Genomic DNA, 57,671 nt, shown 5'->3' on the forward strand with positions numbered 1-57,671 from the left:
CTGTGCTCGTCAAAAGCCGGCTTCTGCACCGGCGCCGATTACAGGATCGACGGCGGCCTGACCGCCGGCATTGGCGTGAGGTAGTGTCCATGAAGATCGGCCTTGGTCTCTTCGGCCTGGCGACCGGCCTTGGCGCGGCACTCTCGACGCTTGCGGCAAGTCCATGGCTCGAGCGGATGAGTTGTGCCGCCAATTCCGCGCGGCCGTCGTGGCGCTGATGGTCGTAAGCGGCGCGCTGATGATCTGGAAACAGCACGAGGTCGTCCTGGCGCTTTATCACGAGTTTGCTGGCGGTCTCCTGGCCAGTCCGGTCGGACCCGCGTAGGACTAAATCCGCGGTACGGCGGTCTAAATCGACCCGGCCACGAAGACCCCGTAGGTTGGTTCTGCTTTATTACGTGCCGGCAACGCCCGGTGACCTATAGGTCACCCGAAAGACTGCGTCGCCGTTGAGACTCGGTCGCTCAGGTAAAATTCGACAATCTCGGATGCAACTTATGCCAGTTTCCGTCCTTTGTGGTTTTGTGGAACGGTCCTTGGATTTTGATTGCATTGCTTTTTCAGCAACCTCTAATATCAGCCTGTTAAAATCGGCATTCTGGGGAGGAAGTGTCATGCCTAGGGTTTCAGACCTTTTCTTTAAAACAGCTATCGTATGGCTTATTCTGGGGATCGGCGCCGGCTTGCAGATGGCGATCTCGGGCGACCACGGTGCATTTCCTGCACATGCACACATCAATCTGCTCGGGTGGGTCACAAGCGCTATCTTTGGCGGCTACTACGCTCTTAATCCGGTAAAGGCAGCGCGGAGAACCGCAATGGTCCACTACGGCCTTTACAACGTCGGATTGGTGGTAATGCTGCCAGCTCTGTATCTGATGCTGCACCAAGGCTATACGGCGATTGAACCCGTCGTCGCCGTAGGTTCACTGATCGTGGCTGCCGCCGTGCTGGTATTCGCCTTTGTTGTTTTCTCAAGCGCAAGCGAGCGCGTGGTGTCTGGGTTATCGACCGCAACACGCTAAATCGACGGTGCTCGGCAGTAGTATAGAGGGGCGGCATGAGCCGCTGGAGCCGGAAGCCGAGGCTGACCGGCTCCCGCCTGTTTCTGTGGTCACAACGCAACAACGCCCGCTCACGACACCTGCTCCTCAGCCAAATTATCCTCGCTCCCCTATCGGGCTTAGTCGGCCCGAGGCTGCGATTCTGATCAACTCCAAAAACCGAAAGTGAACCCGACTCGCCTACGAGGCCGTTCAAATCCCACTTCTGATGCCCCGCTTTCATCGCGCCGGCCGGCCTGATACCGCGCATCGGAAGCGTGGCGAGACGTTGCAAGTGGCAGAACGATGGTGGCGAAAAGCAATCGCGGCGAAGCCTCCGGCGGTACACAGCGCTGATCCGTCGGGCGCGCCGAGGGCCAGCGCGGTGAACATCGCGGTGCCGATCCAGGCGATGACCTTGCCCGAATGCTGCCGCCGGCAAGCGCCAGCCCCAGTGATATTATCGACTTCATAGCTCAGATCTATCGAGAGGCGTTCGCTGATCACACGAGAGCAGCGACCTGCCACGAGGATGATGCAACGGCGCCTGGATGAAGAAGCTCCCGACCTGGATGCCTTGCTGCAAATCGGCGACGTTCGTTACCATCCGGTTCCGGCTTTGACGGACAAATTGCTGGAGCAATGTCGCCTTCTCCCGGCCTACTTGGTATCAAACCGACGTTGAATCCCTTGGAGACCCGCTTTAAATAGAGGTACTTAAAATCCTAGCTATTGGGAGGTAGCTATGATCGAAAGCCGTACAGACATCGCGCGGGCGATGATCGACGCCACCTTTGTCTCGCGCCATCGCTCTATAAGTGACATCGCCGAAATTCGTCGCGATCTGGACCAGTCCCGGCGGGCAGTCGCTGCATCACGCGACCTTCTAAAGCGGCTGCGCCAGCGCAAGATAGACGAGGCGACCAGAAACGTTGAGCAGCACCCGGTGTCCGCGTTCGATGCCGACATTCTCCGCAACGTCTTTCAGAAGTTGGTCTTGGAAATGAAGACACCGGAGTGTCAATGGCGCGATCTCGCCCAGACCCTGGTTTACGATTTTACCGGGTGCGAACGCGTTCAGTCCGGCGTGCTGGACTGGATTGTGCGGAAGTAGACCCGCGCTTCAGAATTTCAAACTGATGCACTACCCAGCTCGACAGCAATGCAACACCGCCGATTTCTGCGGAAAGCACGAGGAAGTTAACCAGCAAGGTTGCAATCAGCGGCCAGATAAACGCATTGAAGCCGAACCGTTCACGGATGCCGTCAGCGATGGTGTGATGAATGATCGCGGCGAAGCGGCCGGCCATCTCGACCAGGAAGATCATACAGATCGTGCCGAGCACGACCGCCCAGATGAGCTGGAAGCCGAACAGCGCGCCGGCCTGTGCCGCCGCCGCCATCGACCCGACGTCCAGAAGCCGCCGACGCTGGTGACGACACCGAGCGAGATCTCGAGCAGCTTCTTCATCGGCTCGGCGAGGAATATTGTCGATAGGCAGTAGCCAAGTCGCCTTGCGCGGCGCGAAGCTCCTGTTGCGGCTGTCCGGCCTCGGCGTGCTGTTCGGCCTCGACCCCGTCCTTGGCCCGCTTTGCCGCGTTCGACACTGGGTGAGAGCCTCTGCCAGCCCATCGCGCTTTGCCCGGTCGGACTGAAATGCTGATTCCACTTGCCGGCCGGGGTCGGCGAGTGTCTTGGCAAAAAATTTCAAGACAGAGGATGCGTAGCGGGACGGAGCGGCGCCGGACAGCCAGGCATCACTCAGCAGCACCGCCGCCTCGCCGTCGAGGTTGCAAGTTTCGAATGATGGTCGACGGTATCACCAGCAGAGGGCAGGAAGGCCCGGCTCGGCCGGGCAACGGTGCGCAACATCTTCCCCTCGTTGAAATCACGAAGAAAGCCGCAGCCGTGGGAAAGTGCCTCCGCGCTCGGGATTTGCGCAATCGAGGCGGGCCGGTTTCCATGCCCGACCTAGCTTCGCAAATGTTTTCAACTCATCGGGACAATCATGAGCCGCGACCTTGCCAAGACTTGAGCGCGCCAGAAGCTGGACTATCGCGCTCACCGAACAGAAGAGCGTGGGAAGCGTCCGATTGCCTGTTGCGTCCGCCTCGCGACAAAGGAACTATGAAGCAACTCTCCACTCAGCCTTTTGGAGTTCGAAGCGCTCACCCAGGCAGTTTCGAAACTGTCGAAGGATCATGGCGGAACGCTGGGAGAGGTTGGTGGTCTCTTTGTCCGAAGCCTTGCGCGAAGGAGACACCTATTGACGCGGTGGTCTCGACGCAGAGCAAGGAGACCCGCTAGCCAGCCGGCTTCCCCGAGCCCTCGACATTATCCTGTTCGGGATCGACAGCTTCCAAGGCATCAACGACAGGCGCCAATGAATTCTCTTTCTCGGGACCGGATTCCGCTCCTCTGTTATCTTCGCCGATTTTGTCCAGCGCACGTTGAATGGCGTCTTCAATGTTGCCGACCTCCTGCTCTCGCACCTCGCGACCGTAGCCGGCGGCATCGGCGTCTTGCTCAAATTGCTGCGCCAGCATCGAAACACTGACCTCGGTTTCGGCAGGCAAGTTGCCGACATTCTCCTCCAGCCAGCTGCGCAGGAATTCCTTCGTCGCGTTCATCGATCACCTCCTCGACGCGAGATAACCGGACGATGACGCCAAACGGGCGACGCCAGCAGAAACACTGGGACCGGCTGTCCAGGAGATCGAGCCGGAAAGTCCGGAAGCCGAGCGCGGTCCAGTGGCGCCCGATCCGGCGGTTGGCGTCGGCTCGGACTCGGCCGCCAACAGGCCAGGCGGCGGAAGCCGCTCATGCGTCTTATCACAATTGCGCTCGGCATTCTGGTGGTCGTTCTGATCGCCCTCTGGATTTGGGCTGGCCAGAATAGCGGGCGTCCGGCTGGCGGTTCCCAGCAGCCTTCGCCGCACGCTATCGACCAGAATGGCTGAGAGGATCAGACGCTTCATCGCGCGGCCGTGTCGCCGGCCTTGTGCCGCTTTGCCTTGGCTGGAACCAATCCGCCCGAGTTGGCGCGCAGGCCTCTGAAGAACTCCTCCAAATAGGGCAGCAGTTCGAACAGCACGATAATGATCATCACGGCGGCAATATATGTCACCGGCAGTTGCTGATGTTTCCAAATCAGGTCGAAGCGAGCTTTTTCCGTTCCGGCGCCAAACAGCGCCAGGAACTGGCCCCAATGAAGCGCCACCACGCTGACCAGCCCCATCAGCGGGATCATCTCCAGGAAGCTGTGCACATGCTGCTCGATCGGGCTCACCGTGCGCGCGGTGGTCGCGTAACGCACGTCCCATATCGCCGTCCCTTCATGGATGAAGAAGGAGACGATCATCACGGCGATCACGAAGGCGTTCACCTCGAGGAACATTGCGGCAAGCAGCGGGATCCCGACCTCGGCGAACATCAGCAGATGGATGAGCGATTCCTTCGCACCAGTCGTGGATTCAATGTGGGTCGCACGGTGGCAGAGCCAATCGGCAAAGCCAGCGATCAGCCAGACCGGCAAGACGAAATACATCAGGATGAGAACCATCGGATCGGTAAGCACGACGCGGCTCCTATTTGCCTCCATCCATCGAACCGCACGCCGGCGAAATGGTTCCATGCCTCCGCGACCAGATGGAAGTGCATGCAGCGAACGGCCGGAACGGTTCACCGGTCGCTGCGTTCTAGCATGTGCTTCCCTATGACCTCATCGTCATGCGCCTCGGTTTTGGCGCGTTATGGCTACGGCTTCGCCATGTCGGAATGCGAACTGAAGGGCTCGGGTGTGAGACGCTGAGGGGACTTCAGCTTTGAGCGCGCAGGACGAGTGGCTGCTCGCCAGCAATCTGGCGACGGTCTTCGCCGACTTGGGCGCGATCATCTTGGGACGACCGGTGGCACGCTGGAGCAGGCCCGAGGGTATGCCAAAGCATCGACCTGCACGGCCGCAAAATTTTCCCCGTTGCGGACGATCTGATGCTGCGCGATGTGCCCTTCGTGTTCCTCGGCGGACACGACGACATCGCCTCGCTCCTTCAGACCGTTCGCCACGTCCGACGCAATCAGATACGTCTTCAATGATCATTGCCAAGGGCGCTGCCATGGCGACCCCTGACGGGCGCATCTCTTCCGTCGCACGGCTGATCGTACTCCGCCGGCACGGAAACGCACCACACTTTGCTTCGGAGCTGTTTCAAGTCCCTAACAGGATTTGGACCGGCCTGGGTCAAACCCGTCTCCTGGTGAAGTTCGATTACAGGTGGAACAAAGCCGCCCGAGCATCAAGCAGATGAGGAACTCGGGCCTCTGGCCGTCGCCCTTTGCGGCGGACATCGCGTGCAGCGACATAAAGGGATTCATCGTCGGGTGGTCCATGGCCTTAGGCTCCATCCATTGCGGCGGCTCCTGCCTTTTCTCGCCTTGCCTCATCGAAACCGACGGACAGCACGATCTCGCCGTCGCTGCCACGAACCCGAACTGCCCAGCCGTCCTGGAGAGGTTCGGCAGCCGCATCGTCGAGCAGGTCGATCGCCGACCGCAACGCTTCATCATGAACAGCTTCCAGGTTGCGCAATTCCACGCCTTCGAGACGCCTCAAACTGCCACCCTCGCGATATTCGAATGTATAGAGATCCTGGCCCGTATCGCTTGGCGGCTCGATGCCGGGCCGGCCGCCATCCTGTTTTCGCGCCGCAAGTCTTGTGCAGGCGGGCCGCCAAACGCGGCGCACTGAACCATCAACTCTTTGGCACGATCAACAAGGGCGCCGTGGTCAAGCAACGGGTCGGACACGGCCATCGTGACAGAGACCTTTCACCGTCCTCGCCGACAAATTCGACCCTCACAGTTCCGGGGCTGGCATGTATCGCTGTGTCGAGAACTTGCATTCCCGCCTCCTTCTCTTGGTGTCGAGGATGGAAGCTGCCCTAGTCCCGAAAGTTCCCTCCGGGTTTCAAGGAGGGCGGTTGGAACGGCGGGGCCGGATGCGGGTTTAGGTAGCAAAGGAGGCGCCGAATGTCACCTGACGAACGTACACCCGCCGAGGCCCGTGGCGAAATCCAGGCCGGCAGGACGCAAGACAAGACCCCGGGGTTCGATCCGGCGGCAGTGCCGCAGGAAGCGGACGCCGAGGCGGGCGGTGTCTCGACCTCTGCTGCACCGGCTGCGACCCGCAACCCGAACTTCACCAACCAGGCGAGCTTTGCCAACGCGATGCGACCGCCGGAGAACGCGCCCCACCTCAAGCCGCGCAGGAACGGGCCGGTCCTGGTCATCTTGGGGCTGGTTGTCCTGCCCGCGCTCGCCTTCCTGTTCGCCGCAGCCCTCCGCTAGGAATGGAAGGAACATCATTCTCCGTTTCAGGCTTGATAACGCAGAAGGTTGTTGCGATGCCAAGCTTGAGAAGTTTGTTTGGCCATCTGTGGCGTTGGAAAGCACAGCCTACGACGCACCCCTCCCATTGGAACGCCATTGTGCGGATGCTAAGGCTGAGCAATCTTCGACGATCTTGCTTCGCTGAGCACGGGACAGTTCTGCTTCTACGACATTGAAACGCCCCTGACGTTGGCGCGGGTAGCCGAGGACGATTGCGACTATTTTGCCCATCGGCAGATCCCCTATTTCGACGTTTATTTCTCATTTCCCGGCGGACCTACGCTGGAAGCGGAGGACGTTGGCAGCGATTTTGCCGTAGCCCGTTGCGATGCGCCGTCTTGACGTGGGCGAAGAACGCCTCGATGCCCCAGCGGTTTTTGTAGGCGATCTTGTCGTAGGTGTGTTGGTGCTTGCCACGGCGCCGCGGCTGGATGACAGGTTCACCACCTTCGAGGATCACATCATGCAGTCGATCGAAATCATAAGCGGTCGGCGATCATTTGGCCTGCAGCAAACCCCTCGGCCAGTCCACAGGCAGGCCATGTCGTTTTGATTGCCGGGCCCGATCTCGAAGTGACCGGGAAGCCGAGTGCGCCTACGACGGTGCCGAATCCGCTTCGCGAGCGGCCGAGAGCCTGGGCTCCAAATTCTCCTTTACGCCGGGCCCCCGCAGCCCGGGCGAACAAGAGTCGCGTCAATTCATCAGCCATTCCAGATTTGGATCACTGCTGATCGCTTTGACCAAACGGTCGAACACGCCAGCCTCGATCCAGCGATAGTAACGGCGCTTTGCAAGCAGATAGAAATGGGGCTGGCGGACGAACTATGTCATCCCACCAGCCCCGCGCTGAAACGACAGGCCGCAGTCCGCAAGAGGGGAGGAGTTCCTGCGCAGCGGCCTATCGAGAACCTCAGCGACAACAACTATAGGGCGAAGCTCCTGGTCGCCAACCGGTCGGACGGCTTTTCGTCCATCTGCAACAGTTCATGTTTAGGTTGCTGGTGCCATATGATCTGCCGGATGTCTTCGATATCGACCACCTGATGGCAGATCGGGCAGACGTAGCTGGTCAAATAGCCACGAGATCGGACTGAGGGCGGAAAGCGTGAGCGTGAAGTTGGTGAGCGTCTTACCTTTCCGACCAAACAGCTCACTTTCAATTTGGTGGACCAGGACGTTCCGGCTTCAGCTGTGTTCGACAGCTTGCCGGGCATAGCAAAGCCGTTGCTCGCTGCTCTTTGTGCCCTCGACGAGTCTGATTGCATGTCCCCAAGGAGCCGACCAGGAATGCTTAGCCGTCCAGGCTCTGCATTGGCTACAAGACATGCTGACCAAGCCGGAAGAAGGCAAGCGCACTGAGACAACGCTGCGTCGCCTATGCCGACGCCAAACACGGCGAGGGTGGCGGCCTCCGATCTCAAGTTTCCTTTGTCGAGCGTTCGCTGAGCGTCGCACCGGTTTCAGCATCCAGTGCCACCATGCTGACCTCGTAGCCCCAAAGGTTTCGGATATGGCGCAAGGTCGCGTCGCGGCTTCCGCCCTCGAGCATGATGCCATTCTTCACCGTGTGCTGAAGCCTCAGGCGCCGGTCGCCCAGCAGATCGACGTCAATCACCTGGATGTCGGGCCGGCTCGCGCCCACGTCGTAGGTTTGAGCGAGCGCTGAGCGTATCTTGGCATAGCCACGCTCGTTGTGGATCGAGGCGACTTCGTAGTGCGGCTCGTCGGCGCTGTCGGCCAGCATGAATAGCCGCCATTTCCGGATCAGCGTCGGGCTCAGATATTGGCGGACGAAGGATTCGTCGCGGTGGTTGGCCCAGGCATCGAGCAAGATGTCACGCCAGTCGCCGCGGCCGGCGATGTCGGGGAACCAGTCGCGGTCCTCCGCAGTCGGCGCGGTGGAGATGCGCTGGATATCCTGCATCATGTCCAGACCCAGCGCATAGGGATTGATGCCGGAATAGCGAGGGTCGTCATAGGCCGGCTGGAAGACGACGTTCGAGTGATTGCGCAAGATCTCGAGCATGGCGCCTTCGCTGATGCGGCAACGGTCGAAAAGCGTGTTCATGAGCGTGTAATGCACGAAGGTGGCGCAGCCTTCGTTCATCACCTGGGTTTGCCGCTGCGGATAAAAATACTGCGCAATGATGCGCACGATCCGGATGATCTCGCGCTGCCAGGGCTCAAGGACGAGGCTGTTCTTCTCCAGGAAATAGAGCAGGTTTTCCTCCGGAAGTTTGAGTGATTTCTTCCGCTCTGCAAGGATTTCGTCGGTGGCTTCTGGCTTACTCTTTCCCGGCGAGGGCGGCAGTGTTCGCCAGAGATCGTTGAAGGAACGCTCCTCATATTCGAGGCGCTCGCGCAGCCCTTCGCGCTGCTGTTCCGATGACAGCTTCGGCGGCCGCCGGTAACGGAAGACGCCTTGCTCCATCAGCGCGTGGGCGGAATCCAGGATGGCCTCCACTGCGGTCAGGCCATGCCGTTCCTCACATCGGGCTATGTAGCTCTTGGCAAAATCGAGATAGCTCAGGATGCCACCGGCATCCGTCCATTGGCGGAAGAGATGATTGTTCTTGAAGAAATGGTTGTGGCCCAGGGCTGCGTGCGCGGTCACCAGGGCCTGCAGGGCCATGGTGTTCTCTTCCATCAGGTAGACGATGCAGGGATTAGAATTGATAACCAGTTCGTAGGCCAAGCCGCGCGCGCCCTTGCGGTAGAGAAGTTCGTCGTGGAGGAAACGTTTGCCGAACGACCAATGCCGATACATCAGCGGCATGCCGACGGATGAATAGGCGTCGAGCATCTGCTCGGAAGAGATGACCTCCATCTGTACCGGATAGATGTCGAGTCCAAGCTCTTCGAGGCCGAGCGCCTCGATCTCGTCGTAGACTCGCGCCAGTTTCGCAAAATTCCAGTCCGACCCGGAAAACAGTAGTTCGGACTTACGCGCCTGACTGACCATTGCCGAAGTCCCTCACGCGCTCTTGCGTAGATCAGGCTGCTTGGCGAAGAGTTGGCGGAAAACCGGATAAATGTCGGCCGGGGAGGCAATGCGCCTCATCTGGAAGTTCGGCCATTTGCCGTCGACGGCGTTATAGGCGCGCCAGAGCGATGTCCCGTTCTCGGTCGCGCCGAAAATGTGGCTTTCCCGCTCGTCGATGATTTCCACATAGGCGAAATATTGGCAAAGCCGCATGAGCTTGCGGTCGAGCAGCTCTATGCAGCGCTCGGAATCGGCGGCGAAGTTGTCGCCGTCGGAGGCCTGGGCGGCATAGATGTTCCATTCGGCGACCGGATATCGCTGCTCGATGATGCGGTGCATTTCCTCAAGGGCGGTGGAGACGACGGTCCCGCCGCTTTCAGTGTGGTAGAAGAAGGTATGTTCGTCCACCTCCTGGGCCTCGTGGGTGTGGCGAATGAAGACAATGTCGGTGCGTTCATAGCGCCGGGTCAGGAAAAGGTGCAGTAGCACAAAGAAGCGTTTGGCCAGATCCTTCTCGCGCTCTCCCATCGATCCCGAGACGTCCATCAGGCAGAACATGACCGCGTTCGCATTGGGCACAGGCTGGGGATCGAAGCGATTGAAACGGATGTCGACCGGATCGACATAGGCAATTCGCTTGCGCCGGCGCTCGAGCCGATCTAGTGCCTCGCGCAGGGCGGCGATGCGTTCGCGCACCAGGGCGCTTGCCGGCTTGGCTTCCAGCTCGGCAATGTGGTGGACGATCGCGTCGAGCTCCGCCTGTTTGGGGCGTCTGAGCGCGATGCGCCGCCCGTGGCTGTTTCGCATTGTGCGTCCGACATTTATGTTGGTCGGCGCCCCGCTTGCCGTGAAACCTGCCCGTCTCGGCCTGAAGCTCAGTACCTGCTTGAGGTTGAGCTTGACCAGATCCGGAAGCTCGAGATCCTCGAAGAAAAGGTCGAGCACTTCCTCGCGCGACAGCACGAAACGAAAGTCGTCTTCGGATTCGGCGGTACCCGGCGCCGATCCGTAGCCGCCGCCGCCGCCCGGCCTGGCGATAAGATCACCAGAGCTGAATGTCCGGTTGCCGGGCAGGATGTGCTGACGCCGGCCGCTTTCCTTGTCGTCGCCGAAGGTCGGTTCGCCGGTGCCTTTGCGAGGGATCGGCACCGCATGCTCGCGGCCCAGTTCGGCGATGCCGCCGGTGCGGACCTTGTCGCGGATGCTGCGCTTGAGCTCTTCGCGCGCGCGTCTGAGAAAGCGCTGGCGATTGCCAAGGCTCTTGTCCTTCGGATTCAGGCGGCGGTCGATGAAGATCGGCATGGCACCGTTCGGGCGTCGCTCAACCCGCCTTGTTCACGCGCATGTACCAGTCGACCAGCCGGCGGACCTGCCGCTGGGTATAGCCGCGCTCCACCATCCGCTGCACGAATTCGTTGTGCCGCTTCTCCGTGACGCTGTCCTGCTTGGAGCCGAAGCTGATCACCGGCAGAAGGTCCTCGACTTGGCCGAACATGCGCTTTTCGATGACCTCGCGAAGCTTTTCATAACTCGTCCAGGACGGGTTGCGGCCTTCGTTGCGCGCGCGGGCGCGCAAGGTGAATTTGACAACTTCGTTGCGGAAATCCTTGGGATTGGCGATGCCGGCGGGTTTCTCGACCTGCGACAATTCCTTGTCCAGGACCTCGCGATTGAGGATCTGCCCCGTATCGGGATCCTTGTAGTCCTGATCCTCGATCCAGGCATCGGCGTAGGCGATGTAGCGGTCAAAAAGGTTCTGACCATATTCGCTATAGGATTCCAGATAGGCTTTCTGGATCTCATGACCAATGAACTCGGCATAGCGCGTCGCGAGTTCCGACTTGATGAACTCGAGATAGGCAGTTTCCGTGTCCTTCGGGAATTGCTCGCGCTTGATCGCCTCCTCGAGGATGTACATCAGGTGCACGGGGTCGGCGGCGACCTCCTTGGTGTCGTAGTTGAAGGTCTGCGACAGGATCTTGAAGGCGAAGCGCGTGCTGACACCGGTCATGCCTTCGTCGACGCCCGCGGCATCACGATATTCCTGGACCGACTTCGCCTTCGGGTCGATCTCCTTGAGGTTCTCGCCGTCATAGGCGCGCATCTTGGTGTAGAGCGGCGAATTGTCGTGCTCGGCAAGCCGGGTCGAGACGGTGAAGCGGCTGAGAATGTCCAGCACCTCGGGCGCGCAGGGGCTGTTTGCCAGTGCGCTTTCGCGCAGCAGCTTCTCGTAGATCTGCCTTTCTTCGGTGACGCGAAGGCAATAGGGAACCTTGACCACGAGAATGCGGTCGAGGAAGGCCTCATTGTTCTTGTTGTTCTTGAATTGCTGCCATTCCGATTCGTTGGAATGGGCAACGACGATGCCTTGGTAGGGGAAGGAGCCGAAATTCTCGGTGCCGTTGTAGCTGCCTTCCTGGGTCGCCGTCAGCAGCGGGTGCAGCACCTTGATGGGCGCCTTGAACATCTCGACGAATTCGAGCAGGCCCTGCGTCGTCCGGTTCAGGCCGCCGCTGTAGGAATAGGCATCCGGATCGGACTGGCTGAAGTTCTCCAGCTGCCTGATGTCGACCTTGCCGACCAGGGCCGAGACGTCCTGATTGTTCTCGTCGCCGGGCTCCGTCTTGGCTATGGAAATTTGGCGGAGCCGTGACGGCAACAGCTTGACGACGCTGAATTTCGAGATGTCACCGGACAGTTCGTCCAGGCGCTTGGCCGCCCAGGGCGAGATCAGTCCGTTCAGGCGGCGGCGAGCTATGCCGTATTTGTCTTCCAGCAGATCGCCCATGCGGTCGGGATGGAAAAGGCCGAGCGGCGATTCGAAGACCGGGCTGATCTGGTTGCCGACCTTGAGCGTGTAGATCGGGCGCTGCTCCATCAGCTTCTTCAGCCGTTCGGCGAGCGAGGATTTGCCGCCGCCGACCGGGCCTAGGAGATAGAGGATTTGCTTGCGCTCCTCGAGGCCTTGCGAGGCGTAGCGGAAATATCCGGCTATGCGCTCGATCGTGTCTTCCATTCCGTAGAAGTCGGAAAAGGAGGGATACACTTTGACGGTGCGGTTGGAGAAAATGCGGCCGAGCCGCTCGTCCTTGCTGGTATCAACCAGGTTTGGCTCGCCGATTGCCTCGACCATGCGTTCCGGGGCCGAGGCATACATGGATTTGTCCTCGCGGCAGGCTAACAGATATTGCTGGAGGCTGATCTCTTCCTGGGCCGCGTTGGAATAAATCTCCGAAAACAGATCGAAGACGTCTGATTGATTCTCGCGCATGATGCCTTGCCTCGACAGGCTGCCAATCGGCTCATCCGCCTATTTAACTACCGGAATGCATTGTGGTTCCCTTCACGGGAAGGAGAGTGCATGCAATCCGGCACCACCGCGGCAGACGCCGACTGCGTCGAAAAATGCTCTGGTGCTACCAACACCTGTCAGCGTGGCGAGACCATCGCTTCTGCGCCAGTGCCAGCACGCAACCCGCGCCGAAGTCATGATCGAACGGGTGGGCCGATAGATGCGCGCCAAGAGGCGTTGTGCCAGGCAGAGCTGCAAACGCGCGCCCTTCGACAATTGTCCGCGACCTTCGATTGGCCATCCCACTGTGTCGCGATGAGGACCTCGCCACCCTTTGCCGGCTGTAACGTCTGTGTACTGGCCGCGTGTGGTCAGTGCGAAGGGGTCGGAAGCCTGTCCCGCTGATCAAGGAGGCGATCGCAAACGGCGAGCTCTTCCGTGCCCATGCCTTCGAGCTCGCCTGCGCCAGGAACGACATCGAGCATCGCACCACCAAGGCCAAGCACCCGTGGACCAACGGCCAGGTCGAGAGAATGAACCGGACCATCAAGGACGCTACCGTCAAGCGCTTCTACTAGGAGGGCCACGATCAGCTCCGTCAGCACCTCGCCGACTTCGTCTCGGCCTACAACTTTGCTCGTAGGCTCAAGACCCTCAATGGTCTCACATCCTACGAGTTCATCTGCAAAGCGTGGGCCACACAGCCCGAACGCTTCAGGCTTAATCCGCTCCAGCAAATGCCGGGACTAAACACCTAGTTAGCCGGTCCCGTAGAACGGACCGCCTCCCAGACCACTGAGAGCGCCCGGCATCGAGGATCAAGATAATGATGAGGATCGTGGCCAAACCCATGATGTATTCCTCCGGCACAGCCCGACCGGCTGCCCGGGAGAAACGCTTCGAGGCGTCCTGTTGGTGCCAGAAGCTATGTGAGAGCAATGGCGCGCTTGGGTCCGAAAAATGCGGAAACAAGGTCGCTTGTGCCCCGCCGTCGGGTTCCCGAATCCAGGCAGCGCTCCGGGAAACTGACCCGCGACTGCTTGTTGTTCGTAATAGGAACAGGGCGCTGACGACCCGGCGAACTCCAAAGGAATAACGTAAACGATTTAAACCTTTTTGTATGATGGGCGTTGTTCGTTCTCCAGATCAGGAGACAGTCATGCAGATGAAATCGGAAATCGCCGGCAAGGCGGCCAAGCAGCGTCACATCCAGCGCAACATCGATGCCAAGGACAAATCGAAATCCAAAGCCAAACAACAAGGCGCCATGCAAGCGGGTGCCAGACAATATCCGGAGCCGCCCTTCCCGGAGCAGCACCAGCCAAAGCCTGGGAAAGAGTGGGCGATCGAGCCGGCCCCGCTTTACGACGCGCCTTACTATCTCGGATCAAAAAAGCTCGACGGCAAAGTGGCCCTGATCACCGGCGGCGATTCCGGCATCGGCCGTTCGGTGTCGGTTCTGTTCGCCCGCGAGGGCGCCGACATTGCGATCGTCTATCTGGCCGAGGACAGGGACGCCAGGGCGACAAAGTCCGCCGTCGAGGCGGAGGGACGGCGCTGTATCCTGGTGAAGGCCGACGTCAGCGAACGCGACGAATGCCGCAACGCGGTGGCGCAAACGGTCAAGGCATTCGGCCGCATCGACGTGCTGGTCAACAATGCGGCATTCCAGATTCATTCAAGCGAGTTCGCAGAACTGACCGAAGAGCATTTCGACACGACGCTGAAGACCAACCTCTACGGCTATTTCCATATGGCACAGGAAGCCGTGCCGCATATGAAGCCGGGCTCGGCCATCATCAACACCGGTTCGGTCACCGGCATAGACGGGTCGAAGGCGCTGGTCGACTACTCCATGACCAAGGGCGGCATCCATGCCTTCACCCGCGCCCTTTCCGGCAATCTTCTCGGCAAGGGCATCCGGGTGAACGCGGTTGCACCGGGTCCGGTATGGACCCCGCTCAACCCTTCGGACAAGGAGGCCGGTGACGTTTCAAAGTTCGGCGCGGACACACCGATGAAGCGGCCGGCGCAGCCGGAAGAACTCGCACCGGCCTATGTGTTTCTCGCCTCGCCACATTGCTCGAGCTACATCACCGGCGAGATACTGCCGGTCGTCGGCGGATATTGACAGAGAGGCGATTGCCTCGACTGATCGGCAGTGGTCGGTCGATGTGGCAGGCAGCGACCCGGCGAAAAGTCGGTGATATGTACTTCATAGCCTTGGCGACGGATGGCTCTTGAGCACGCCTTTCACGCGCTGGCCTGTTCTTGGCTAGCAACTATGTCCATCTCGCTGGAACTACCCCAAGCGCCGCCGTGAAGCAGTTCCGGGGAGCCATCGAAGGCTTCGTCTACGATTCCAGGGAGGCTCCGAAGACCACACAGTGCTCATGAGCAAGCATCTGAAAAAAGATGTTCGATCACGTGGCCGCAATGGCTGTCCACGCGGATCAGGGATTTAGGAGTGACAAGTGACACCCGTGAGAACGCTGCTGCTTCGATGAGCCTTTCTAGTCACCCGGCAATATGAGATCCACGAAAACACCCATCTCGGCCTCGCGGGACGTCTGATGCCACAAGTGTCCTGGCCAATTGGTAAGTTCGGCTCAGCCAGGCTTGGCTGATTTCCGGCAGCTGAGAAATCGGTAGATATTTGGAATGAGAACTGGCTTGTCTGGATCGTTTTTGAACCCGTTGAAACACTCGACCTTGGTTGCGGGGGCCAGTTCCCGATAATCAATTGAGATTTAGAGCCGGCAGGTTTCATGCTAATGGAAGACAGGGCCTAAGCATTTCATTGATTCGATGGCCCCTTTCCCTGGTGACCGACGGCACACCCCGTGCCCCCCGCCCGCAGCCGTCGGTTGCCGATTTTGCTCTAGGCGCACCTCTTTTCCCGCACAGCGAGCACACCTAGGGCCACTCCTCCGAATAATTTGATTGCAGGAACTTCCGGACCCAGGCGTAAGTTAGGAACTCACTAACATAAGGATGCACGGGAATGAGGTTCGTCGTCATTAAGATCCGACTGATCAATGGCTGGTGTTCGACCAATTCACCAATCTGCCTGCCCAAGTGGGTAACCGTCTGTTGATCGGGCTTTCGTAAGCATAAGCCGAGTGGCTTGCCTACGAGCTCAATATCCAAGAGCCGTCGTCGCAGTTGTGTATGGGACCTGGATTTCGTCACCTTCTGTCAAATCATCTCCTCAACTGTCGATCTGCACGGCAAACGGGCAAAAGGATTGCCTTACCGGCCACCTATCTCTCGTCAATATTCCTCCCGATGCCGACGGGAACAGTAAGCCTGGTCCAAGCATCGCTGTAACTCGTTGAACGGTATGATCCAAAGCATCAAGACAGCGGGAAATCGACATAGGCACTGTCAAATTTTCTCGCCAATGGGACTTCCCGATGGTGCCATCGCCGTGCGCATCGAGGCCGCGCTCGCGAAGGCGCTAGCCTATTAAGGTATGCCAGATATTGAGACCGGGGGGACGAAAAAGCATCCGACCAAACGCCGCCCCTGACCGAGAGCGTCGCCCGTCGGAAAATGACGTCGCACTTCAGATGAATCGGCTTTCGGAACCGGATGAACACTTCGACAAACGCCAGCAGTATTCCTTCCCCCGCGCCAGACCTCAGCCGAAATGACGGTCGATCATAGTCAATAACAAATGATGGTTTTCGGCCTTTCCCATGGCTGAATTCTTTTAGGAACAAGTCGTCTCGCATCGAGTTGAGGCTGACCAACCCACCAGGAGATTCGAGACATGGCGACCACGAAAACGGCCTCGAAGAAGGGCCTGAATGAACTTTTTCACGACACGTTGAAGGACATCTATTTCGCTGAGAAGAAGATTCTGGCGATGCTTCCCAAGATGGCCAAGGCGGCGCAAAGCAATGACCTAAAGGCTGCCTTCGAAAAGCATCGCGGCCAGACCGAGGAGCATGTCGCACGCCTCGAGGAGGTGTTCGAGGTGATCGAGAAGAAGCCGGTCGGCAAGACGTGCGCCGCCATTGTGGGCATTGCAGAGGAAGGCGCCGAGATCATGGAAGAATACAAGGGCTCGCCGTCGCTCGATGCCGGCTTGCTGGCGGCGGCGCAAGCGGTCGAGCACTATGAAATCTCGCGCTATGGCACGCTCAGAACCTGGGCCTCCGAGCTCGGTCTTACCGAGGCAGTCAATCTTCTCGACAAGACGCTGGGCGAGGAGAAAGAGACGGACGCCGTGCTCACCCAGCTTGCCGAATCCGCCGTCAACGTCGCCGCCGAAGCGGCCTAGGGCGGAGGCGGAGTCTCCCCTCAACTCTGTCGTCCCCGAGCCCCGACATTCACATCCTTGGAGCTCACGCCTGCAATCGAGATCATGGTATGGAAAAAGCATTCAACCGTATGGCGGAGGCCGTCGCGCACGCCACCGGCAGGCCTTGGGCTTTCGCCCTTTGCCTGGTCTCGGTTCTGATCTGGGCAGCAACCGGGCCGATTTTTCATTATTCCGAAACCTGGCAGCTCGTCATCAACACCGGCACCACGATCATCACGTTCCTGATGGTGTTCCTGATCCAGAACACCCAGAACCGCGACGGGGCGGCCATTCAGGCCAAGCTCGACGAGCTGATCCGTTCGGGCCGAGCCAAGAACGACTTTATCGGTATCGAGCACCTCACGGAGGCCGAGGTCGACGAGTTCCGGGCCCGCTGCGCCGAAGCAAAGAGAAAGCGTGTGGCCAGGGCCTAAGAGCGGTTTTCGGCGTTTCACGGAAACTCACGGAATCGCCGAACCGCTCTATCTTTGTCTTGACCCAATTCCGGACGGAGGACCGGTTCACACTTTTCCCGGAATTGCTTAAGCATGCGGTGTGACGACACCGCCAATCGGACCACGGATCGGCCACGGTCCGATAGCCGCTTGCGCAAGGTTCGACGGTAGTCTTCCGAAATGATCAACTGCCGGAAGGCTTGGGCCGACTCGTTAAGGGTGACATCGGGTAGGGCATCCAATCGAGGCCTCAACGACGGCACTCACCCGTGAGGGAAGCGTTCCGCAGATCGCCCATGTCCCGCGGAACGTCTGTCGCGATTGATCGGAATCAAAGCCGGCGCAAGAATTCGGCACATTCTGCGAACATGTGGCAGCCAATCGTCACCGCACCATTTTCACGGATTCTGGAACTGGCAGTTCTGGACGAAGAAGGCGCGCACTCGCTTGTGTTTCCGTGTGAGCGAACCGAAATGGGATGGAGGAATGCCATCATCGGGGTTCCAGTCGATATTCACCCGACCCACTGGCGCGATTGGATTGAGCAGAAGCGGCCAGCAAACGATTCACCAGCTGGCGCTGATGACGGGCGAGCTTCAAATTAGAACCTGCCAAAGCTGCGAGATAACAGGTAGGCCGAATGTCTGCCAAATTTGGGGTAAAGGCTGCGGTATTCGGGAGAAATTCTCTGCCGGCACTCACCCGGGCGAGATCGCAGACGCGATCCAAGGCACGGGAACTGGCGAGGGCTCACACCAACTCGGGGGTCAGGGTCGGTGATGTCGCCGATATTCTCGAAGAGGAGAGCTTGGCCGCTGGCATCATTCTGCGACGCGCTCTCCTCGAGAGGTGTCGAGGTGATCAAGACAAGCGGCGACTATCACTTTGATGGCAACTATGCCCGTTTGGCCGAGCAGATCCTGGCTGGTTTCAACAGGAGGGTCGCTGCCAGGATGTAGCGCTCGTCGACAGCACACCGGGCTGGAGTCCGACGCAGCCACGCGGCAAACGCGGCCACGGCATGATCGCAGCACTTCTGTTGCTATTCACATTCGAGCACGGGAAGCAACTCAGCAATGGAAGATTCCGACCGTCGCGGCAGTCGTCAGCATGCGATCATCTCAAGGGAACGCCTGGATAGATTATTCAGCCAACGTTACGAAATATTCATGCAATGGCAATGACGTCGTAATGTGCGCCTCTCTATTCTTTTCAGCACGACGCCCTTTCAGGGCGAGGTTATTGATAGAGGATGCGAAATCATGAAAACCTTCTCCAGTGTATCTTCCAGCACCCGCAAACGCTTGATGGCTACCGCTGCTTCCCTGGCTATTACCGGGGCGATCGGCTTAGGCGCCCTTGCCACGGGTACAGCACCCGTTCTGGCCGATGCCGTACACGTCCAGACCGCGCAGGTCCCCGGCTTCGCCGATCTCGTGGAACGCGTTTCGCCTGCCGTGGTTAGTGTCAGGGTCAAGGCCAAGATTCAGCCGACGGCCGACAATGGCTCCGACTGGGGTTCCGAGGGAATGGACAATCTTCCCGACAATCCGCAACTGCGACGCTTCTTCAAGGAGTTCCGCGGCTTTGGCGGCCAGGGAGGCCAGCAATTCGGCATGCGGCCTTTCGACCATCGCGACCATGGCGAGCCGCGCCCGATCGCTCAGGGGTCCGGCTTCTTCATCTCCGAGGATGGCTATCTGGTCACCAACAACCACGTCGTGTCGGAAGGCTCTGACTTCAGCGTAGTCACCGACGATGGCAAAGAATTGGACGCCAAGCTCATCGGCGCAGACCCGCGCACCGATCTGGCCGTACTGAAGGTCGACGGCGGCGGCAACAAGTTCACCTATGTCGACTTCGCCGACGACTCCAAAATCCGCATCGGCGACTGGGTGGTCGCCGTAGGCAATCCGTTCGGCCTAGGCGGCACCGTCACCGCAGGCATCGTCTCGGCTCGCGGCCGCGACATTGGGGCCGGTCCCTATGACGACTTCATCCAGATAGACGCCCCGGTCAACCGCGGAAATTCGGGCGGCCCGACCTTCGACCTCAACGGCCAGGTGGTCGGCATCAACACCGCCATCTTCTCGCCCTCGGGCGGCAGTGTCGGCATCGCCTTCGACATCCCGGCCTCGACCGCCAAGCAAGTCGTCCAGGACCTGATGAAGAACGGCTCCGTCCAGCGTGGCTGGCTCGGCGTTGAGATCCAGCCGGTCACCAAGGACATCGGCGAGTCGCTCGGTCTGAAATCTGGCAAGGGTGCGCTGGTATCCAGCGCCCAGGACGCCGGTCCTGGCAAGAAGGCCGGCATCACGGCTGGCGACGTGATCACCCAGGTCGACGGCAAGGACGTCGCGTCGCCGAAGGAACTCGCCCGCATGATCGGCGCCTATGCGCCCGGCAAGTCGGTCGACGTCACCGTCTGGCGCAACGGCAAGAACGAGACGGTCAAGGTCGATCTCGGCACGCTGCCTTCGAGCAACAAGCAGGCCTCGGACGACAACAGCAAGCAGGTGGCCCCCGCCGCCAAGGCTGAGACGTTGACCGATCTGGGCCTCACCGTCACCAAGTCGGATGATGGCAAGGGCTTGGTGGTCACCGATGTCGATCCCGACGGGGCCGCTGCCGACCGCGGCGTCCAGCCCGGCGATGTCATCACCACGATCAATTCGGCCGCGGTGAACAGCACCGACGACGTCACCAAGGCGATGGCCGATGCGATGAAGTCCGGGCGCAAGGCAGTGCTGATGCAGATCACCCGCAACGATAGCAACCGCTTTGTCGCCCTGCCTGTTGCCAAGGGCTGACCCTGGTTCCACAACTGGGGATCAGTTTTGGAGACAGTTTGACCTTCCGGTGCGCCGGTTCCTCGGAGCCGGCGCACCGGAAGGGTGGGTTTCTTGGAGGGCGGAGGGCCGTGAGCAACCCTCACCGTTGAGTGCGGAGTGCTTTTTGCCTGGCCCACCTACCCTGCCAGTACCGCTGTTCTGGCCGAGAAAGAGGCACCTCGAACATGAGCCTGGAAATTGCGATCGGACCGCCGCGGTTGGCACTCAACGACGGCTTTGGCTTCTTGGTCACCGATCAGGATGGCCAGATCACCTGGCCCACACACCAAGGTCTGTATGCCTCGGATACCCGCCTGGTTTCCAGTTGGCAGCTCTATGCCAACGGAGAGCCTTGGGATCTGCTCAACTCCGGGAACATCACCCACTTCGCCGCCAAGATCTATCTCGTAAATCGGCCCTTCAAGACCGAAACCGGTCCAGTAGAGGCCGGTGATCTGGGGCTGACCCTCGGTCGGGCTCTGGGTCACGGTGGGTTGCATGAAGACTTTGACCTGGTGAATCACGGGACAGATTCGGTGCAATTCAATCTGGAGGTCGGCATACGTTGTGACTTCGCCGATCTCTTCGAAGTCGAGGCCGACTCAGTTGTTCGCCGTGGTCGGATCGCCACGAAATGGACGCCCGGAAGCGCGCGCCTTCGCACGTCCTACATCAACCAGGATTTCAGACGGGCTATCACCATCACGGTACACAGAACTCCAACGAAGCCTGTCTATGCCAACGGGAGGGTATCTTTCGACGTCAAGCTCGACCCTGGCGCGACCTGGCATGCTTGCCTGCTCTACGACTTTGGGCAAGGCAGGAAGAGGTCTCGTGCTCCACGCGCTTGCGTCGACAACTGCTTGGGTTCGAAAGCCGCAAAACGGGTCTCCGCCTGGCGCAGCATGGTATGCAAGCTGAGCACCCCGAATGGCGAATTCCAGCAGCTCTACAATCAGGCGATCGAAGACATGGCGGCACTTCGACTGCCGATCGAAGGCACGGACCAGCTCGAGTATGTTCCGGCCGCCGGTTTGCCTTGGTTCATCGGGCTGTTTGGTCGCGACAGTCTGATCGTCTCGCTTCAGAATGCCATTGTTTATCCTGATTTCGCGCGAGGTGCCCTGGATGTTCTAGCTCGCTTCCAGGCCACCTCACTGGACGACTATCGGGATGCGGAGCCGGGCAAGATCATGCATGAGCTTCGTACCGGCGAACTCGCACATTTCAATCTCATTCCACATACACCCTATTATGGCACTGCCGACGCAACGCCCCTCTATCTGATTGTGCTTCACAACGCTTGGCGCTGTACGGGGGATGACAGTTTGATAGAGCGGCACATCGAAACCGCCGAGAGGTGCCTGGATTGGATCGATCGCTATGGCGATCGCGACGGCGATGGGTTCCAGGAATATGGAACGCGCTCAAACGCAGGCTACGAGAACCAAAGCTGGAAGGACGCCGACGATGCCGTCGTCTATCCCGACGGCACTCCGGTCAAGGGACCGAAGGCTCTTTGCGAGTTGCAGGGCTATGTCTACGATGCCTGGCAGCGCATGGCTGAAATCTACGATGCCAGAGGCGACCATGATCGCGCCAGGCAGCTTAGGGCCAAGGCCAAAACGTTGTTCGAACGGTTCAACGACGTGTTCTGGGATCAGGCGTCGGGTTTCTATGCCTTCGCGTTGGATGGGAAGAAGAAACCGGTTCTGAGCGTCACCTCCAATCCCGGTCATTGTCTTTGGTCCGGTATTGTCGCACCCGAGCGGGCCGCCAGGGTGGTGCAGAGATTGATGATGCCCGACATGTGGAGCGGCTGGGGCATCCGGACGCTTTCGGCCGAACATCGAGCCTATAATCCGCATTCTTATCAAAGAGGCTCCGTCTGGCCCCATGACAACGGGCTGATCGCGCTCGGTTTTCGGCGCTATGGATTTTTCAAAGAAGCTGCTCGTATCGCCGGAGACGTGAGCGGTGCAGCGAGCTACTTCATGCAGCATCGCATGCCCGAACTTTACGCCGGGGCGACGCGGACGCCTACGACGTTTCCAGTCCAGTACAAGAGGGCGAACGTTCCGCAGGCATGGGCTGCAGGCTCATGCTTCTCCTTTCTACAGGCGATCGGCGGGATCCAACCGGACGCTGCGAACGGGAGGTTGTACATCGACCCGAAACTGCCCGACTGGATGCCCGAGATGACCTTAAGGGATCTGCGACTGGGGAAGAACCTTCTCCACCTTCGGTTTTGGCGCGCTGGCGCTCACACGCGTTGGGAAGTATGCGATGGGGATGCTTCGCTGGTGGCAACGCGCAGTTCCGCGACAGGCCCGAGCCTGTCAGGCATCTGCCATGCGACCTAATGCATATCCTTCAAAGTGCGCAGTGGTTTTGGAAAAAGATTCCTAAAACCACTGACCCCAAGTAAAAGCATCAGCCCGATAGGGTTGATCGGCTTCCTAAGTGTGCCGCGCCGGGGCGATTACGAGGCCAAAGAGCAGACGGGGGCGCGTAAACCTCACTTCATACGCTGAATCGGTCTGGCGCAAAAGCTTGATAATACACGGGATCGCCTCGCCCGGCGATCAGGTCGGCGACAAGGCGCGCCGTGATCGGCGCCAACGTCAGCCCTAGATGGCCGTGGCCGAACGCATGGACGACGCCTGGGCTACGGCGGGACCGGCCGATGACCGGACGCGAGTCCGGCAGCGACGGCCGGAAGCCCAGCCATTCGGAGGATGGCCGGCCAAGCTCGGGAAAGAATTGCCGCACACCGCGATCCAGCAGCGCCAGCCGGCGCGGATTTGGCGGCGCCACTAGCCCCCCGAGCTCGACCGTACCAGCAATGCGCAGCCTGCCGTCCATCGGCGTCATGTAGAATCCCAGATCGATCGGACACACGGGTCGGTTGAGGAGCGGCGTGTCGGTGGGAAATTCCAGGTGATAGCCGCGCTCGGTTTCCAGCGGGATCCGATCGCCGGCCTGCGTGGCAAGTGCCCGCGAGCGGGCACCAGCCGCGATCACGACCGTCCGCGCGGTGATGCCAAGCCCTGGGCCGCTCAGCCGAACCCCGCTGGCCTCCGCCGAGAGGCTCGCCACGTTCGCTCGCAGCAATTGGACGCCGCGGGCAGTCGCGGCGGCGGCTAGCCGCGCCAGCATGGCTTTCGGATCGCTGACATTGATCGAATCCGGGAAATACAGACCGCGGGCCTCGATGTCCGCCAGCCGCGGCTCCAGGCCCGCCACCTGTTCGGCAGTCAAGACCTCCTGGTGGACGCCAAGTTCCGCACGCAACCGGCGGCCGCGCCGGCAAAATCGCTCTCATGCCGATAGATGTACAGGCAGCCATTGCGGCGCATCAGGTCCTGCAGGCCAGCCTCCTGCACCATTTCCTCCCAAGCCGGCAAGGGCTTCTGCCAGCAGCCCGGCGAGCGCCAGCGCGTTGGCGCGGGTGGGCTCGGGGAACGACTGCCTGACAAAACGGACCAGCCAAGGCGCAAGCTGGAAAAGTGCTGCCCAGCGCAATGCGAATGGACTGTCGGGATCAAGAAGCAGCTTCGGCAGCGCGCGCAGCACGCCCGGGTTGCCGACCGGCATGCAGGCATATTCGGCGATCGTTCCGGCATTGCCGAACGAAGCGCCGGAACCTGGCTCGTTGGGATCGATGAGCACGACTTCGCGGCCTTCGCCGGCGAGCCGCAACGCCGTCGCCAGGCCGACGACGCCGGCGCCGACAACGGCGATTTCAACGCTGCTGGTTGTCGCCACCTGATATTCCTAGACGAAGCCGGGCAGTTGCAGATGGCCAGCGGCCAGCAATTCGGCCATCGTGGTAAGCGCCGTGCGCAAATCGTCCTGCGATCGCGCCGCGCCGACATTGATGCGCACGCCGTGCTGCACCGGTTCGCGCCCGACCGCGAAGGCGTCGCCGGGTAGAACGGCCACGCCCCGCTCGAGACAGGTGCGGGCGAAACCGGCCCCACGCCAGGGCTCAGGCAGACGCAGCCAGGCATGGGTCGAGGTCGGATGGCTCTGGATGTCGAAGCCCCCGAGGATTTCGCTTAAGACGGCCTGGCGCTGGCGCAATTCCTGCTTCTGGATTTCGATGATGCGCGCTGCCGCGCCTTCCTCGATCAATCTGGCGCCGATCAGCGCCGTCAGCGGGCTGATGCTCCAGCAATTGATACGCAGCGCCGCCGCGACCTGGCCAGCAATGGGACGCGGAGCGATGACGAAGCCGAGACGCAGGCCAGGCGCCAGGCATTTTGACAGCGCGCCGAGATGGATCGTCAGCTCCGGCTCGAGACTGGCGAAAGATGGCGGAGGATCGTCGGCCAGCTGCCGGTAGACGTCGTCCTCGATGATCAGCACATTGTGGCGGCGGGCGACTGCGGCGAGCTCGTGCCGGCGCTCATCGCTCAGCGTAATGGTCGTCGGGTTGTGCAGCGTCGGCACGAGGAAGACCGCGCGCGGACGCAATTGCGCGCAGGCAGCGTCGAAGGCCTCGGGCCGCATCCCGCCGCGGTCCATGGCGACGCCTCGCAGATCCAGCCCGTGCACGCGGCACAGCGCATTAATGCCCTGATAGGTCACCTCGTCGGCCAGCACCACCTCGCCTTGCCTGGCGACTGCGCCGAGCACGCAGTCGAGGCCATGCTGCGCGCCGGCGGCCAGCACAACGCGGCCGGGTTCGCCATCGCCGGCGACGGATTTCAGCCAGTCGGCAATCGCAGCACGCGCCCACAGCGGGCCTTCCGGCGGGTGGTAATCCTGCAGTGTCGGGCATGAACCGGTTGAGCGAATGTCTGCCTCGACGTCAAACTGCAAGGCCACATGCAACACCAAGTTACCCCATCATCGCGCCCGAAAGGATAGGCGGTGGTGATCGCCGTCTGGCAGGGACTCGCCAAGCATCAAGCAACGCCCTAACTGCTTGACGTGTGCGATGTCGCGACCTTCATAGCGAGACGAAAACGGCAAGGTCCACCCTTGCGTTGAAGTGGTCGAAGCATGGGGCGAATGGCATGTCCGCGTGGTCGAGGCCGACAAGGAACCGACCCTTACCTACGATATGGAATCCTTTGCCCTCGCGTATGCGGAAGGCCAGATTGAGCCACGAGGAACCTGCGCTGACCAATGACGTTTAGGCTCATCCGCGAGGAGCCCATGACGACGAAGTACCACATCGATGAAATGCAGGGTGACGAAGTTGTAGCCCTGCATATTGCCCACGGCGCGACAGCTTTGGAGGCTGTAAGCAAAGTTACGACCGGACCGTTCGTCGTCAGAACTGTGCAGGCTCATTGGTTCCGGGTGGCGGATGAGGGGCGGCGAGAAGTTTTCAAGTTCGCGGTCGAAAGAGACTAATTAAGCTTGCGCTAATACTTGACAATGCAGCCCGGGCAATACGTGGGGGCGTCCGTCCACGCTCGCCGGGAAACTCTATCAGATCAGGGCTAGCCCTCCCAGAAATCCTTCAGCGTGGCGTGCGTAGCTTTTCCTCGCCCTTGAGGAACCGAACGCGTCCGACCAGCCCAGGCTTCAGCCACTCAGCCTTGGCCTTTTTCAGACCTGTCGGTGTCGGGCCGCCAATCTTGCCTTGCACCCGATCCCAGAGGCGTTGCCGCTTGTCTGCTTTGAACGCCACGAACGCGCCGCCGGCATAACGGCCGTTGTCGGCCATCAGCACCATCGCAGGCTTACCGGCCTCCCGTTGCACGCCGATGATGTCCATTTCCTTTTCGGTATAGCACTTGATCTTTCGCCAGTTCATCGTCGGACCACTGCGATAGCTGCTGCCCTTGCGCTTTGAAACCATGCCTTCCAAGCCGGCTTGGTCGACAAGATGATAGACGGCATCGCCCGTTCCCGGCATTGCTTCGCTGAACTGGATGCGGCCACCGGTCGGGATCAGTGCCTGGAGGATGTCGCGGCGGTCTTCCACCGGCATGTCGCGCAAATCGTGCCCGTTGAGGTGCAGAAGATCGAACGCCACCAGATACAGGTCGCGCAGGCGGCGAAGCCGAACTCTTTGCCGTTGTCGAAATAGAGCGACTGCGGCATGCCCCACGCTTCGATCATGGCTGCGATCACGTCGCGGTTTTGCACGCCGCCGCGCTTTTCGAAAAAGATCAGCCCCATCCAGAGGCGCCGCCCAGTCTAAGAAGCCGCTCAGTCTAGCAGTGGCGACTGTGCCGTCAGGACGACTGAGGTGAATGTCCCCAGGGTGAACATCGCCTACCACCAACTCTTGTACGAATATTACAATGTCCCCCAGTTCATGTACGATCGGCTGTTGGAAGCCTCCTCTATCGGACAATTCTTCAATGCTGAAATCAGAAACGCCTATCCCTGCAACCCGATCTGATCGGCCAGTTCTGGTCGGCGCCGGTGCAGTGAAGTGAATTTCCGATGTCCGCAATCGGGCCATTTGTAATGTAGGTCGAACGACTGGCTCGAAGGTGCATTGCCGCCGCCAGCTAACAACCGCTACGGATGAGGAAGGACAAGCAGTGCGCTGGAAGGCGTCAGGCCTCTGTTCACTTGCTATGCGCCCAAATGTGCATATATTGTGCGTATGGTCGGAGATTTGTCATGACTCACGCACAGCTGGCATCGTCGAAAGTGGTCTCAGGCTTCGTCGACAGCCTGCAGGAGCCGCGCACACCTTATATCTCGCCGAAGCGCCTGTCGCAGGCGCTCGGCGTGAAGGTGGCCAACCTCGCCCAGTTGACTGGTGTCCACCGCAACACGCTGCGCAATCCCGCATCGGAGCGCCTGCAGGGCCGGATGCGCGAGATGGTGAAAGTGATCTCGGCCGCGACGGAACTCACCGGCGACGTCGACAAAGCGATTTACTGGTATCGCAACGAACCGATTGCCGATTATGGCCATCGCACGGCGGCCGAGCTCGTCGCGGACGGCCAAGTTGAAGCAGTCCTAGCCTTCATCCGGGATCTCGAGAACGGGGCGCGCGGGTGAAGGTCACCCGCGTCGGGCCGGACGAGATCTTCCATCGCTATCTGCCAACCTTTCGCAAGGATTTGACCCGGACATCTGGGATAGTGCGTGGAAGGAATGGGATTGTGCATGGCGCCAGATCGCGCGCATCGACAAGAAAATCCCGCCATCGTGGAAGCTCGCGGACGTGGTCATCACGGCCGGGCTGCGCGGTATCTTGTTCCCGTCGCTGTGTCACGCCGGCGGTACCAATCTGGTGATCTTTCCGGCCAATCTTGTCGACGGCGATCGTGTCGCGGTTCACGATCCTGATCACCGGCTACCGCACGACCAGTCGTCCTGGCCCTGAGTGATCGCCTGTCTTTGTGGTCGCAGCGCGGCAAGCCCCGCTGATGACACCTCCTAGTCCTCAACGACATCGTCCTCGCCGCTAGGCAAGTCGGCAGGAATACCGCCGGCCAAGAGTTTCTCCTTCGACAGCAGCCCTGCGTCCTCGAGCGCCTCGAAATCCGGCAGCTGGCGCAGCGTGTCGAGCCCGAACTGCGACAGAAAAGTCTTCGTCGTCACATAGGTGTAGGGCGCCCCCGGCTGCGGGCTGCGCGGCCCCGAGGCGATCAGCTCCTGTCGCCGTAGCACGCCGATCAGATCACGCGAGACCTCCTTGCCGAAGAAGGAAGACAGCTCGCCACGCGTGATCGGCTGGAAATAGGCAATGCACATTAGCACGAGCGCCTCCGACTGCGACAGTTCTTTTGTCCCCTTCCCGGCCGTGCCAAAGGCGGCGTGGATGATGTCGCCAAAGACCTTTTTCGTCCGGTGCTGCCAGCCGCCGGCGACCGACACCAGCTCGTAGGGGCGGCCTTCGAGCTCGGCGCGGATGTCGTCGATGATCAGCTCGAGTTTGCAGTTCTTCCCCACCACGCGCGCTAGGACACTTCGCGTCACCGGTTCGCTGGCGGAAAAAATCACCGCCTCCACCCGGCCCATCCATTCACGCCAGCGCAGTTCTGGCGGCAGGTGATCGAGCTCGGTGTCAAGCAGCGCCGGCTGATCGTTCGGCTTGTGGCGGGCAGAGGCTTCGCTCATCGCTAGAGTCCAAACAGCCGGAAGGTGGGACGGCCGGAAAGCTCGCGCACGGCCTCCAGTTGCTGCAGCCGTTCGAACAGCCGCCGCGATGCAAAGCGCGACAGATCCTTCGTCGTCAGCGATCCAGAGACGGCGTCTTCGTTGAGCAGCAGGAAGATCACCTCGCCGGCACCCTTGGCGCGCAGTTTCGGCGTCACCGCCAGGAGTTTTGCGGCGCGGAGCGACAACTCGTCAGCCAGCCGGCAGGCCTGCGCCGCCGCTTGAACGAGCGCCGCGCAGACCGCGCGCTCAAAATCTTTCTCCGCGGGTCGGATGCGCTTGGCGCCGACGGCCTCTGCGCGGAAAGACGGGCCAAAGGCCTGCGCCATCAGGAGCGGCAGCGGCCGCGGCCAGCGCAGGCATTGCGCCAGCACCAGGTCGGCGAGCCACCAAGCCAAAAGCTCGGCATCGGGGCGCATGGTGACGACGCGGACGGCGATCGCCGCGGCGGCGAACGGCGCCGGCCGCCGCGAGCGCGCCAGGTCGTCGATGTGTTCACAAAGCGCGGCCAGCGCCTCGACATCCCAATGGAGGCCAAGCTGGTCGACTATCTTCCCGAGCCGGTCAGGCGTAGCGACCGGCGGCTGCCCGGCCAACTGCCGCCAGGCGCCAAAAATGGTGCCGGCGGGTCCAGGGTCAGCCCCGGCCTGGCGCAGATACCAGGCGTCGCGCAAGGCGGCCGCGTCCTCGGCGCGGCCGGCGAGCCGCATGCCGGAGGCGGCGCAATCGAGCGCCAGCCGCTGCCGCCACGCGCCGGCCCAGGCAGGCTGCGCGCGGGCCAGCGGATCGAGGACACCCAGCGCGGCGCCAGCCCGGAAGGCGGCCTCGCCGTCGCGCGGCGCGCCTGCGCTTGCAATCGCCCAGGCCGGAACGGAGGGCGGCGCAGAGGAGCTGGCGGTCGCGGGATCAAGGCGAATCATGATTGTGGAGGGTAAAGCGCTCGTGCGCTTTGTGCCATGAATTTTGCACCAAAACGCACAGCATGTCGCGGAGATAAAACGAACGATAATCTTGCATTATCACTCGTTTGCTCTTTATAAGAGAAATGGCCATTTTCGTCGAGCAAAGCCCCGAAAACCGTGCTGGGCACCGCTCTGCTGACCAGAGAGAAGGGCCGCAGGGGTCGTGCATTCCCGCATCGGATAGAGTATATAGGCTGAAGGTAGACAATTAGGAACCAAGGTACCCTCAAATGGCCCTCAGCATCAAGGATCGGGAAACGGAACTTCTTGCCCGCAAGCTCGCCCAACGCACGGGTGAGACCATCACCATTGCCACCAAGCGAGCGCTCGAGGAGCGACTGCGCAGGACGGGCTCTGCTGCGCGCAAGGCAGCGCTGCTGGAAGATCTGGAGGCAATTCGCAAGCGCTTGAACGCGCTGCCGATTCTCGACGAGCGAACGCCCGATGAGATCATGGGCTATGACGAGAACGGAATTCCGTCCTGATGGTTATCGATGCTTCCGTGATTGCCGCAATCGCGTTCAATGAGCAGGAAGCCAGCGGTCTCCATGAGAAAATCGCCGACGATCCTGTTCGCCTGATTTCGGCTGCGACGGTGCTTGAGGCAGCCATGGTCATCGAGGCGCGCCTCGGAGAAGCAGGCGGAGCGGATTTTGACCTTTGGCTTCACAAAGCCGAGGTCGGCATCGTGGCCGTGACCGCGGAGCACGCGGACCAGGCTCGCCGTGCCTGGCGCCGCTTTGGCAAGGGACGGCATCCAGCGGCGCTCAATTACGGCGACTGCTTCTCTTATGCCCTGGCCAAACTCACCGGCGAACCGCTGCTTTTCAAGGGCGATGATTTCTCCCGAACGGACATCAAGGCGGCATGAGGATGGCTGATAACGGTCACGGATCACCGGCTTTCGGCGACGACGACATGCCCGACATCGTCGACGTCGTCATGGAGATGGGCCGCGCGCCGGAGGATCCCGCAGCCGACACCCCCTCCCCTTCCCTTCCGGCCGTCCGACCGGAGCCGCGCGTTTCGGCGCATCTGGAGCGCCTGGCCGACCGCGCCCGGAACTATGTCGAGGCAGCAAGCTCGGCCAACACCCGGCGCGCCTATGCGACCGACTGGAAGCATTTTGCGAGCTGGTGCCGCCGCCAAGGCATTGAGGTGTTTCCGCCTGATCCGCAGGTCATCGGGCTTTATATCACCGCCTGCGCGTCGGGTGCCGTCACGGGCGACAAGAAGCCGAACTCCGTGTCCACGATTGAACGGCGCCTCGCCTCCCTAACGTGGAACTATGCGCAGCGCGGCCAGCCGTTGGACAGAAAAGACCGCCATATCACCACCGTCATGGCCGGTATCCGCAACACACACGCTTCCCCACCCCGGCAGAAGGAAGCGGTTTTGCCGGAGGATCTGATCGCCATGCTGGAGACACTGGATCGCGGGACCCTGCGCGGACTGCGCGATAGGGCGATGCTGCTACTCGGGTTTGCCGGCGGACTGCGCCGCTCCGAAATCGTCGGCCTCGACGTGGCCAGGGACCAAACTGAGGATTCGTCCGGTTGGATCGAGATTTTGGACAACGGCATTCTGGTGACCTTGCGTGGCAAGACTGGTTGGCGCGAAGTTGAGATCGGCTTTGGGTCGGCCGACAGCACCTGCCCCGCGGTTGCTTTGAAGACCTGGCTGAAAATGGGGCGTATCGCGCACGGGCCTGTTTTTCGGCGCGTCACCGGCCAAGGCAAGGCCGTCGGCGCCGAACGGCTGAACGCCCAGGAAGTGGCGCGGTTGGTCAAGCGCGCGGCAATGGCCGCAGGCGTGCGGGGCGATCTGTCCGAAAGCGAGCGAGAAATGAAGTTTTCAGGCCATTCGCTGCGCGCCGGTCTGGCCTCCTCGGCCGAGGTCGACGAGAGATACGTGCAAAAGCAGCTTGGCCATGCATCCGCCGAGATGACCCGCCGCTATCAGCGCCGGCGTGACCGTTTTCGTGTCAACCTCACCAAGGCAAGCGGATTGTAGGCCGGTATAAGCCCCCTCCCCTGCCCTTCCATGAGCCTACTATGACCAAGACAACTGGTCCTTCGGCAACCGGCCGCTCGGATCGAAGACAGTTACTTTATGCGGGAGGTCCGGACCCCACTCCCACAGGACCAGGTTACGATCCTCGTCCTGGGCACTTGGCGCGAAGCTCGGGACCACAATTCCGGCAATATCGCGAGACCGCAGCCGGTCGTAGATGGACCAGGACGCCGGGCGCTCTGCGTCGCCTAGAGCCGTCGCCCAGGCGCAGGCCATGTCCTCGAGCGCGATGGCGAATTCTCCCCTGGCCTGTTCGGTTGTCAGATCCACGATGTCGTCGCAGTCGATCTCATAGGAGCAAAGGACACAGGGATCGATCCGGTGCGCAAAGCCCTGGTTGGCTTCCTTGACCGCAGTCATGATTGTCAGCCCGAGATAAAGCGCCGGCACGCCTTTAGGGTTGAACCGGACGCCTCTGATCGCCGCTCCATCACCGGAAGTCGGCTTGAATGCCCAGCGTGGATCGTGCGCCCTGTAACAGGTTCTGACGAACCTCACGCAAAACCGCCAACGGCCATGTGATCGAGATAATCACGGACCGCGGCGGCCTTGCCATCCTTCACCAACGCTTCGGCGGTGCGTCCGCCAAATGCCGCAAGCGGCTGAGCCCGATACCAGGCCATTGCCTGTTCCTTGCCGCCCGCCCAATCCGTCACGCGGCTGATGATCTCGAGCATTTCGCGCAGACGCCCCTGGGTCTTTGTCGCAGCGCTGCGCTCTGAACGATAGACTGTCTCACGCGCAAGACCGGCGGTCTGGGCCAACTGACTCTTGGACATCCCAAAACCATCCGCGACCTGCTCGATCGCAATCTTCCCGTTCCGATCCATATAGGACAAGACGAGCGGCCTATTCTGCTCGGCTGTCTTGAGTGCATGCCCCATAGTGTTCATCCACCATATCAGGAGTCATATTTCTTGTGCAAAAGGTATGGCATTTATGGACAGCTTTCAAGCCCGGGAGCCCGCCGACCGTAGGTGGCTGCACGCCGTCACCTACTCAGGTGCCCTTGAGCAGCGCCGATCAACCCTGAGCCCCGAACCCTGTACCTCACTCATGCCGTCATCCTGGTTGCCGGACCATTGGCCTTGAGCGCGGCCATCAGCATCGGTCCGACCGAGAACTGCCCTGCCCGAGCCTTTTCCGTCAGCACACGCAGATAGCCACCGGCCGAATTGATGTGCTGTGCCCGTTGCAGAATACACGCAATCACAATCGCGGCGACTTCCTGACCCATCACATGGCAAGCCTCCTCATAGGCCGACGGTGAAACACCAAGGTAGCCGCGCACCTGGGCCGCGGTGAGCATCAAATCGCGCCAGCTGGCGATGCCGTTGGCCGCATACTCCACAATCTCCGGGCAGGCCTTCAGCACCAGTCCAATCGGATAGCTTTTCAACCGCTCGTCCGGTGCCGGTCTTGGCTCGACGGCCGCCCTGCTTTTTTCGAAAGCCGGTTCAAATACAAAAATGGAGTCTGTGTTTGAATCAGATTGCTGCCGCTCACTTTGGGACTCATTGCCGCCGGGATTCGTGGAATTTGCGAAGCTTTCCAGCATCCTATCCACTTCATCATGGAGCACGGTCATCTCGCCGACGATCGCTTCCAGCTGTGGCAGCCCTGCCCGGCGCGGAATTGCATCCACGATGGACCGAAACCGCCTCCAGACGCCGCCCCAGTCGCCAGAAACCCCTTCCTCGACCGCCGCCTCGACCAGCTTCTGGATGTCCCTGCGATGCAGCGTGATCCGCTCCCGCATCAATTTCAGCGCCAGACATTCGGCGCGGACCTGCTCGGCGGCGCGCTGAAACTCCGAGGCCCGTGTCAGCAAAGGCGCCAACGAGAACCCGAAGACCTCCAGGACAGCACCGCCCTGCCCCTTGCGAGCGAATCTTTTGCCGTTCGGACTATCGCGGCGTATGATCAGGCCGCAACTCACGAGCTCGGCCAGGTTCCTTCTCAGCGTTGAATCGGCCATGCCGTGCGCCCGCAAAGATAGCTGTGCATTCGACGGGAAGACCATCAAACCGTTTTCCTCGCTGATCTGGTCGTCAGGATAGAACGTCAAAAGCCCGCTCAGCACCGCCAGCGCACGATCACCAACGCCAACGATAGACTTGCCCTCGCATAGCCACCGGTAGACCTGCCATTTCTCAACGGCGGCCCCCTCCGGAATCTGCCGTGACGCGGCGTTGGCCTTCACCAAGGCAAGCGTCATCGGCCGCCGCCCAAAGGGCGTCGTCGCAAACCCACTCTCCATTTCCCTCACCTTTCACGAAGGCAAAAGAAACCTGCTCGCCGAAACGGCGCCACGACTCTTGACAGTGATTCGGGGAAGTGCGATTCTCAGCTTGCTACAGACGAGAAGGGCTTCCGCGACGGCGACGTTCGGGGGCCTTTTTCTTTTGCGGTTTCAGTCTCCCGTTTTCTTTGACATTTCCGATTGCCGGAAAGCTTCGAAAAGCTCGTCAAGCCGTTCGGTGATGAAAGCACCGAATGGCGAGGCTTCCCTCGCTTTCAGGGCAAGCGTGAACACTTTTCCAGTGTCGGTGATCTTGGCCCGCACCGACTTGTCCCGCGGCGCCCAGGCCGTGTCTCGTGTCTTCGTCGCAGCCGGCGAACGTTTCGCCGGCGCGCTCAGGAAGTCGAAAAGAAGCGCAAAACGTGCGTCACTGCTTGGCGCCGCGAAATCGGCGCTCTTCACATACTCACCCGCCCTGCCCGCGTTCCCCGGATGCTCCATGAGCTTGGCCAGTTGCCACCATCTGTCCCGCCCGACGGCCTTGGCCGCGCCAACCGCCACAATGACTGGCTCGGGAATATTGCCGGTCACGGAGCGCATCTTCGAGAAGGTCGTGTCATCGAGTGCCAAAGCGGACTTCACCGTGTCCGACGTGTGGCCGCGCTTGAGAATGCGATCGGCAAACAGGGTCCTTTCGATGAAGGACAGATTGGCCCTGGCGGCATTCTCCTGGCCCTGGGCGATAACATGGTCCTCGTCGCCCATCTTCTTGACGACGGCGCGGACCGGCCTTCCCAGTTGGCGGGCAACCTTGACGCGGCGATGGCCGAATACAGTCTGGAAGCGTCCCGAAACCTCCGGATGCGGTCTGACCAGGACCGGCGAATCTTGGCCTCTGTCGCGAATTGCCGACAGCAACTCCTGATACGCCTGGTCGTCTTCGTCCAGGCGGTCCGAGACGAAAGAGGTGTCAACCATGGCAGGATCGAGATCGACGACCGAACTCTTGGAGAGCTCCTCGAAGGATTGCATGATCGAACGGGAGGCACCACGAACGGCATACCCCGATACATCCTTGTTATCGGCCACCGCAGCGACGGGCCCCATCACACTGCCGAAAATATCCTTACGGGCCATTCAACCGCCTCCGTGCGCGGCTAGCGATCTGATTCCACGAGCAAAATAGCCGGTTTTTACTGCCGTAAAGTTCGTCGTCATGACCGACCCCAGGCGCGATGGACGAGGGTGACGATCTCGGCGTTCACCGCGTCGAGCGATTCCAAAGCGCGGTCATATGTCGAGCGGGTGAAAGCCGATTTCTCCACCTCGTAAAGCGTTTGCTTGGTGAGGCCTGCATCGGAAATCGCCGTCGACTTCAACATCGGATTTTCCAGGATCTGGCCGGCAAGCATGGACTGCATGAAGCCCACCATTTGCGCCTGCGGAATATCGGTCGGTTCGTAGCGCGTGATCAGGTAGCGAAACCAGTCGAGTTCGATCGCGGCGCCGGCGGCCTTGATGGTCTTCAAGATGCCGCCAAGCATCAGCAGGAACTGGCTCATCGACATCAGGTCGAGCATCTGCGGATGGACCGTAATGAGGACCGATGTCGCCGCCGACATTGCCGTCAAAGTCAGATAGCCAAGCTGGGGAGGGCAATCGACAACGACGACATCGTACCGGTCGTCAACCTCCGACAGCGCTTTGGCCATGCGCGTGAAGAACTGGCGGCCGGCATTGGAGGTTTTGTCCTGCATGGCAAGCGGCGTGTCGTACTCGTATTCCTGCAGCTCGAGATTGGCGGGAATGATATCAAGGCCCGGGAAATTTGTCGGTATGATCACATCCGCAATCGATCTACGTTCGTCGTCATACCTGATCGCTTCATAGAGCGAGAGGTTGCGATCGAGTTCGGGCTGGAAGCCGTGCAGTGCCGACAGCGAAGCTTGCGGATCAAGATCGATCGCAAGAACCCGATGACCGGTCAGCGCCAGGTGCTGGGCGAGGTGGGCAGCCGTGGTCGTCTTGCCGCTGCCGCCTTTGAAATTGACCACCGCAACCACCTGGAGTTTATCGCCAAGCTTGCGGTGCGGAACGTACTTCTTGACTTCGGTCCTGCCGTGCTGGTCCAGGAAATGTCTGAGCTCGAGCATCTGGGTAGCCGTGTAGGTGCGACGGCCGGAAGGACTTTGGTCAGGCAACGGCCCCTTGCCTTCGAGATGGAGACGCTTCAGATTGTTCTGCGAGACCCCAAGGTAGTGAGCGACCTCCGCCATGGAGAATGTGCGCAGCGTCTTGGTTGCATTGGGCGGAAATTTCTCCATCCGAAGCTGGTTCAACCGCCGGGAAATCTCGGCGCCCTGTTCGAGGATTTTGTCATCGAACTCGAAACGAGGCAGCCGCATGGAGATATTCATTCTCGTCGAAACCTGAATTGGCGCTTTTTGTAAGCAATACCCACAACAAGCGCCATTAAGCTCCGATTCGGACTTACCGGCAAGAAGTTTTGGGTTAACAAAAGGTTAACGCATGCCAGACCGCAGCCGATCGCACGGGCGGCCTGCGGAGTTTACCGCAGTAAAAAGATCCCGGATCGATATTGAAAACAAGGAGTTGCGCCGCAAGACAACGAACCGGCGAAGCCAACTTTTAGATCGCCGGTCGCGATAGTGTCGGAAAAACCGCGATGTTGACGCGGGACAGTGACAGGCATCGACGTGGTCTCGGTTTGAAACCGGGAAGGAGGGGACTTGCGTGTCAACGTTTGTCGCAAGAGGCCGACCGTGACAGGGGCGGGCGCTGCAGAGCCAAGCGTTCGTCGATCGTGCACCTCCGAGTAGGGACGGGGGCCAGTAAAGACCAGCAAGAATGCCATTCCAACTGGCTTTGTACGGGAGCCGAGTACGTCTACTGTTTTTTCAGTGCCTGACCTATGAGGGTGTGCATCATCGATGCGCATTGCCGTTGGGCGCCCGGCCGACACCTTGCGGAGCTAGGGTCGTTCCAAACACAGAAATTGCGGCGGACACTCGGTTTCTGCTTGACCAGCTAAATATCGGCTTTGGCGATGCGCCAACCTCGCAACGGCAAGGCTACTTTCTGCTTCTAATCCTGATTGGCAGCAGAACGGTCCACTCCGGCTAACGGCGCCTCCAGATTCCATCTGATGCCATGCGAACCATATTCAAGATTTCCCCGCCCGCCCACGGCTTCAGGTGCAACCCGTTTCAGGACCACGGTTCCAAAGCCGCCCTGTCCGATAGTCGTGACTTGCGGCCCATCGGTTTCGGCCCAGGTCAGGCGGAAGAGCCGCGATGCTCCGGAACCGCTGATGTTCCATGTGACAGAAATTTGGCCGTCATCGCCGGAGAGCACGCCATACTTCGCAGAGTTGGTCGCGAGTTCGTGGAAGGCAATCCCGAGATATTGGACTGCATTGGGGCCAAGCACAAACGACGGCCCTGACATCTCGATCATCTCACCGCGTGGAAATGGCTGAGCCTGCGCGGCCAAAAGTTCACTGATGGTAGCTCCCTGCCAGTCGGCCGAAACAAGCAGGTCCTGGGAGCGCGACAATGCCATGATGCGCTCGCGCACCTGGGACTCAAACTGCTTGGGCGTCTCCGATCGTTTGTTGGTCTCCCGGATCATCGACAGGATAACCGAATACTGGTTTTTCACCCGGTGATTGACCTCGCGCATCAACATGCGGATACGCTGTTCGTTTTCCCTGGCCGATGTGATATCCCGCGCAATCTTCGAAGCGCCGACGATCTGCCCTGTTGCGTTACGCACTGGCGATATCGTCAGCGAAACCGGAACTAGAATGCCATCCTTGCGTCGACGTATCGTTTCATAGGTATCGACGCGCTCCCCACGACGGATTCGCTCAAGGATGCGAGGTTCCTCGTCCGGGTGGTCATCGGGGATAAGCATGGTTACCGACCTGCCGATCGCCTCGCTGGCGGTGTAGCCAAAGAGCTTTTCGGCGCCTCGATTCCAGCTCTTGATGATCGTGTTGAGATCCTTGCTGACAATAGCGTCAAATGAGGATTCCACGATCGCCGACAGGTGCTGTCTGGTTTCTTCGGCACGCTGGCGGTCCGTCAGGTCGAGCAGCATATTCACCGCGCCAACGAGGTCGCCCTGCTCATCGCGCAGCGGTGTGGGGTAGGGCATGAATGGGAAAAAAGACCCGTCCGGACGCTGCGCTATGGCCTGCTGGTTGCGGACCGGCCGGTTTTCCTTGAGGGCGACTGCCATCGGGCATTCGTCGTGCGGCAGTTCCTTGCCGTCGGTGGTGAACAGCTTGAACGTGACGCACCATTTATCCTTGCCGACCTGAGGCTCCCGCCCTGCCAGATCGGCAGCGGCCCGATTGTAATAGGTAATGATGCCATACTGGTCAGTCGTGTAGATGGCGACTGGAAGGCCATCGAGAATCTGGTGATAGGCGTGGTCCTGCTGCCTGAGTTCTGTCCGCTTTCGCTCAAGGTCAGTTACATCGACAGTAAAGCATCTGGTGTGGACTAGCTTACCGTCGCGGAAATGGCTGCTCGACGTGAGTTCGACGTGCTTGATGGACCCGTCACGGGCGCGCAAACGCGCCGGATATCTTGCAATCTTCTCACCACGGGACAGCCTGCTCAAAATGTCGGTTATCACGTCCCGGTCGGGATAAAACTCATCAATGTGGTGACCGACATAGTCCTCTGCTGGATAGCCGAGGAGATCGAGCTCTGCCTTGTTGGCATGCAAGATAAGGCCATCCGCGCTCACCAGATGGAGCGCCATGGCACCGTTTTCGAAAAAGTCCTGATAGTCGAAGTTGCCGCCTAGGACCATTGCCGGTTTCTTGACGGCGACAACGTCGGCCTGCGGTAGTTCAGTCATTCGAGGGTCCCCGATGTAAACGGGCCACAACGCGCCGCCTAAACAATCGTTCCAAGTCGCCGCCCACATATCGGAAGTGAAGGGTTCGTTGGCCGAGGTAATGGGGTCCGAGCTCCTAGTGCGGACGCTGACGAACTGGCCCAGAAACAGCCTGAACTATTTACGCATGACGGAGCCTTTAGCGCGGCGAGTTAACCCCGGTCGTCGGCGGGCTTGGCCGAGGCAATCGCCCACCGCCTCGGCGGCAATGTCGGCGAGGCCCATGGGCGACAAACGGATCGGGCGACTCGGCGGTTGGGCTGCCGAATTGCGCAGGGCCAGCAAGAACGACGCCAGGCGTGGTCGACCTGCTGTCGGCCGATGAACGGACCCATCTTTGGCGATTGCCGGTGTTTCGCGCGGTCGAACTGAGTCCGGAGACCAAGCACCACGCGAGATATCGTGCGGCAACAGTACCTTCACGTCGTGAAAGACAACTGGCGAGGAACGTTCCCGATATGCGCCCAGCAACTGGCTCGAGTGCTGACGGACTTGCCGACCCGGCCGCCCCGGGCGGCTCATGCGCTACCGCGCTACAGTCCGTTTCCGGCCTTCTTTCCAATGGTAACGCACGGTGATTAAGCTCGACCTCTCGGCCAGGCCGCCCGCAAGGAAAGTATGCGCGGACTTTGGGCCGTTGGCTTCAGCGGGCTGGTGCCGTGGGAACCTCGATCAACGCATTCCGTTGTGATGCATCAAGTTGCCGTCCTGTCTGCAAAAAGGGCAGGGCGGGCGACGACAACACAAAGGATAACCACCATGAGCTACAAAAGTCTGGCTGCCGCCACCGCGCTTGCAACCCTTATTGCCTCGGGAGCCTTTGCCGCGAACGTCGTGACAACGGCGCCGGCGGACAACAATGCTGCGACAACTGCTGCGGTCGCGCCAAATGGTAGCCTTGTTTCCAAAATTATCGGCGCTACCGTTTACAACGGAACGGACGCTAATGCCCAGACGATCGGCAAGGTCAATGATGTCCTGCTTGCGAAGGACGGCAAGGCACAATCTCTCATTATCGGCGTCGGGGGCTTTCTCGGCATCGGTGAAAAGAATGTCGCTTTCGACTTCAACAAGGCCCAGTGGGCCGAAAAGGACGGCAAGCGCTGGCTTGTGATCAAGACCACCAAGGAAGATCTCCAGGCTCAGCCGAACTTCGATACCAAGGCCTATGATCCCACCACGGCTTCTAATACAGCCCCCACGCCCACGACAGTGGCCCCCGACTCAACCACCACCGCGGCTGTTGACAAAACGGCTCTGACCGCCGTGCCGATCGAAAAGGTCCGGGCCGAGGATCTGGTCGGCACGACCGTCTATGGCGCCAACGACGCCAAGGTTGGAAAGATCGGCGACGTTGTGCTGACGGGGGACAAGAAAGTCGACGCAGTCCTGATCGATGTCGGTGGGTTCCTCGGGATAGGAGCCAAGGAGGTCGCCGTTGGCATGGACAACCTCAAGTTCATGACGGACAAGTCAGGAAATAAGTACCTATATACAAACTTTACAAAAGAGCAGTTTAATGCGCAGCCGGCCTATGAAAAAGGCACCTACGCCAGCGCGCGTGACAAACAACGCATGATCGCGAACTAGAAGGTGCTTGGCCTGTCCGTTGAAATGGACGGACGCTTTCTGCGACCCGGTTTTAGCGACCGGGTCGCGGAGCCTCAACAGGTTGTCCCTCGGTTAGGGCGAGGCGACTGATAGGTGGTTGGACTTTAGGCTGCCGTGTGCGGGCGATGCCAATTGTATCTGTGCAGCCAGACAGGCAGTTCGGCGGCGCGGTGATCGGATGTGGGTGGGCAACGGCGTAGGCCCATTCGCGCAGCGCCGTCTGGATGAAGCGCTCGGCCTTGCCGTTGGTCTTGGGCGTATAGGGCCTCGTCCTGACGTGCTTGAGGCCGAGATCGCGGCAGGCCTTGGCGAAGGCCTTCGATCTGTAGCAGGAGCCGTAGCACCTGCGGAATGAAGGAGCGGCGGCCGAGACAGCGTGCACGCAGCTTTTCGCTGCAGGCGCGCACCGCTGGAGGCGGCCATGGCCAGTCAGAGTTTCTCTAGAATGTGAATGTTCACAACCCATTCCGGAGAGACCGACCATGACCACTTCGATTCTACACCCACCGGCGCGGTGCTGGTAGCGATCGATATCGCCAAGGTCCGCAATGAAGTTCTGATCGAAGACCCAAGCCACAAACGCCGACGCCGTCTGCAGGTCCTCAACAACCGTGCTGAGCACGACCATCTGGTCGAAGTCCTGCAGACGTACGGTCGCCCCGTGGTCTGTGGCTTCGAGGCGACGGTGAACTATCACCGGCCGATTGCATGGCGCCTGGCTCCCTTCCATTACCGCGCAGCTCTGGTAAGCCGTTCAAGTATCTGGAAGTCATCCAAATCCTTATAGGGCGTCAGATCCAAGTCCCCCGGAACGCGTTTCAGCTTTTCCTCATCGATCGGCTTTTCATGGGCTTTCATCACCCGTTGGTAGGCTCGCCATGTCAACCCCGCCCCTCGCACGGCGTCGCGCTCGGCGCGCAAGGCGACCTGGTGCGCGTGCAGGTAGTGAAGCCGCAGCTCATCGAGCAAGGCTTTTTCGACGATTTCATGGGTTACCAAGAACGGCGCTAACCTGAAGTCCCGTCCCTTCCAAGCTAGTGTCCGGGGCAGGTGCCGGTCGATGTAAATGGTCTTTGCGTTGTCGCTGTAGCCGGCAATATATGGAATGTCGAAGTCATGGCTAACGTTGACGCGCCTGCAGAGTGCCGTCACGACGTCAGCCAGTACGCGATCATCCAGCTCCTCGGAGGTATGGCGAACTTCGTTGTCGAGCTTCAAGGCGCTATATCCGTTGGCACCACCGACGAACCCCGCTCTTCATGAAAGGTTCCGGTCGCGCAGTCAGATGGTCTCGATGTGGAAGGTTTTGGCATACGGGTTCTGCGTTTTAGGGGAGGGAGTAGCCCGCATCGGTCAGCGCGAGGAAATCGCAAATCGAGCCATGCGTTCAGTGCCGGGGAGCGGCCCGCGCACCTAGCATAAGCGGAGGCCGACCATACAGCCCCGCGGCCAGCGGCGCCATCAGGAAAGACGCCGCATGGCCTTACACATAGTGTAAGCGGGTAAGTTTCTTAGGCGTTCGTACTAATCCTCGTTGCCGGCTACACCTCGGAGAATATCGCAGGCTTTTCTCTACCCGGTCTTTTCGCGGCGGCTAAATGAGGTGCGCAGGCCTTCGGGTCCGGTAGCGGGTTCATGCGCTTCGGGCTGAATAATCGATCGAGACTGCGCTGCGAGCGTGTGCTGTTACCGGCGCTCGACGAGAATTGCGGCTAACGCCGTGGCAGTGGGCGTCGCGTTCGATCGCCGGACGACTTAGATGTTCGTTGGTCTAACTGCTTCGTCTCGCCGTCTGTTAGGCTGGCGCGGATGTCCGTCGACGCGGAAGGGCTTGTACCAAACCGGCGGTGAGGGGTCCGGCAAAGGGACCCCTCGGACGACCGGGTCAGGCGGCCTGCTGTTCGGCAGCCCGCTCGTTCACGCCCGCCTCGCCAAGCGACGTCAATGCTTCGTCGGTGGCTTTTTCTTCTTCCAGGTTGGCGTTGAGCAATTCCGCGACATCATCCCTGCCAAGGGATGTCGCCCACGCAATCAACGTGCCATAGCGCGCGATTTCGTAGTGTTCGACCGCCTGCGCGGCGCCTACCAGCCCGGCGTCCAGCGAGACCGAGCCTTTGTACTCCTCAAGGATCTCGGAACCTTCCTCAAGAATGCCGTCGATGGCCGGACAGGTTTTGCCTCGGGCCGGCATACCGAGAATCTCAAATACTTCTTCCAGCCGCTCGACTTGGCCTTCGGTCTCGGCACGATGCTTCTCAAAGGCGGCAGTGACCTGCTGGTCGTCCGCGCCCCTTGCCATCTTCGGCAACGCCTTCAAGATCTTTTTCTCGGCATAGTAGATGTCCTTCAGGCCTCCGAGAAACATGTCCTCAAGGCCTTTATTGGTGGCTGTTGCCTTCTTCGTAGCTGCCATTGCTGTTTTCTCCTTATTGATGAACCCATGTGGGTGAGTTTCCAACTTCATTCGAAACGCGAGGTTCCAAGCTGCGGCAGGAGATTTCAGAAGATATCGAGTGCGTAGAGCCGGTCTTAGCTGCGGCGCAGGCGATGTCGATAAGGACTGCCCGATCGGGTAGCCTGAATTCTTGTCCGGCCGTCCTCTGAGCTTAGTCTCTGGGTTTCAGCGAGAAGCATCACGCGCTTGGCTATTGCCGACCTGACCGACGCGGCGAGCTGCCCGGGAAAGTGACGCGGCAACGAAGAGATCACGGCCTCGGCCTGCCTCTCGGCGTTTTCGCCGAGGTCGTCGAAAATTTTGCGTATCAGAGATGTCCCCACGCCAGCAACGTCGGCGATCTGCAAGAAGTGACGGGGCACGATCTCATGTATCGGATAGTGCCGGCTCGTGCCGACCGACATTGCCAACTTGAACTTCTTTCGGGGAATCTGCCCGGCATCTAGGCTGGGCTGCGCGCTCAGTACGTCATAGAGCGGCGTCATCCGGAACCGCCCGCCTGAACCCAGAAAGATGCTAAAATTCTTGGCATGGCCGTCAGTCGCCCCGATCAGCCAGAATACGATGCAAGCGCGCAGAAAGACCGTGATGTCCTCTTCGGGCCTGTCACTGCCCTTCAGGATCTCGATGATCTCCCGCATACCAGGACCACCCTCTGACTGGTACTTGCGCGTGGGCGGGACCGACAGCGCTTGACACATGTCCTCCTGCGGGAGGCGCAGGAGACGGCCGTCCCTAGCCCATAACCGGTCGAAGCGCTCGACAATCAGCGTGCGGCGCTCCCCAAAATCCGCGATCTCTGTCTTGGCGGCAGGAACGCCGAACGCCTCCAGCAGCTTAAGGCACAGATACTCGTTCTCAACGCTATTGGAGAGATCGATGCCATTCGGCAACCTGCCGATCTGTGGTTTGAGGATGTGGGTGGTCGCTGCAGTGCCGATCGGCTTGAACCAGCGTCCATCCTTGCGCAGGAGTGCGGTTTTTTCTTGGGCGCCGGCGATCGAGATACGGAAATCTTCGTCCTCACCGAGGCCGAGAGGACTGGTTGCGAGGTTTTCGATCATCTCGGCGATATCCTTTTTGCTGACTGGCTTGCCATCGCTGCTGCCGGGATTGCCAGGATCGATACCATCGGGCAAGAACTGGAGCGCGCCGACGCAGTCATGGCCGAGTATGGCGAGCAGGCTGTAGGCATCGGTGCCAGCCGCACCGACGCGTTCGGCAACGCGCTTGCGGATGGCTTCATTGTCGGGAAGCAGGTTGTCGAAGACATTGATCACAGGCGCGCCGATATAGCGGTCGTCTCGTAGAGGCAACGAGAGCGAGACCGGGAAAGTGCCCTGCCAATCCAGCCATTCGCTTGCATATTTGAAGTCCACGGCGCCGGTTGATTGTCTGCGCAGCACGCCGACCAGGCGCCCGTTTAGGAAGACATTTAGCGGTGTGTGAGCCGGCCGCCGCGCCATCAGAACAGGTCCTCGATCTCCGTAGCGCTGCTTTTGCTGCGCGGGCGAACGACGAGTTCAAGGTCGAGCGCGGAGAGAGCGGCCATCAACGTACTGAGCTGCACCGCTGGCTCGCCGGCCTCAAGGCGAGACACCGTCGCCTGGCGCAGATGGATTTGGTTGCCAAGCATCTCTTGTGTGAGGTCGGCCTGCCTACGCGCGCGTCGCAGGATGGCGCCAAGTTGCTTTTCGTTGCGTGCGATCTGGGCGGTCATGCTAAGCCTCCAGAGTCTTATATACGCATTCGCGTATCTAAAGTCAATATACGCAATCGCGTATACTATGGCATTATACGGGATTGCGTATAAGGCATCATTATGCGCACTCGCGTATTGTGCCGCCCCCTTAAATCTCGGACCCGAGGCAAGCCGGCCCGGCCGCAGACGGCCATTGACGGCATCTTCATGCCGGACATATTCACGCCGGACTGGACGTCGCGCTGGGCGCCTTGCGCAGCTGGTACGCGCTACGCGTGGTGCAAGACCGGCTCACATCACGCGGAAGTCGCGCCCTTGATGCCGAAAGCGTTTTCGAAGTGATCTTCGAGGCGATGCCTCGTCGCAAGCGGCCCAGCCAGCCTTCAGGTTGACACAGGATGACTAGCCGGGCCGCGCCGGCCATGTGAGTAAGCCGGGCGAGGTTCAGAACCGGTGCCTGTCGCGGCTTCGCAAATCCGACCGGCGGGCGCTTCCCACACTCATCAAACTCGCAGGCATGATTGCGATCCGTCCACTTTGTCGCGGCGCCGCCATCAGGCCTTCGGCCAGCTTGATTGATTCCTCGCTCATCCGTGCTTTTCACAAGGGGAGGGGAGTTGCACTATCGAGATGCTCCTGAAAACGGCCGTCCAGCACGATCATTTCCTTCAGCGCCTTCATCGCCCTTGTGCGCAACGACGAAGTTGTCAGCGACAGCCGCAAAGCTATACGACCGGCATCTCTCGGGCTGCTCGGATTTTTTTGCGGTGATCGGTTTGATGGCTCCTGTCTCAATTGTCTACAGTGAACGGAATGAGAACAAAATAGTCAAGCGCCTCTTGACCTGACAGGAATATGTTCCTTATTCCTGATCTATCTGAGCAGGAAAAGGGCCATGGGAAAGCGCCAAAATGCGCCGATCGGCGAAGCTATGTCCGAAGTGGAGTTGGCGGCCCAGCAAGCCATTGCTGCAGCCGGTGGCGACGCTGTGGTCGCCTTGCTGACCGCTTTGGCCAGGAACGCCGAACTTGAACGGGAACTCGCTTTGTCACGCGCGGCGGTCTCGAATGGCTTTTCTCGCGGCTGGCATAAGGCGCGCCCCTAAATGTTGGACACCGCCGAAGACAATTTCCGGATCGAGGTTTGGGATCGAGAGGAGAAGACGCATCTCGAAACTATCTGTCGATCGCCGGACCCGGTGGTGAGCCAAGCGGCCTGGCACGCCGCCATCCGGCGCCGGCCCGGCCTGATGCTTATCCATTACAACAGCCGCCACGTCATGGAGAAGATCATCACGCCGGGCGAGGTGAAGGTCTCGCCCCAGACGATCATCGATGGCAGCATTCATGCCGGACTGGACGTGGCTCTCGGCGACCTCCGCAGCTGGCACACGCTACGAGCGTGGTGCAAGAGCTGCTCGCATCATGCGGAAGTGAAGCCCGCCAGCTTGATCAAAAGGTACGGCAAGGAAGCCCTGTTCAGCTCGGTGGAGCAGGCGCTCTTGTGCACGAGTTGCGAACGGGGCGGACCGGTGAGGTTGGAAATCCACAAGCTTCCAAGGAACTAAAGGGATTTTGAGAATGCACGACTTGATCGAATTCTTTCAGACCAATGCCGCTTTGGTGATCGCCAATCCCATGGCCTTCCTCACTTTCGCCATCCTTTTTGGAACCGGGGGGTTCATCGTGGGTCGCTATTTCCTCACCGAACGTGTCGCCAATCTAGAAAGCCGTATTGCGCGGCGAGATGATGAAATCGAGGCGCTGAAAACACCCAAGGGAAGGCCGGCCGAGCTATCCTTCATCCCAATCGTCGGCACTTCGGCAATTGGTGAAAACCGGACCACCCCGCTGTTGGGAAAATGGCCCGACCGGCGTCGGCCAGGGGCGCTCTCGGCACCTCCTCATCAACGGCGTGGCTAACTCACAGATTTATTGGGATCGGTCATCTTCTGAAGTCCAGAAAAGCCCACGGAAATTCTAGAGGTATCGGACAACGCGCCTTGTCCGTCAGCCGGTAGAGGTACCCGTGCCGCCAACAGTTCGAGACTCTATGACCCATGCTGGATCCGATGACAGGCAGCATGTCCGGGACATAGCCATCGCAGCCCGACCACGTGCGGATAACCGCGACCGGTGCAATTGCCGGCAGCAATCGCGCGATGGCGCGCAATTGCAACGGAAGGCGCGTGCGAGCGGCGACCGCATGGCCTAGATCGACGTCGACCGGCACCCTTTCGGCCGTGCCGCCGAAGACGATATTGCCCCGCTCGCCCTAACGCGAATAGGCGCCATGGTCCTTGTTGCGCGTCCAAATGCCAACCCCGGCGGAATCCGGTACGGCAGCGGCTCGGTCACACCCATCTGCGGACGCAGCCGTCGAGCGGTACCTCTTCGCCGAACTGTGATCCAGCCGCCCAACAACCGCACAAATCTTCCAGACTTTCTGGGTATGCCAGGACACCAAGCCAATAGGTGAACTCGGTGCAGCCGCCCCCAGGCTGGCACGCCCTTTTATTTCGAGGGAGGCGAGCCGAAACCGAGTCGCTTTTGAGCGGGATCGGCGCCATGGCCTCCATTCACTTCTAGTGACCTACACGAAATCGCTTGGAACCTTCACCTTTGCCTCCTGTTATTTTTAGTCTGATCTCAGACGCGCGCTCACTTCGCTCCCAGGGGGCAAAGCATGGAAAATCCGAAATCGACGGCTCAAATCGCCGGCCATCCAATCCATCCAATGCTGGTCACCGTCCCGATTGCCTGCTTCGTTGGCGCATTATTGACCGACATCGCCTATTGGCGGACCGCGGAAATGATGTGGGCAAACTTCTCGGCTTGGCTGCTGACTGTTGGCGTCATTGTGGGAATCCTGGCTGCCATCGCCGGGTTCATCGATTTCCTTTGGGGGCGCCGGATACGCGAACAACCGATCGCTTGGGTGCATATGGCTGGCAATCTCCTTGCGATCATTCTCGCCTTCTTCAACATGCTGGTGCACACGCGCGACGCATGGACGTCGGTGGTGCCGACAGGATTAATCCTCTCGGCGCTCGTTGTGGTCATACTGATCTTTACCGGTTGGCTGGGCTGGGCGTTGGTTTATCGCCATCACGTGGGAGTGGCCGATGAAACGACTTGACAGCAAATGGGTAGCCTTGGTTTTGCTCGGCTCGACTGCGCTGGGCGTTGCTGGCTGCAGCAATGACAATACTGATCCGAACGAGCAGATCGGACCAAATCCGAAACTGCCAGAAATCAACCAGTATCTTTTCCCGCCGATGCACCTGGCATCCGTTGTCGGCTGGAAGAATGATGAAACTCCGACCGTCGCACAGGGCCTTCGTATCCAAGCGCTTGCCAACGGCCTGCAGCATCCGCGCTCGCTCTACGTGCTGCCCAACGGCGACATATTGGTGGTGGAATCGAAGGCGCCTCCTGAGGCGTCAGCCAAGCGGCCAAAGGATCTCGTCATGGCGTTGATCGAAGGCTGGGTCACGTCCGGCGGCGACACCGGTCCGAGCAACCGCATCACCCTCCTGCGCGACGCCAATGGCGACGGCAAGCCGGATTACCAGGGCGTATTCCTTGATCAGCTGAATTCGCCCTTCGGTGTGGCACTGGTCGGTAACGATCTATATGTGGCCAACACCGACGCGATCGTTCGCTATCCGTATAATCAAGGCGACACCAAGATCACTGCACCCGGCAAGGTGCTCACGGAGTTGCCGGGCGGGCCAATCGACCACCACTGGACGAAGAGCCTGGTGGCGAGTCCGGACGGTTCCCTGCTCTACGTCGGGGTCGGTTCCAACAGTAACATCACCGAGAATGGCATCCAGGCCGAGAAAGACCGTGCCGCCATCTGGGAGGTCGACCGGGCCACCGGCCGGTCGCGCATCTTCGCCAGCGGGCTGCGCAATCCCAATGGCCTGTCGTTCGAACCGCAAAGCAAGGCGCTGTGGACGGTCGTCAACGAGCGCGACGAGCTAGGGCCAAACCTGGTGCCCGACTACATGACGTCAGTGAAGGACGGAGCCTTCTATGGCTGGCCATACAGCTATTACGGCCAACATGTCGATCCGCGTGTCATGCCGCAGCGGCCGGATATGGTAGCCAAAGCTATTCCGCCCGACTATGCGCTGAGCTCGCACGTCGCGCCGCTCGGGCTCGCCTTCTATACGGCTGGAAACCTGCCGCCTTCATATCGTGGCGGCGCCTTTGTCGGCGAGCACGGGAGCTGGGATCGTGACCGATTCAACGGTTACAAGGTGGTCTTCGTGCCCTTCAGCGGCGGACGTCCCAACGGCAAGGCCCAGGACGTCGTCTCCGGCTTCCTCAATGCCAAAGGCGAGGCGCGAGGTCGGCCGGTTGGCGTGGCCGTCGACAAATCCGGGGCGCTCCTGATCGCGGATGATGTAGGAAACACTGTGTGGCGTGTAACGGCGGCGGCGCCAGGGTCATAAGGCATTTACGCCCTCAACGTCTGCAGTGCTCCTCGAGGGCGATTGCCGACATCAAGGATAGGGCTGTTCGCTTTCGGAGGCTGATTGCGGCGATTGGTGCAGGTCTTGGACTAGCCTAGTTGCTCGAAAGTACATTGGCGCGGCGCCTTGTCTGGACGCCAGCGCACGAGCTTTGTTCCATGCCGGAAGCGGTCGCCGGTGACATGGTCAAAGCGAACCTCGACGACCAGTTCCGGTATTATCGGTTCCCATTCGCCGCTACGCTCGGTGCTCCAGCGGCTCGGGCCGCCCGGCGCCTTGCCGGTGAAGCCGGATCCGCCACGCAGGTGTTCGAGCTTTTCCGTCAGCACCGCACGCTCGTCATTGGCAATGGTCGATGTGAATCCGACATGATCGAGCAGACCATCTTTGTTGTAGAGACCGAGCAGCAGCGATCCAACCTGTCGTTTGCCGTTCAGATAGCGGAACCCGCCCACCACACAGTCGGCCGTGCGCAGGCGCTTTACCTTCACCATCGCGCGTTCGCCCGGCTTGTAGGGACCGTTGAGCAGCTTGGCCACGACGCCGTCGGTGGAACCGCTACCGGCGCCCTTCAACCACTTGTCGGCTGTCGCCAGGCTGGTGGCGGCCGGCGAAAGCCGCAAAGCCTTGGTTGTTGCCTTGGCCACCAAGTCCTCGGCTTCCGTGCGCCGATCATGCAATGGCAGGTCCATTAGCGGCCGACCTCCCGGAGCCACAAGCATATCGAAGACGACCAGGCGTGCGGGAGTTTCCCGACTGAGCTTGCGGATGCGGCTCTCTGCTGGATGAAGCCGCATCTGCAGCGCATCGAAAGAGGCACGGCCCTCGATCTCGATTATGATTTCACCGTCGATGACGAAATCTGTCGCATCGTGCGCACTCAAGGCCGCCAGCAGTTCGGGAAAATAGCGGCCAAGCGGTTTGCCGGATTTTGCCCTGAGGTCGACGGCCTTGCCGCCCTTGAAGGCGAGGCAGCGGAAGCCATCCCATTTCGGTTCGTACTGCCAGGGACCGTCGTCTCGCGGCAATGCCATCGCCTGGCGCGCTTCCATGGGCTGCGTGTTCAAGGGCAAGGGAAACTCAACGCCGGATGCCCCTACCATCGCTCTGCCCTATCGCGATGGGGCAGGTCGATGCCGCAGCAAACCCAGCTGAGCGGCTGCGCGGATCCGTGATTGTGTTGTAGCTCGAGTTCCGCCGGATTGTCGAAGGTTCCGACAGGCAGGGCGATTTCCTGGACGGGGGCATCATAGGCAAGAGTAAGCTGCGTCCCGCACGCTTGGCAGAAGCCGCGCTGGGCGAGGGGTGATGACCGGCGGCAGGTAGGTTCCTCGCTTTGCCAAGAACCTCCGGTAGGAGGCAGCCACGCGAGCACCGCAAAGGCGCTGCCGGTCGCACCTCGGCATATGTCGCAATGGCAGTAATGCACGCGCGGGTCGCCTGCGACCCAATAGCGGATCTTTCGGCAGAGGCATCCCCCTGTACGTTCGATAGCAATGGCCCGGATGAAATTCTCTCCTGTGTTCATCCAACTTGAACGCTCGGCGCGGCAACTGGTTTCCGAGGGGACGGGTACCCGGGCGGGGCATTTTCCGACATTGCGAGGATCAACTACTGAATCTCAACAACCGCTTCGGCTCGCCCCAAACATATGTTGTCCTACTTGACCTTCGTGAAGTGGGGGTAAGGCCGCCTGGCATTGTGATGTCAACTCCGGACACGACCTCCAGCGTCGGCTGCGCTGACCCTTTCACCAGATAGCCACCGGCTGCGACCGGGGAGGGCGGTCCGCTTGCGGGCTCACACAATGAGGGATCTCGACCTTGCCGGCAAGATCATCGCAAAGGGCGGCGCCTCGGCGAAGGTCGAGGATGGCTTCAAGGCGATGCAGGTCGGCGCGATCATGGCGCAAATCTTCTCGAAAGACGCCAATGGCGTTGCGCGCTTTGGCGGTTCTGCTGATCGCCGTGGCGACTGGGGGGCATCCTTCCCCGTTCGGACCTTACAACGGTAGTGAGGGAGCCCTTGGCGCAGCCGGTGCCGTCCGGACCTTTAACGCAAGCCTTTTGGAACATTCACCAGCGTCGCTAGTTCAGCGCTAAAGGAGCGCACAGATGAGACGATTGGCTTTGATAGTGGTCGCAGGCCTCATCGCCGGATGCAGTGACAATGGCGTCGACGGCTCGAAGACGAACTCGGTGAGCAACCAGCCGCCAGATCAGAATCCGCAAGTCGACAGGGATCCAACGGCGAAATCGAGCACGGGCGGCGATCAGCAAGGCGTCCAGCCAACTCAGCCAGCCGCGCCGCAGAAATAGACGAGGAACGCAAGGCCGGCAGATTGATCAGAGGTTGCTTCCAAGAATGACGTCGAAGCCGAACGTCCCAAGGGCAGCAGACGACGGCGTTGCAAGCCCTAATCCACGCGTATTCGGAACGAAGGAACGTTTCCGATGCCCTTTAAGAGAAGCTGCAATGCCCAATTTTCGTTTTGAAACTGTTGTTGCAGGTCGCTCCCACATTACTGTGCAGAATCTCGCGAGCGTCGACTTGGCCAGTCCCAAAGCTTTGGAATTGGTAAGAGCGGCGGCGAGCAGCGCTCCAGCAGATGCCGACCACTCTGGCTCTCACGTCAACGTCTACGATGATGCCGGCTATCTGGTCGCGGCTGTCAATTTCTCCGACCTGCTTGAGAACGGTCCATCGGATCCCAGCGATCCACCCGCCGAAGAGCCTGGTGTAATGCGCTCGGGTTGAGGACCCTCGAGGGCTCAAAAGTGCCACCGCCTCCCCTCAATTGCTGAAAGCCTTCGACGACAGGAGAGGTCCTCGCCGCCGATCTGCTCTCCGCACTCAAGGGCCCTGGGTGAGAGGCGCGATGTGCAGGCCTTGGATCACGACGTCAAGCCGGGAGTGCTTTCCGACATGGGAATGGCGACGACTGGCCGGCGCTAGTAAATCCTGGCGGCCGACCTTTTCATTCTCGGCACGCCGATCTGCTCGGACAGCCTTCCCCGTCGCCAGACGCGTGATGGCGCGCATGGACAGTACGGGACACCCGCACGAAACACGCCGTTGGTTACGCAGTTGGGAGTCAACAATGTTACCTTGAAAAGCCGCCAACCGCCCAACCTAGCGACAGGGCTAACACAAACCCGAGAATGACAGCTGTAAACAACCACATGCTATTGTCCGTCCTCCTCTGCAGGAGGCAGCGCGGGCTTCTCGCGTTGTCGCACGCAGAATTTCTGTGCGATGGCAAAGAAGATGGGCGGCTGATCCAGCGTCGAAGCTCCAAGACCTCCAACCCCAATGCTTAAGGTGGGTTCCGCGCTGATCAGGCGTCGGCCCACCAGGCATCGGCGACGCCTTCCAACAGCCTGGGGTCTCTACCATGTTACGAACAGCGCCACGGCAGCAGCCGCCATCACCGCGGTGGCCACCCAGCCCATAATCTTGAGGCCTATTGGCAGCTGAAAATCGCCCATCGCCGCCCGCTTGCCCGAAAGATGCATCATCATGCCCATTACCGGGACAGCCACCACGCCGTTGATGACGGCGCTCCAGAACAGCGCCTTTATGGGATCGATCGAAGTGAAATTGAGGCCGGCGCCGATCAGCGTCGCTGCTGCAATCGTGGTATAAAAGGCTTTGGCCCGATGCGGCTTTTTGGCCAGTCCGACATTCCAACCAAGCGTCTCGCCCAACGCATAGGCGGACGAGCCGGCGAGCACCGGCAGGGCCAGCAGTCCCGTTCCGACAATTCCAATCGCAAAGACGAGGAAAGCGAACTTGCCTGCAATCGGGCGAAGAGCTTCCGCCGCCTGCGATGAAGTCTCGATGTCGGTGACGCCGCTGGCGTGCAGCGTTGCAGCCGTCGTCACGATAACGAAGAGTGCGACAGCGTTCGAGATCGCCATTCCAAAATAGGTATCGATGCGAATACGTTTGAGTTCTTCCGGTGCCTGCTCGGGCGCTACCCTCAACGGCGATGCTTCATCGCGCTCCTTGACTTCCTCAACTTCCTGTCCGGCCTGCCAGAAGAAAAGGTAGGGGCTAATCGTAGTCCCAAGGATGGCCACGACGGAGGTGATGTATTGGTTTTGAAAGCTGATGTGTGGAACAATCAGATTGTAGCCGACCGTCGACCAGGGCACTTTCGCAACGAAGGCCACCGCGACATAGGCGAGCAGCGACAGCGTAAGCCACTTCAGCACCGAAACATAGCGAGCGTATTGCGAGAAGATCTCAAGCAGGGCCGTGAGGATCCCGAACGTAGCGACGTACAGTAGCTGGGGACCGCCCGCGATCAGTTTCAGCGCAGCTCCCATTGCGCCAAGGTCGGCACCGATATTGATTATATTGGCGACCATCAAAAGGAAAACGATCGAGATGCCGACTGCAGATGGATAGTGCTTTCGCAGATTGCCCGCTATGCCACGGCCGGTAACGCGGCCAATCCTGGCGCTAATTTCCTGGATGGCGCACATAAGAGGCCAGCTGAACAGCATTACCCACCCCAGGCCATAGCCGAACTGGGCACCGACCTGAGAGTATGTTGCGATGCCGCTGGGATCATCGTCCGAAGCGCCCGTGATCAATCCCGGGCCAATGATCTGCAAAATCGTCGAGCTATCCGGCTGATTTACCGATGCAGCGGCAGTCTTGTGCACGATCTCAGTCATATTCCTCTCGCTATTCGCTCTGGTGGCGGATCTCTTGAAGTTCGGTGAGCGGCGGTGGTCGCGCTGCTTGGTCTCGCCGTCACGCTGGGGACAATTTTCATTTCAGTTGACGCTAATATTTCTCACACCAAATGCGAGAGATCCCCGATCGTTCCGCGCCGGGCGCTTTTGAAGATAAATCTTGGCAAATTGCGCCGCGGAGAAACCGAAGGCGACGCAATGCTCAGCCTAAAGGAGCTCTCGGTCTCGCTCGATGATTGGTACCGCGGTCGTCGAGGAGACCGAAATCCCATCACCGCTGGCGAGCGGGTTCTGGCCGCTGGCGAGTCGGGTCGAGGAAAGCACGCACGTTCGGGCGATCGGTGGCCTGTGGCCTTGGGCGCGGCAGCGGTAATTTCCATCCCGACAAGCGAATGTTCATATTGCCTTTGGAGCGGCACAAGGACGGGGCAAAACTTGTCGGCGAGATCGATCTGATCCCGCGCAGGAGCCTCAGGAAATTGCGAGCCTTTCTGCGACACCCACGGGCCGGCTGAACCGCGTGTGAAAAGAAGGGACGTCGTTGTTAGAGAACCAGGGCGGGCGCTCGGCGACGCCAGTGCAGTTCGCCATCCGGTAACTCACACGTTCGTGCAATTTTCGACTTGCGACAGTTGATAAATGCGGCGCGGAACAAAATTGAAATTGCGGCGTTTGGAGGCTTGCGGGGTAGTGTGACGTCCGCGCACGAGGGGGATTTATCCTACATGGATCGATTGGGAGTGGCGCTGTGACTGTGCAGGCATCCAAGAAGCAATTGGCCCGTCGTAGCATACTGAATTCTTTGAAGGCCTTCCGACGTGGTGACTTTTCAGTCCGCATCGACAACGTCTACGAAGGCCTCGATTCCGAGATCGCAGAAACCTTCAACGAGATCGTGGATCTGAACGATCAGGTCTCCCGAGAATTCGAGCGTCTGAGCAGGGTCGTTGGCAAGGATGGGCGGATAGGCGAGCGTGGCCGCGTCCGCAACGCTACAGGCAGTTGGGAATCCAGCGTCCGGTCCGTCAACGATCTCATAGAAGACATGGTCCAACCCACCGCCGAGGTCGCTCGCGTTATCGGCGCCGTAGCCAAGGGTGATCTGTCGCAGACGATGATGGTCGAGATCGACGGCCGACCGCTGCGCGGCGAATTTCTGCGCATAGGCAAGATCGTCAACACCATGGTTGGTCAGCTTGCTTCCTTTGCCTCCGAGGTGACGCGCGTGGCGCGCGAAGTCGGCACCGAAGGCAAACTCGGCGGTCAGGCGCGCGTGAAAGGTGTCGCCGGGACGTGGAAAGATTTGACCGATAACGTCAACGCCATGGCAACGAACCTGACCGGCCAGGTGCGCAACATCGCGGAGGTGACGACGGCGGTTGCATCCGGAGACCTGTCGAAAAAGATCACCGTCGACGTGAAGGGCGAGATCCTGGAGCTGAAGAACACGATCAACACGATGGTCGACCAGCTCAATTCCTTCGCTTCGGAAGTGACCCGCGTGGCGCGCGAAGTCGGCACCGAAGGCAAGCTCGGCGGCCAGGCGCGCGTCGAAGGCGTCGGTGGGACATGGAAGGATCTGACCGACAATGTAAATTCCATGGCCGAGAACCTGACCGGCCAAGTGCGCAATATCGCCGAGGTGACGACGGCCGTCGCCTTGGGCGACCTGTCGAAGAAGATCACGGTCGATGTGAAAGGCGAAATCCTTGAGCTGAAATCGACTATCAACACGATGGTCGACCAGCTCAATTCTTTCGCCGGCGAGGTGACCCGCGTGGCGCGCGAGGTTGGCACCGAAGGCAAGCTCGGCGGCCAGGCTCAGGTGCGCGGCGTTGCGGGCACTTGGAAGGACCTCACTGACAACGTCAACTCGATGGCTGAAAATCTCACTGGACAGGTGCGCAACATCGCCGAGGTCACGACGGCGGTTGCTTCTGGAGATCTTTCAAAGAAGATCACCGTCGCGGTTCAAGGTGAAATCCTGGAGTTGAAAGACACCATCAACACGATGGTGGACCAGCTGAACTCTTTTGCCTCGGAGGTGACGCGCGTGGCGCGCGAAGTCGGCACCGAAGGCAAGCTCGGCGGTCAGGCCGAGGTGAGGGGGGTTGGCGGCACGTGGAAGGATCTGACCGACAATGTCAATCTGATGGCTGCCAATCTGACCGGACAGGTGCGCAACATCGCCGAGGTGACTACGGCCGTGGCACGCGGCGACCTGTCGAAGAAAATCACAGTCGACGTCAAGGGCGAAATCCTGGAGCTTAAGGATACTGTCAACACGATGGTCGATCAGCTGAATTCCTTCGCTTCGGAAGTCACGCGTGTGGCGCGCGAAGTCGGTTCGGAAGGCAAGCTTGGTGGACAGGCCCATGTCGAAGGGGTCGGCGGCACCTGGAAGGACCTGACCGACAACGTCAACGCCATGGCTGGCAATCTAACCGTGCAGTTGCGCGATGTGTCCAAGGTGGCGACGGCGATTGCCACCGGCGACCTGACGCAGAAGATCACGGTCGATGCACTGGGCGAGATCTTGCAGATCAAGGACGTCATCAACACGATGGTGGACCAGCTCAATTCGTTCGCTTCGGAGGTGACGCGCGTGGCGCGCGAGGTCGGCTCGGACGGCAAGCTGGGCGGCCAGGCGCAGGTGCGTGGCGTCGCCGGCACCTGGAAGGATTTGACCGACAACGTCAATGCCATGGCCGCCAATCTTACCGGCCAGGTGCGCAACATCGCCGAAGTGACCACGGCCGTGGCGCTTGGCGATCTGTCGAAGAAGATCACCGTCGACGTCCGCGGCGAGATTCTGGAGTTGAAGGACACGATCAACACGATGGTCGACCAGCTCAATTCCTTCGCCTCGGAGGTCACGCGCGTGGCGCGCGAGGTCGGTACCGAAGGCAAGCTGGGCGGCCAGGCTCAGGTGCGCGGCGTAGCTGGCACTTGGAAAGACCTGACCGACAATGTCAATTCCATGGCTGAGAACCTGACCGGCCAGGTGCGCAACATCGCCGAAGTGACAACCGCTGTGGCGCGCGGTGACCTCTCCAAAAAGATCACGGTCGACGTCAAAGGCGAAATCCTCGAGCTCAAGTCGACCATCAACACCATGGTGGACCAGCTCAACTCCTTCGCAGGCGAGGTGACCCGCGTGGCACGTGAGGTTGGCACCGAGGGCAAGCTCGGCGGCCAGGCCCGCGTTGAGGGCGTCGCCGGGACCTGGAAGGACCTGACCGACAACGTCAACCTCATGGCGACGAACCTGACCAATCAGGTGCGTGGCATCGCCGACGTCGTGACAGCGGTTGCGCAAGGTAACCTCAAGCGCAAACTGACGGTGGACGCAAAGGGCGAAATCGCTTCTCTCGCTGACACCATCAACGGCATGATTGAGACGCTGGCCACCTTCGCCGACCAGGTGACCAATGTCGCGCGTGAAGTGGGCATCGAGGGCAAGCTCGGCGGGCAGGCCCGCGTGCCGGGCGCCGCAGGCCTGTGGCGCGACCTCACCGATAATGTCAATCAGCTCGCCGCCAACCTGACGACTCAGGTGCGCGCCATTGCCGAGGTTTCGACGGCGGTAACCAAGGGCGATCTGACCCGTTCGATCAGCGTCGAGGCCTCAGGTGAAGTCGCCGCGCTCAAGGACAATATCAACGAAATGATCCGCAATCTGAAGGATCAGACGCTGAAGAATGCGGAGCAGGATTGGTTGAAGACCAATCTCGCGCGGTTTTCGCGCATGCTGCAGGGCGAACGCGACCTTGCCACGGTCTCGCGGCTTATCATGTCCGAGCTCGCTCCGCTGGTGAACGCGCAATATGGCGTCTTCTACGTCACCAACCGCGACGAAGAGGAATCCTATCTTGAGTTGGCGGCGTCGTATGGCGCCGAAAGCAGGGCCGCCATAAAACAGCGTCTCGATCTGCGCGAAGGCCTCGTCGGGCAAAGTGCCGCCGACAAGCGCGCCATCATGCTGAACAATGTGCCGCCGGAATTTCTGCGCGTAACGTCGGGTCTCGGAAGCGCCTCGCCGGCCAACGTCATCATCCTTCCGGCCTTGTTCGAGGATGAGGTCAAAGCCGTCATCGAACTCGCCTCGTTCGGCGAA

General features: G+C 60.2%; 48 protein-coding genes and 6 pseudogenes (1 of these 54 running past the window's edge). 27 read left to right on the forward strand and 27 right to left on the reverse strand.

Translation table 11 applies throughout. From position 1 onward, the window contains the following. From FJV80_RS35715 to FJV80_RS22670, 3 genes and pseudogenes are all read left to right on the forward strand, one after another. Nucleotides 1-84 (forward strand): annotated as a pseudogene (locus tag FJV80_RS35715) (oxidoreductase); the annotation flags it as partial. A gap of 530 nt (nt 85-614) precedes the next feature. Next, the gene (locus tag FJV80_RS22660; protein ID WP_095789956.1) at nt 615-1,025 is read left to right on the forward strand and encodes a hypothetical protein; all 411 of its coding nucleotides are present in this window, start codon (nt 615-617) and stop codon (nt 1,023-1,025) included. Between the two features lie 763 nt (nt 1,026-1,788). Beyond that, nucleotides 1,789-2,157 (forward strand): hypothetical protein, encoded by a 369-nt coding sequence (locus FJV80_RS22670; RefSeq protein WP_095789957.1) that lies wholly within the window; start codon nt 1,789-1,791, stop codon nt 2,155-2,157. Here the strand turns inward: FJV80_RS22670 and FJV80_RS35170 are convergent. From FJV80_RS35170 to FJV80_RS22695, 4 genes are all read right to left on the reverse strand, one after another. Continuing rightward, nucleotides 2,102-2,815, reverse strand: a complete 714-nt coding sequence (locus FJV80_RS35170) for a divalent metal cation transporter (RefSeq protein ID WP_246689019.1) — start codon at nt 2,813-2,815, stop codon at nt 2,102-2,104. The two genes, FJV80_RS22670 and FJV80_RS35170, sit on opposite strands and share 56 nt — an antisense overlap. 532 nt (nt 2,816-3,347) lie before the next feature. Continuing rightward, nucleotides 3,348-3,674 (reverse strand): DUF768 domain-containing protein, encoded by a 327-nt coding sequence (locus FJV80_RS22680; protein WP_095789958.1) that lies wholly within the window; start codon nt 3,672-3,674, stop codon nt 3,348-3,350. A 344-nt stretch (nt 3,675-4,018) separates the two neighbouring features. Next, nucleotides 4,019-4,621 carry a diguanylate cyclase gene (locus FJV80_RS22690; RefSeq protein WP_095790034.1) on the reverse strand — a complete coding sequence of 201 codons (603 nt, stop codon included), beginning with the start codon at nt 4,619-4,621 and terminating at the stop codon, nt 4,019-4,021. A gap of 314 nt (nt 4,622-4,935) precedes the next feature. Next, complete coding sequence (locus FJV80_RS22695; protein ID WP_095789961.1) at nt 4,936-5,136, reverse strand: hypothetical protein; 201 nt, start codon at nt 5,134-5,136, stop codon at nt 4,936-4,938. A gap of 181 nt (nt 5,137-5,317) precedes the next feature. Between FJV80_RS22695 and FJV80_RS22700 the strand changes: the two genes are divergently transcribed. Then, entirely contained in the window at nt 5,318-5,791 is a 474-nt protein-coding gene (locus tag FJV80_RS22700; RefSeq protein ID WP_142877464.1) for a hypothetical protein, read from the forward strand. Between the two features lie 281 nt (nt 5,792-6,072). After that, a complete protein-coding gene (locus FJV80_RS22705) occupies nt 6,073-6,390 on the forward strand; it encodes a hypothetical protein (RefSeq protein WP_095789964.1) in 318 nt (105 codons plus the stop codon). Between the two features lie 1,460 nt (nt 6,391-7,850). On the opposite strand, the gene FJV80_RS22720 is transcribed toward FJV80_RS22705, so the two are convergent. From FJV80_RS22720 to FJV80_RS22730, 3 genes are read right to left on the reverse strand one after another with little or no spacing between them, the layout of a single operon-like run. Continuing rightward, entirely contained in the window at nt 7,851-9,395 is a 1,545-nt protein-coding gene (locus tag FJV80_RS22720; RefSeq protein WP_142877465.1) for a SpoVR family protein, read from the reverse strand. 12 nt (nt 9,396-9,407) lie between these two features. Then, complete coding sequence (locus tag FJV80_RS22725; protein ID WP_095789966.1) at nt 9,408-10,718, reverse strand: YeaH/YhbH family protein; 1,311 nt, start codon at nt 10,716-10,718, stop codon at nt 9,408-9,410. 19 nt (nt 10,719-10,737) lie between these two features. Beyond that, nucleotides 10,738-12,687 (reverse strand): PrkA family serine protein kinase, encoded by a 1,950-nt coding sequence (locus FJV80_RS22730; RefSeq protein WP_095789967.1) that lies wholly within the window; start codon nt 12,685-12,687, stop codon nt 10,738-10,740. Between the two features lie 464 nt (nt 12,688-13,151). On the opposite strand from FJV80_RS22730, the pseudogene FJV80_RS22735 reads away from it, so the two are divergent. From FJV80_RS22735 to FJV80_RS22775, 6 genes and pseudogenes are all read left to right on the forward strand, one after another. After that, a pseudogene (locus FJV80_RS22735) lies at nt 13,152-13,466 on the forward strand (integrase core domain-containing protein); the annotation flags it as partial. A gap of 401 nt (nt 13,467-13,867) precedes the next feature. Continuing rightward, nucleotides 13,868-14,839, forward strand: coding sequence for an SDR family oxidoreductase (locus FJV80_RS22745; RefSeq protein ID WP_095794086.1), 972 nt, complete (start codon nt 13,868-13,870; stop codon nt 14,837-14,839). Between the two features lie 1,644 nt (nt 14,840-16,483). After that, nucleotides 16,484-16,996 (forward strand): ferritin-like domain-containing protein, encoded by a 513-nt coding sequence (locus FJV80_RS22750; protein ID WP_142877466.1) that lies wholly within the window; start codon nt 16,484-16,486, stop codon nt 16,994-16,996. Between the two features lie 89 nt (nt 16,997-17,085). Beyond that, complete coding sequence (locus FJV80_RS22755) at nt 17,086-17,451, forward strand: low affinity iron permease family protein (protein ID WP_142877467.1); 366 nt, start codon at nt 17,086-17,088, stop codon at nt 17,449-17,451. A gap of 1,283 nt (nt 17,452-18,734) precedes the next feature. Next, a complete protein-coding gene (locus tag FJV80_RS22770) occupies nt 18,735-20,282 on the forward strand; it encodes a Do family serine endopeptidase (RefSeq protein WP_095789972.1) in 1,548 nt (515 codons plus the stop codon). Between the two features lie 206 nt (nt 20,283-20,488). Next, nucleotides 20,489-22,666, forward strand: a complete 2,178-nt coding sequence (locus FJV80_RS22775) for a glycogen debranching N-terminal domain-containing protein (RefSeq protein WP_095794085.1) — start codon at nt 20,489-20,491, stop codon at nt 22,664-22,666. 160 nt (nt 22,667-22,826) lie between these two features. Here the strand turns inward: FJV80_RS22775 and FJV80_RS22780 are convergent. Then, nucleotides 22,827-24,071: pseudogene (locus FJV80_RS22780) on the reverse strand (FAD-dependent oxidoreductase). 9 nt (nt 24,072-24,080) lie between these two features. Further along, a complete protein-coding gene (locus FJV80_RS22785; protein WP_246689020.1) occupies nt 24,081-25,136 on the reverse strand; it encodes a PLP-dependent aminotransferase family protein in 1,056 nt (351 codons plus the stop codon). A 333-nt stretch (nt 25,137-25,469) separates the two neighbouring features. Between FJV80_RS22785 and FJV80_RS22790 the strand changes: the two genes are divergently transcribed. Further along, nucleotides 25,470-25,670, forward strand: a complete 201-nt coding sequence (locus tag FJV80_RS22790; RefSeq protein WP_095789988.1) for a hypothetical protein — start codon at nt 25,470-25,472, stop codon at nt 25,668-25,670. Between the two features lie 109 nt (nt 25,671-25,779). On the opposite strand, the gene FJV80_RS22795 is transcribed toward FJV80_RS22790, so the two are convergent. Beyond that, entirely contained in the window at nt 25,780-26,373 is a 594-nt protein-coding gene (locus FJV80_RS22795) for a hypothetical protein (RefSeq protein WP_246689021.1), read from the reverse strand. Nucleotides 26,374-26,897: 524 nt separating this feature from the next. Here FJV80_RS22795 and FJV80_RS22805 point away from each other — a divergent pair. Further along, nucleotides 26,898-27,284, forward strand: coding sequence for a hypothetical protein (locus FJV80_RS22805; protein ID WP_095789990.1), 387 nt, complete (start codon nt 26,898-26,900; stop codon nt 27,282-27,284). Nucleotides 27,285-27,423: 139 nt separating this feature from the next. Further along, a complete protein-coding gene (locus tag FJV80_RS35180) occupies nt 27,424-27,612 on the forward strand; it encodes an RES family NAD+ phosphorylase (protein ID WP_348643988.1) in 189 nt (62 codons plus the stop codon). Between the two features lie 53 nt (nt 27,613-27,665). On the opposite strand, the gene FJV80_RS22815 is transcribed toward FJV80_RS35180, so the two are convergent. Both FJV80_RS22815 and FJV80_RS22820 read right to left on the reverse strand, forming a co-directional pair. Beyond that, on the reverse strand, nt 27,666-28,349 hold the full coding sequence (locus FJV80_RS22815) for an SMC-Scp complex subunit ScpB (protein ID WP_095793422.1): 684 nt from the start codon (nt 28,347-28,349) through the stop codon (nt 27,666-27,668). 2 nt (nt 28,350-28,351) lie between these two features. Beyond that, complete coding sequence (locus FJV80_RS22820) at nt 28,352-29,308, reverse strand: DUF1403 family protein (RefSeq protein WP_142877469.1); 957 nt, start codon at nt 29,306-29,308, stop codon at nt 28,352-28,354. Nucleotides 29,309-29,580: 272 nt separating this feature from the next. Between FJV80_RS22820 and FJV80_RS22825 the strand changes: the two genes are divergently transcribed. The 3 genes from FJV80_RS22825 to FJV80_RS22835 are packed head-to-tail and all read left to right on the forward strand — an operon-like array spanning nt 29,581 to nt 31,363. Then, nucleotides 29,581-29,835: a type II toxin-antitoxin system VapB family antitoxin gene (locus tag FJV80_RS22825; protein ID WP_095793421.1), complete on the forward strand. Its 255-nt coding sequence runs from the start codon at nt 29,581-29,583 to the stop codon at nt 29,833-29,835. Continuing rightward, on the forward strand, nt 29,835-30,221 hold the full coding sequence (locus FJV80_RS22830) for a type II toxin-antitoxin system VapC family toxin (protein ID WP_095789994.1): 387 nt from the start codon (nt 29,835-29,837) through the stop codon (nt 30,219-30,221). The genes FJV80_RS22825 and FJV80_RS22830 overlap by 1 nt, the downstream gene beginning before the upstream one ends. Further along, nucleotides 30,218-31,363 (forward strand): tyrosine-type recombinase/integrase, encoded by a 1,146-nt coding sequence (locus FJV80_RS22835; RefSeq protein WP_142877470.1) that lies wholly within the window; start codon nt 30,218-30,220, stop codon nt 31,361-31,363. Before FJV80_RS22830 ends, FJV80_RS22835 begins: the two co-directional genes overlap by 4 nt. Before the next feature lie 39 nt (nt 31,364-31,402). On the opposite strand, the gene FJV80_RS22840 is transcribed toward FJV80_RS22835, so the two are convergent. The 6 genes from FJV80_RS22840 to FJV80_RS22865 form a co-directional block, all read right to left on the reverse strand. Continuing rightward, entirely contained in the window at nt 31,403-31,921 is a 519-nt protein-coding gene (locus FJV80_RS22840; RefSeq protein ID WP_142877471.1) for an RES family NAD+ phosphorylase, read from the reverse strand. Continuing rightward, on the reverse strand, nt 31,918-32,307 hold the full coding sequence (locus FJV80_RS22845) for an MbcA/ParS/Xre antitoxin family protein (protein ID WP_095789997.1): 390 nt from the start codon (nt 32,305-32,307) through the stop codon (nt 31,918-31,920). The genes FJV80_RS22840 and FJV80_RS22845 overlap by 4 nt, the downstream gene beginning before the upstream one ends. Before the next feature lie 170 nt (nt 32,308-32,477). Further along, the gene (repC, locus tag FJV80_RS22850) at nt 32,478-33,683 is read right to left on the reverse strand and encodes a plasmid replication protein RepC (RefSeq protein ID WP_095789998.1); all 1,206 of its coding nucleotides are present in this window, start codon (nt 33,681-33,683) and stop codon (nt 32,478-32,480) included. Between the two features lie 153 nt (nt 33,684-33,836). Continuing rightward, nucleotides 33,837-34,802 (reverse strand): plasmid partitioning protein RepB, encoded by a 966-nt coding sequence (gene repB, locus FJV80_RS22855; protein ID WP_095774637.1) that lies wholly within the window; start codon nt 34,800-34,802, stop codon nt 33,837-33,839. A 77-nt stretch (nt 34,803-34,879) separates the two neighbouring features. Next, a complete protein-coding gene (gene repA, locus FJV80_RS22860) occupies nt 34,880-36,082 on the reverse strand; it encodes a plasmid partitioning protein RepA (protein ID WP_095774636.1) in 1,203 nt (400 codons plus the stop codon). Between the two features lie 688 nt (nt 36,083-36,770). Beyond that, nucleotides 36,771-38,558, reverse strand: coding sequence for a PAS domain S-box protein (locus FJV80_RS22865; RefSeq protein ID WP_142877472.1), 1,788 nt, complete (start codon nt 38,556-38,558; stop codon nt 36,771-36,773). A 798-nt stretch (nt 38,559-39,356) separates the two neighbouring features. On the opposite strand from FJV80_RS22865, the gene FJV80_RS22870 reads away from it, so the two are divergent. After that, nucleotides 39,357-40,187 (forward strand): PRC-barrel domain-containing protein, encoded by an 831-nt coding sequence (locus FJV80_RS22870; protein WP_245437857.1) that lies wholly within the window; start codon nt 39,357-39,359, stop codon nt 40,185-40,187. A gap of 52 nt (nt 40,188-40,239) precedes the next feature. Here the strand turns inward: FJV80_RS22870 and FJV80_RS22875 are convergent. Then, nucleotides 40,240-40,545 (reverse strand): annotated as a pseudogene (locus FJV80_RS22875) (integrase core domain-containing protein); the annotation flags it as partial. 177 nt (nt 40,546-40,722) lie between these two features. On the opposite strand from FJV80_RS22875, the pseudogene FJV80_RS22880 reads away from it, so the two are divergent. After that, nucleotides 40,723-40,926, forward strand: a pseudogene (locus FJV80_RS22880) (IS110 family transposase); the annotation flags it as partial. A gap of 11 nt (nt 40,927-40,937) precedes the next feature. Here FJV80_RS22880 and FJV80_RS22885 read toward each other — a convergent pair. The 4 genes from FJV80_RS22885 to FJV80_RS22900 form a co-directional block, all read right to left on the reverse strand. Beyond that, nucleotides 40,938-41,426 carry a hypothetical protein gene (locus FJV80_RS22885; RefSeq protein ID WP_095793416.1) on the reverse strand — a complete coding sequence of 163 codons (489 nt, stop codon included), beginning with the start codon at nt 41,424-41,426 and terminating at the stop codon, nt 40,938-40,940. Between the two features lie 667 nt (nt 41,427-42,093). After that, the gene (locus tag FJV80_RS22890) at nt 42,094-42,621 is read right to left on the reverse strand and encodes a ferritin-like domain-containing protein (RefSeq protein WP_095789999.1); all 528 of its coding nucleotides are present in this window, start codon (nt 42,619-42,621) and stop codon (nt 42,094-42,096) included. Between the two features lie 116 nt (nt 42,622-42,737). Continuing rightward, nucleotides 42,738-44,129 (reverse strand): type II toxin-antitoxin system HipA family toxin, encoded by a 1,392-nt coding sequence (locus tag FJV80_RS22895; RefSeq protein ID WP_095790000.1) that lies wholly within the window; start codon nt 44,127-44,129, stop codon nt 42,738-42,740. Further along, nucleotides 44,129-44,383 (reverse strand): helix-turn-helix transcriptional regulator, encoded by a 255-nt coding sequence (locus FJV80_RS22900; RefSeq protein ID WP_095790001.1) that lies wholly within the window; start codon nt 44,381-44,383, stop codon nt 44,129-44,131. The genes FJV80_RS22895 and FJV80_RS22900 overlap by 1 nt, the downstream gene beginning before the upstream one ends. Nucleotides 44,384-45,260: 877 nt before the next feature. Between FJV80_RS22900 and FJV80_RS22905 the strand changes: the two genes are divergently transcribed. The 3 genes from FJV80_RS22905 to FJV80_RS22915 are packed head-to-tail and all read left to right on the forward strand — an operon-like array spanning nt 45,261 to nt 46,287. Further along, complete coding sequence (locus FJV80_RS22905; RefSeq protein WP_142877473.1) at nt 45,261-45,470, forward strand: hypothetical protein; 210 nt, start codon at nt 45,261-45,263, stop codon at nt 45,468-45,470. Further along, nucleotides 45,471-45,932: a hypothetical protein gene (locus FJV80_RS22910; RefSeq protein WP_142877474.1), complete on the forward strand. Its 462-nt coding sequence runs from the start codon at nt 45,471-45,473 to the stop codon at nt 45,930-45,932. It begins immediately after the preceding gene. Between the two features lie 13 nt (nt 45,933-45,945). After that, complete coding sequence (locus FJV80_RS22915; protein ID WP_095793412.1) at nt 45,946-46,287, forward strand: hypothetical protein; 342 nt, start codon at nt 45,946-45,948, stop codon at nt 46,285-46,287. Between the two features lie 145 nt (nt 46,288-46,432). Here the strand turns inward: FJV80_RS22915 and FJV80_RS35185 are convergent. After that, nucleotides 46,433-46,772: pseudogene (locus tag FJV80_RS35185) on the reverse strand (FAD-dependent oxidoreductase); the annotation flags it as partial. 278 nt (nt 46,773-47,050) lie between these two features. On the opposite strand from FJV80_RS35185, the gene FJV80_RS22925 reads away from it, so the two are divergent. Together FJV80_RS22925 and FJV80_RS22930 are read left to right on the forward strand one after the other, a co-directional pair. Then, entirely contained in the window at nt 47,051-47,503 is a 453-nt protein-coding gene (locus FJV80_RS22925; protein WP_245437856.1) for a DUF2231 domain-containing protein, read from the forward strand. Further along, a complete protein-coding gene (locus tag FJV80_RS22930; RefSeq protein ID WP_095793411.1) occupies nt 47,490-48,827 on the forward strand; it encodes a sorbosone dehydrogenase family protein in 1,338 nt (445 codons plus the stop codon). Before FJV80_RS22925 ends, FJV80_RS22930 begins: the two co-directional genes overlap by 14 nt. A gap of 110 nt (nt 48,828-48,937) precedes the next feature. On the opposite strand, the gene FJV80_RS22935 is transcribed toward FJV80_RS22930, so the two are convergent. After that, nucleotides 48,938-49,951, reverse strand: a complete 1,014-nt coding sequence (locus FJV80_RS22935) for an ATP-dependent DNA ligase (protein ID WP_095790006.1) — start codon at nt 49,949-49,951, stop codon at nt 48,938-48,940. A gap of 704 nt (nt 49,952-50,655) precedes the next feature. Between FJV80_RS22935 and FJV80_RS34620 the strand changes: the two genes are divergently transcribed. Both FJV80_RS34620 and FJV80_RS22950 read left to right on the forward strand, forming a co-directional pair. Further along, nucleotides 50,656-50,862, forward strand: a complete 207-nt coding sequence (locus tag FJV80_RS34620) for a hypothetical protein (RefSeq protein WP_185973338.1) — start codon at nt 50,656-50,658, stop codon at nt 50,860-50,862. A 461-nt stretch (nt 50,863-51,323) separates the two neighbouring features. Continuing rightward, nucleotides 51,324-51,605: a hypothetical protein gene (locus FJV80_RS22950; RefSeq protein WP_142877476.1), complete on the forward strand. Its 282-nt coding sequence runs from the start codon at nt 51,324-51,326 to the stop codon at nt 51,603-51,605. Between the two features lie 632 nt (nt 51,606-52,237). Here FJV80_RS22950 and FJV80_RS22955 read toward each other — a convergent pair. Both FJV80_RS22955 and FJV80_RS35195 read right to left on the reverse strand, forming a co-directional pair. Further along, on the reverse strand, nt 52,238-53,533 hold the full coding sequence (locus FJV80_RS22955; protein ID WP_142877477.1) for a divalent metal cation transporter: 1,296 nt from the start codon (nt 53,531-53,533) through the stop codon (nt 52,238-52,240). An 850-nt stretch (nt 53,534-54,383) separates the two neighbouring features. Continuing rightward, complete coding sequence (locus FJV80_RS35195) at nt 54,384-54,608, reverse strand: hypothetical protein (protein ID WP_245437855.1); 225 nt, start codon at nt 54,606-54,608, stop codon at nt 54,384-54,386. On the opposite strand from FJV80_RS35195, the gene FJV80_RS22960 reads away from it, so the two are divergent. Beyond that, a protein-coding gene (locus FJV80_RS22960) for a HAMP domain-containing protein (RefSeq protein WP_246689023.1) crosses the window boundary here: on the forward strand, nt 54,600-57,671 show its 5' portion. Its footprint extends 2,349 nt past the window's final position; 3,072 of the gene's 5,421 nt are visible here — the first part of the coding sequence; its start codon is at nt 54,600-54,602; the stop codon falls past the right edge of the window. The genes FJV80_RS35195 and FJV80_RS22960 overlap by 9 nt on opposite strands.

The organism is Mesorhizobium sp. WSM4310 (assembly GCF_007003935.1).
GTDB lineage: Bacteria > Pseudomonadota > Alphaproteobacteria > Rhizobiales > Rhizobiaceae > Mesorhizobium.

Excerpts from the sequence above, each read along its gene's own strand:
- FJV80_RS22660 (WP_095789956.1), top strand. The coding sequence starts at position 615 with ATGCCTAGGGTTTCAGACCTTTTCTTTAAAACAGCTATCGTATGGCTT.
- FJV80_RS22670 (WP_095789957.1), top strand. The coding sequence starts at position 1,789 with ATGATCGAAAGCCGTACAGACATCGCGCGGGCGATGATCGACGCCACC.
- FJV80_RS22680 (WP_095789958.1), bottom strand. The coding sequence starts at position 3,674 with ATGAACGCGACGAAGGAATTCCTGCGCAGCTGGCTGGAGGAGAATGTC.
- FJV80_RS22705 (WP_095789964.1), top strand. The coding sequence starts at position 6,073 with ATGTCACCTGACGAACGTACACCCGCCGAGGCCCGTGGCGAAATCCAG.
- FJV80_RS22720 (WP_142877465.1), bottom strand. The coding sequence starts at position 9,395 with ATGGTCAGTCAGGCGCGTAAGTCCGAACTACTGTTTTCCGGGTCGGAC.
- FJV80_RS22725 (WP_095789966.1), bottom strand. The coding sequence starts at position 10,718 with ATGCCGATCTTCATCGACCGCCGCCTGAATCCGAAGGACAAGAGCCTT.
- FJV80_RS22730 (WP_095789967.1), bottom strand. The coding sequence starts at position 12,687 with ATGCGCGAGAATCAATCAGACGTCTTCGATCTGTTTTCGGAGATTTAT.
- FJV80_RS22745 (WP_095794086.1), top strand. The coding sequence starts at position 13,868 with ATGCAGATGAAATCGGAAATCGCCGGCAAGGCGGCCAAGCAGCGTCAC.
- FJV80_RS22750 (WP_142877466.1), top strand. The coding sequence starts at position 16,484 with ATGGCGACCACGAAAACGGCCTCGAAGAAGGGCCTGAATGAACTTTTT.
- FJV80_RS22755 (WP_142877467.1), top strand. The coding sequence starts at position 17,086 with ATGGAAAAAGCATTCAACCGTATGGCGGAGGCCGTCGCGCACGCCACC.
- FJV80_RS22770 (WP_095789972.1), top strand. The coding sequence starts at position 18,735 with ATGAAAACCTTCTCCAGTGTATCTTCCAGCACCCGCAAACGCTTGATG.
- FJV80_RS22775 (WP_095794085.1), top strand. The coding sequence starts at position 20,489 with ATGAGCCTGGAAATTGCGATCGGACCGCCGCGGTTGGCACTCAACGAC.
- FJV80_RS22790 (WP_095789988.1), top strand. The coding sequence starts at position 25,470 with ATGACGACGAAGTACCACATCGATGAAATGCAGGGTGACGAAGTTGTA.
- FJV80_RS22805 (WP_095789990.1), top strand. The coding sequence starts at position 26,898 with ATGACTCACGCACAGCTGGCATCGTCGAAAGTGGTCTCAGGCTTCGTC.
- FJV80_RS22815 (WP_095793422.1), bottom strand. The coding sequence starts at position 28,349 with ATGAGCGAAGCCTCTGCCCGCCACAAGCCGAACGATCAGCCGGCGCTG.
- FJV80_RS22820 (WP_142877469.1), bottom strand. The coding sequence starts at position 29,308 with ATGATTCGCCTTGATCCCGCGACCGCCAGCTCCTCTGCGCCGCCCTCC.
- FJV80_RS22825 (WP_095793421.1), top strand. The coding sequence starts at position 29,581 with ATGGCCCTCAGCATCAAGGATCGGGAAACGGAACTTCTTGCCCGCAAG.
- FJV80_RS22830 (WP_095789994.1), top strand. The coding sequence starts at position 29,835 with ATGGTTATCGATGCTTCCGTGATTGCCGCAATCGCGTTCAATGAGCAG.
- FJV80_RS22835 (WP_142877470.1), top strand. The coding sequence starts at position 30,218 with ATGAGGATGGCTGATAACGGTCACGGATCACCGGCTTTCGGCGACGAC.
- FJV80_RS22845 (WP_095789997.1), bottom strand. The coding sequence starts at position 32,307 with ATGGGGCATGCACTCAAGACAGCCGAGCAGAATAGGCCGCTCGTCTTG.
- repC (WP_095789998.1), bottom strand. The coding sequence starts at position 33,683 with ATGGAGAGTGGGTTTGCGACGACGCCCTTTGGGCGGCGGCCGATGACG.
- repB (WP_095774637.1), bottom strand. The coding sequence starts at position 34,802 with ATGGCCCGTAAGGATATTTTCGGCAGTGTGATGGGGCCCGTCGCTGCG.
- repA (WP_095774636.1), bottom strand. The coding sequence starts at position 36,082 with ATGAATATCTCCATGCGGCTGCCTCGTTTCGAGTTCGATGACAAAATC.
- FJV80_RS22865 (WP_142877472.1), bottom strand. The coding sequence starts at position 38,558 with ATGACTGAACTACCGCAGGCCGACGTTGTCGCCGTCAAGAAACCGGCA.
- FJV80_RS22870 (WP_245437857.1), top strand. The coding sequence starts at position 39,357 with ATGAGCTACAAAAGTCTGGCTGCCGCCACCGCGCTTGCAACCCTTATT.
- FJV80_RS22890 (WP_095789999.1), bottom strand. The coding sequence starts at position 42,621 with ATGGCAGCTACGAAGAAGGCAACAGCCACCAATAAAGGCCTTGAGGAC.
- FJV80_RS22895 (WP_095790000.1), bottom strand. The coding sequence starts at position 44,129 with ATGGCGCGGCGGCCGGCTCACACACCGCTAAATGTCTTCCTAAACGGG.
- FJV80_RS22900 (WP_095790001.1), bottom strand. The coding sequence starts at position 44,383 with ATGACCGCCCAGATCGCACGCAACGAAAAGCAACTTGGCGCCATCCTG.
- FJV80_RS22905 (WP_142877473.1), top strand. The coding sequence starts at position 45,261 with ATGGGAAAGCGCCAAAATGCGCCGATCGGCGAAGCTATGTCCGAAGTG.
- FJV80_RS22910 (WP_142877474.1), top strand. The coding sequence starts at position 45,471 with ATGTTGGACACCGCCGAAGACAATTTCCGGATCGAGGTTTGGGATCGA.
- FJV80_RS22915 (WP_095793412.1), top strand. The coding sequence starts at position 45,946 with ATGCACGACTTGATCGAATTCTTTCAGACCAATGCCGCTTTGGTGATC.
- FJV80_RS22925 (WP_245437856.1), top strand. The coding sequence starts at position 47,051 with ATGGAAAATCCGAAATCGACGGCTCAAATCGCCGGCCATCCAATCCAT.
- FJV80_RS22930 (WP_095793411.1), top strand. The coding sequence starts at position 47,490 with ATGAAACGACTTGACAGCAAATGGGTAGCCTTGGTTTTGCTCGGCTCG.
- FJV80_RS22935 (WP_095790006.1), bottom strand. The coding sequence starts at position 49,951 with ATGGTAGGGGCATCCGGCGTTGAGTTTCCCTTGCCCTTGAACACGCAG.
- FJV80_RS34620 (WP_185973338.1), top strand. The coding sequence starts at position 50,656 with ATGAGGGATCTCGACCTTGCCGGCAAGATCATCGCAAAGGGCGGCGCC.
- FJV80_RS22950 (WP_142877476.1), top strand. The coding sequence starts at position 51,324 with ATGCCCAATTTTCGTTTTGAAACTGTTGTTGCAGGTCGCTCCCACATT.
- FJV80_RS22955 (WP_142877477.1), bottom strand. The coding sequence starts at position 53,533 with ATGACTGAGATCGTGCACAAGACTGCCGCTGCATCGGTAAATCAGCCG.